The 57,671-nt window shown below is 40.2% G+C and carries 44 protein-coding genes and 1 tRNA gene (1 of these 45 cut by a window edge); 12 read left to right on the top strand and 33 right to left on the bottom strand.

From position 1 onward, the window contains the following. Positions 1-18: 18 nt before the first annotated feature. The gene (locus tag J2X77_RS12135; protein ID WP_209579079.1) at positions 19-2,811 is read right to left on the bottom strand and encodes a TonB-dependent receptor; all 2,793 of its coding nucleotides are present in this window, start codon (positions 2,809-2,811) and stop codon (positions 19-21) included. A 448-nt stretch (positions 2,812-3,259) separates the two neighbouring features. Between J2X77_RS12135 and J2X77_RS12130 the strand changes: the two genes are divergently transcribed. The 3 genes from J2X77_RS12130 to J2X77_RS12120 all read left to right on the top strand — a co-directional run bounded on the left by J2X77_RS12130 (position 3,260) and on the right by J2X77_RS12120 (position 6,001). Beyond that, positions 3,260-3,901: an ABC transporter ATP-binding protein gene (locus J2X77_RS12130; protein ID WP_209579078.1), complete on the top strand. Its 642-nt coding sequence runs from the start codon at positions 3,260-3,262 to the stop codon at positions 3,899-3,901. Positions 3,902-3,947: 46 nt separating this feature from the next. Next, positions 3,948-5,348: an FtsX-like permease family protein gene (locus tag J2X77_RS12125; RefSeq protein WP_209579077.1), complete on the top strand. Its 1,401-nt coding sequence runs from the start codon at positions 3,948-3,950 to the stop codon at positions 5,346-5,348. Between the two features lie 176 nt (positions 5,349-5,524). After that, complete coding sequence (locus J2X77_RS12120) at positions 5,525-6,001, top strand: hypothetical protein (RefSeq protein ID WP_209579076.1); 477 nt, start codon at positions 5,525-5,527, stop codon at positions 5,999-6,001. A gap of 85 nt (positions 6,002-6,086) precedes the next feature. Here the strand turns inward: J2X77_RS12120 and J2X77_RS12115 are convergent, their stop codons facing one another. The 9 genes from J2X77_RS12115 to J2X77_RS12075 form a co-directional block, all read right to left on the bottom strand. Then, positions 6,087-6,803, bottom strand: a complete 717-nt coding sequence (locus J2X77_RS12115; protein ID WP_209579075.1) for a 16S rRNA (uracil(1498)-N(3))-methyltransferase — start codon at positions 6,801-6,803, stop codon at positions 6,087-6,089. A 17-nt stretch (positions 6,804-6,820) separates the two neighbouring features. Beyond that, positions 6,821-8,134 carry a hemolysin family protein gene (locus tag J2X77_RS12110; protein ID WP_209579074.1) on the bottom strand — a complete coding sequence of 438 codons (1,314 nt, stop codon included), beginning with the start codon at positions 8,132-8,134 and terminating at the stop codon, positions 6,821-6,823. 8 nt (positions 8,135-8,142) lie between these two features. Continuing rightward, positions 8,143-8,685 carry an inorganic diphosphatase gene (locus J2X77_RS12105; protein WP_209579073.1) on the bottom strand — a complete coding sequence of 181 codons (543 nt, stop codon included), beginning with the start codon at positions 8,683-8,685 and terminating at the stop codon, positions 8,143-8,145. A gap of 7 nt (positions 8,686-8,692) precedes the next feature. Beyond that, complete coding sequence (locus J2X77_RS12100; protein ID WP_209579072.1) at positions 8,693-9,343, bottom strand: DedA family protein; 651 nt, start codon at positions 9,341-9,343, stop codon at positions 8,693-8,695. A gap of 142 nt (positions 9,344-9,485) precedes the next feature. Beyond that, positions 9,486-9,902 (bottom strand): HIT family protein, encoded by a 417-nt coding sequence (locus J2X77_RS12095; RefSeq protein ID WP_209579071.1) that lies wholly within the window; start codon positions 9,900-9,902, stop codon positions 9,486-9,488. A 240-nt stretch (positions 9,903-10,142) separates the two neighbouring features. Next, positions 10,143-10,616: a transcription elongation factor GreA gene (gene greA / locus J2X77_RS12090; protein ID WP_209579070.1), complete on the bottom strand. Its 474-nt coding sequence runs from the start codon at positions 10,614-10,616 to the stop codon at positions 10,143-10,145. A 144-nt stretch (positions 10,617-10,760) separates the two neighbouring features. Continuing rightward, entirely contained in the window at positions 10,761-11,459 is a 699-nt protein-coding gene (locus tag J2X77_RS12085) for a response regulator transcription factor (RefSeq protein WP_046674214.1), read from the bottom strand. 102 nt (positions 11,460-11,561) lie between these two features. Then, on the bottom strand, positions 11,562-13,220 hold the full coding sequence (locus tag J2X77_RS12080) for a sensor histidine kinase KdpD (RefSeq protein WP_209579069.1): 1,659 nt from the start codon (positions 13,218-13,220) through the stop codon (positions 11,562-11,564). A 12-nt stretch (positions 13,221-13,232) separates the two neighbouring features. After that, entirely contained in the window at positions 13,233-15,113 is a 1,881-nt protein-coding gene (locus J2X77_RS12075; protein ID WP_310080945.1) for a S9 family peptidase, read from the bottom strand. A gap of 177 nt (positions 15,114-15,290) precedes the next feature. On the opposite strand from J2X77_RS12075, the gene J2X77_RS12070 reads away from it, so the two are divergent. Beyond that, complete coding sequence (locus tag J2X77_RS12070; RefSeq protein ID WP_209579067.1) at positions 15,291-15,581, top strand: DUF4286 family protein; 291 nt, start codon at positions 15,291-15,293, stop codon at positions 15,579-15,581. A gap of 20 nt (positions 15,582-15,601) precedes the next feature. On the opposite strand, the gene J2X77_RS12065 is transcribed toward J2X77_RS12070, so the two are convergent. The 6 genes from J2X77_RS12065 to J2X77_RS12040 all read right to left on the bottom strand — a co-directional run bounded on the left by J2X77_RS12065 (position 15,602) and on the right by J2X77_RS12040 (position 19,690). After that, the gene (locus J2X77_RS12065; RefSeq protein WP_310080943.1) at positions 15,602-16,030 is read right to left on the bottom strand and encodes a DUF983 domain-containing protein; all 429 of its coding nucleotides are present in this window, start codon (positions 16,028-16,030) and stop codon (positions 15,602-15,604) included. 31 nt (positions 16,031-16,061) lie between these two features. After that, positions 16,062-16,325, bottom strand: a complete 264-nt coding sequence (locus J2X77_RS12060; RefSeq protein WP_293937652.1) for a hypothetical protein — start codon at positions 16,323-16,325, stop codon at positions 16,062-16,064. Between the two features lie 27 nt (positions 16,326-16,352). Then, the gene (locus J2X77_RS12055; RefSeq protein ID WP_209579065.1) at positions 16,353-17,054 is read right to left on the bottom strand and encodes an RluA family pseudouridine synthase; all 702 of its coding nucleotides are present in this window, start codon (positions 17,052-17,054) and stop codon (positions 16,353-16,355) included. An 87-nt stretch (positions 17,055-17,141) separates the two neighbouring features. Continuing rightward, positions 17,142-18,146, bottom strand: coding sequence for an MlaD family protein (locus J2X77_RS12050; RefSeq protein ID WP_209579064.1), 1,005 nt, complete (start codon positions 18,144-18,146; stop codon positions 17,142-17,144). 5 nt (positions 18,147-18,151) lie between these two features. Beyond that, positions 18,152-18,925, bottom strand: a complete 774-nt coding sequence (locus J2X77_RS12045) for an ABC transporter ATP-binding protein (protein ID WP_209579063.1) — start codon at positions 18,923-18,925, stop codon at positions 18,152-18,154. 6 nt (positions 18,926-18,931) lie between these two features. Next, a complete protein-coding gene (locus J2X77_RS12040) occupies positions 18,932-19,690 on the bottom strand; it encodes an ABC transporter permease (RefSeq protein WP_209579062.1) in 759 nt (252 codons plus the stop codon). Between the two features lie 254 nt (positions 19,691-19,944). Between J2X77_RS12040 and J2X77_RS12035 the strand changes: the two genes are divergently transcribed. From J2X77_RS12035 to J2X77_RS12025, 3 genes are all read left to right on the top strand, one after another. Continuing rightward, positions 19,945-21,420 (top strand): DUF6600 domain-containing protein, encoded by a 1,476-nt coding sequence (locus tag J2X77_RS12035; RefSeq protein WP_209579061.1) that lies wholly within the window; start codon positions 19,945-19,947, stop codon positions 21,418-21,420. A 160-nt stretch (positions 21,421-21,580) separates the two neighbouring features. Then, the gene (gene pncB / locus J2X77_RS12030) at positions 21,581-22,762 is read left to right on the top strand and encodes a nicotinate phosphoribosyltransferase (protein WP_209579060.1); all 1,182 of its coding nucleotides are present in this window, start codon (positions 21,581-21,583) and stop codon (positions 22,760-22,762) included. Next, positions 22,755-23,456 carry a methyltransferase domain-containing protein gene (locus J2X77_RS12025; RefSeq protein ID WP_209579059.1) on the top strand — a complete coding sequence of 234 codons (702 nt, stop codon included), beginning with the start codon at positions 22,755-22,757 and terminating at the stop codon, positions 23,454-23,456. Before pncB ends, J2X77_RS12025 begins: the two co-directional genes overlap by 8 nt. A 27-nt stretch (positions 23,457-23,483) precedes the next feature. Here J2X77_RS12025 and J2X77_RS12020 read toward each other — a convergent pair whose 3' ends face one another. The 4 genes from J2X77_RS12020 to J2X77_RS12005 form a co-directional block, all read right to left on the bottom strand. Further along, positions 23,484-24,416, bottom strand: coding sequence for a DUF4097 family beta strand repeat-containing protein (locus J2X77_RS12020; RefSeq protein WP_209579058.1), 933 nt, complete (start codon positions 24,414-24,416; stop codon positions 23,484-23,486). Positions 24,417-24,512: 96 nt separating this feature from the next. Further along, on the bottom strand, positions 24,513-25,334 hold the full coding sequence (locus tag J2X77_RS12015; RefSeq protein WP_209579057.1) for a hypothetical protein: 822 nt from the start codon (positions 25,332-25,334) through the stop codon (positions 24,513-24,515). Further along, positions 25,324-25,881: an RNA polymerase sigma factor gene (locus tag J2X77_RS12010; RefSeq protein ID WP_209579056.1), complete on the bottom strand. Its 558-nt coding sequence runs from the start codon at positions 25,879-25,881 to the stop codon at positions 25,324-25,326. The genes J2X77_RS12015 and J2X77_RS12010 overlap by 11 nt, the downstream gene beginning before the upstream one ends. Positions 25,882-26,106: 225 nt before the next feature. Next, entirely contained in the window at positions 26,107-26,589 is a 483-nt protein-coding gene (locus J2X77_RS12005; protein ID WP_209579055.1) for a hypothetical protein, read from the bottom strand. 520 nt (positions 26,590-27,109) lie between these two features. Here J2X77_RS12005 and J2X77_RS12000 point away from each other — a divergent pair. The 4 genes from J2X77_RS12000 (at position 27,110) to J2X77_RS11985 (ending at position 28,901) form a co-directional block, all read left to right on the top strand. Beyond that, on the top strand, positions 27,110-27,634 hold the full coding sequence (locus tag J2X77_RS12000; protein WP_209579054.1) for an NADPH-dependent FMN reductase: 525 nt from the start codon (positions 27,110-27,112) through the stop codon (positions 27,632-27,634). A 36-nt stretch (positions 27,635-27,670) separates the two neighbouring features. Next, the gene (locus J2X77_RS11995; protein ID WP_209579053.1) at positions 27,671-27,892 is read left to right on the top strand and encodes a VF530 family DNA-binding protein; all 222 of its coding nucleotides are present in this window, start codon (positions 27,671-27,673) and stop codon (positions 27,890-27,892) included. A 55-nt stretch (positions 27,893-27,947) separates the two neighbouring features. Continuing rightward, positions 27,948-28,397: a KTSC domain-containing protein gene (locus J2X77_RS11990; RefSeq protein ID WP_209579052.1), complete on the top strand. Its 450-nt coding sequence runs from the start codon at positions 27,948-27,950 to the stop codon at positions 28,395-28,397. Positions 28,398-28,827: 430 nt separating this feature from the next. Further along, a tRNA-Pro gene (locus J2X77_RS11985) sits at positions 28,828-28,901 on the top strand. Between the two features lie 198 nt (positions 28,902-29,099). Here the strand turns inward: J2X77_RS11985 and J2X77_RS11980 are convergent. Then, positions 29,100-30,671 carry a RagB/SusD family nutrient uptake outer membrane protein gene (locus J2X77_RS11980; RefSeq protein ID WP_310080934.1) on the bottom strand — a complete coding sequence of 524 codons (1,572 nt, stop codon included), beginning with the start codon at positions 30,669-30,671 and terminating at the stop codon, positions 29,100-29,102. Positions 30,672-30,751: 80 nt separating this feature from the next. After that, complete coding sequence (locus J2X77_RS11975) at positions 30,752-33,736, bottom strand: SusC/RagA family TonB-linked outer membrane protein (protein WP_209579050.1); 2,985 nt, start codon at positions 33,734-33,736, stop codon at positions 30,752-30,754. A 366-nt stretch (positions 33,737-34,102) separates the two neighbouring features. Here J2X77_RS11975 and J2X77_RS11970 point away from each other — a divergent pair, with 366 nt between their 5' ends. Further along, the gene (locus J2X77_RS11970; protein ID WP_310080931.1) at positions 34,103-38,059 is read left to right on the top strand and encodes a two-component regulator propeller domain-containing protein; all 3,957 of its coding nucleotides are present in this window, start codon (positions 34,103-34,105) and stop codon (positions 38,057-38,059) included. 138 nt (positions 38,060-38,197) lie between these two features. On the opposite strand, the gene J2X77_RS11965 is transcribed toward J2X77_RS11970, so the two are convergent. The 11 genes from J2X77_RS11965 to J2X77_RS11915 all read right to left on the bottom strand — a co-directional run. Continuing rightward, positions 38,198-39,523, bottom strand: a complete 1,326-nt coding sequence (locus tag J2X77_RS11965; RefSeq protein WP_209579049.1) for an MFS transporter — start codon at positions 39,521-39,523, stop codon at positions 38,198-38,200. Positions 39,524-39,622: 99 nt separating this feature from the next. Continuing rightward, positions 39,623-41,932 carry a family 65 glycosyl hydrolase domain-containing protein gene (locus J2X77_RS11960; RefSeq protein WP_310080928.1) on the bottom strand — a complete coding sequence of 770 codons (2,310 nt, stop codon included), beginning with the start codon at positions 41,930-41,932 and terminating at the stop codon, positions 39,623-39,625. A 105-nt stretch (positions 41,933-42,037) separates the two neighbouring features. Then, entirely contained in the window at positions 42,038-42,685 is a 648-nt protein-coding gene (gene pgmB / locus J2X77_RS11955; RefSeq protein ID WP_310080926.1) for a beta-phosphoglucomutase, read from the bottom strand. 33 nt (positions 42,686-42,718) lie between these two features. After that, positions 42,719-44,578: a glycoside hydrolase family 13 protein gene (locus J2X77_RS11950; RefSeq protein ID WP_310080924.1), complete on the bottom strand. Its 1,860-nt coding sequence runs from the start codon at positions 44,576-44,578 to the stop codon at positions 42,719-42,721. A 6-nt stretch (positions 44,579-44,584) separates the two neighbouring features. Then, complete coding sequence (locus J2X77_RS11945) at positions 44,585-45,604, bottom strand: SusE domain-containing protein (protein WP_209579045.1); 1,020 nt, start codon at positions 45,602-45,604, stop codon at positions 44,585-44,587. A 120-nt stretch (positions 45,605-45,724) separates the two neighbouring features. Next, a complete protein-coding gene (locus tag J2X77_RS11940) occupies positions 45,725-47,320 on the bottom strand; it encodes a RagB/SusD family nutrient uptake outer membrane protein (protein ID WP_209579044.1) in 1,596 nt (531 codons plus the stop codon). A gap of 11 nt (positions 47,321-47,331) precedes the next feature. Further along, positions 47,332-50,301: a SusC/RagA family TonB-linked outer membrane protein gene (locus J2X77_RS11935; protein WP_209579043.1), complete on the bottom strand. Its 2,970-nt coding sequence runs from the start codon at positions 50,299-50,301 to the stop codon at positions 47,332-47,334. A gap of 11 nt (positions 50,302-50,312) precedes the next feature. Further along, the gene (locus J2X77_RS11930) at positions 50,313-52,898 is read right to left on the bottom strand and encodes an alpha-amylase family glycosyl hydrolase (protein WP_209579042.1); all 2,586 of its coding nucleotides are present in this window, start codon (positions 52,896-52,898) and stop codon (positions 50,313-50,315) included. Between the two features lie 196 nt (positions 52,899-53,094). Further along, complete coding sequence (locus tag J2X77_RS11925) at positions 53,095-54,105, bottom strand: LacI family DNA-binding transcriptional regulator (RefSeq protein ID WP_209579041.1); 1,011 nt, start codon at positions 54,103-54,105, stop codon at positions 53,095-53,097. A gap of 525 nt (positions 54,106-54,630) precedes the next feature. After that, a complete protein-coding gene (locus J2X77_RS11920; RefSeq protein ID WP_209579040.1) occupies positions 54,631-55,914 on the bottom strand; it encodes a Gfo/Idh/MocA family protein in 1,284 nt (427 codons plus the stop codon). Positions 55,915-56,024: 110 nt separating this feature from the next. Next, positions 56,025-57,671, bottom strand: partial view of an alpha-L-fucosidase gene (locus tag J2X77_RS11915; protein WP_209579039.1) — the 3' portion only. It continues 192 nt past the right edge of the window; 1,647 of the gene's 1,839 nt are visible here — the last part of the coding sequence; its start codon lies off the right edge, out of view — the gene reads right to left on this strand; its stop codon occupies positions 56,025-56,027.

Below are 57,671 nucleotides of genomic sequence, written 5' to 3'. Positions count from 1 at the left end.
TTATGAATTAACAATATACTACCAAAATTTATAAGAAAGAGTAAGAGAAACAGTTGATCCATATTGCTCCGCTCTATTGATATTATCTGTGTTTTTATTGAATGCTGCGTTCGGATCTGATCCTTTTGGCTTTTGATAGAAATAGGCTTTATTGTTTAAAATATCACTGTAGTTTAATTTTACTTCGGCCCTAGAGTTCGCAAATTTTTGCGCCAGCTGCAAATCAAGAATATTCCTAGAATATTCGTAAATATCAGGATCTTCCGCATTACCAATTGCCCATATTCTTGGTCCTACTCTATTATATAATAGTGTAATCGCTGTAGTATTTGGATTTTTGGTCGTATATGACAGTCCAGCATTGATTAAATAGGGCGATTGTCCTTGTAATTTTCGTTTACCGGTCGAGTTTACAGTAGTTGGAACGATAACTTTCGAATATATATATGACCCGTTAGCGTTGATAACAAAATTATCCAATCGCTCATCAATAAATTTCAGATTCTTACGTATCTCAGCTTCCACACCAAATACATCTGCCGATTTTGAATTGGTATAATTGAATGAACGGCCCGAATTACCTAATTGTAATGCTTGCTCGATCGGGTTTTCAAAATACTTATAAAATGCCCCTATCGATAGTACTTCTCCAGCAGTCGGATAATATGCATACCCCAAATCAAAATTTGACGTCTTCGATTGTTTCAGATTAGGATTTCCTCTAACATTCATATTCTTATTAAAGTCATAAAATGGAAAGGGAGCCATCTCTCTAAACTCTTGTCTACCTACTGTCTGTGACGCCGCAAAACGAAAACTCTGTTTGCTATCCAAATTATAGATCAAATTCAGTGATGGTAATAAAGAGATTGTCGTTGTATCAACACCTACTGGATTACCATTGTCTTCACTATTCAACTTTAGATTGTATGATTCAAGACGAGCGCCTGCTATTACCCTTAATTTCTCCATTACAATTCCATCATACATCAAATAACCAGCATTCAAAAATGCTTTCGCATCATAATGATCACCACCATTAGTTATTTCATTCAGTATAAATCCATTTGGACGAATATTAGCTTGATCAAAAATTTTATCTTGTGGAAGTTTTAGTAAGCTCGCGTCGAAGTTTCCATTTCGAATAAATCCAATCACCCTGGCATTAAAATTTCTGTCACGTAACTGGTTGAAATAGCCTGCTTTCAATTTGTCATTTTCCGAGAACAAACGTATTGGCAAGGTCAAATTTAAAGCTCCTCCGTAAGAATTCTCAGTCATTGTAGAGTTGAAATTACCAGCCCTGTCCGCTGTGGAGGAACTTGTAGCTGAAATTGATGCAATACCATCTTTAGAATATTCCATACGTTTGTAACCAGGTTCATCTCTATCTGTACGTCCGTAATTCAATGACCAATCTAATTTCAATTTACTCTTCTCTAAAAGAACATGCTCACCAGACAACTGATTGGTTAAAATAGAACGTTGCAATAAATAATCCCCTGTACGATAAAATTCACTACCAGAATCATCTTTCCCTTCTCGGAATGTAAATTGATTCTCTAAGATCCTATTGTATAAATTTTTAAATGAAATCTTATTTGATTTCCAAGAATATGAGAAATTTGCAAGAGCACCTAAATTTGTATTGTAACTATATTGATCATCATGGAATACTTCCGGCAATGATTGCCCAACATACGCTTTTTGATCGGCTTCTCTTTTTCGTTGGTCATAGCGATAAGTCAAGGAAAGAATAGTTCCGAATTTAGAATCATCTTTGAAATTTTTAGTAGAACCGTAGTTTAACTGAAAATTCGGAGTGAGTGTTGATTTCTTCGTATCATATCCCCAATTGTTTTTAAATAATTTAGAATACTCAAAAATTTCATTTGAATTATTTTGTAAAGCTTGAAAATCTTTTGTTGAAGGGAAACTCTTAGGAATTTCACGATCACTGCTCGCAAAACCAAAAACTTCGCCTCCAGCTCTTTTTGCTGAAGTGAAATTTTTAAATGTAGATTGCGTGTTATAAGATGTTCCAATTGATGCATCAAGGAAATTTTTCTCCGGAAAATCTTTCGTATTCACCTGAACCACACCCCCAGAGAAATCAGCAGGAATATCTGGTGTTGCAGTTTTGTTGATAATGATCGATTCAATTAAATTCGAAGGAATAATATCAAATGAAAATGCACGTTTATCTACTTCGGTATTAGGTAAAATCGCATTATTCAACATAGCTGAATTATAGCGATCGCTCAACCCTCTTACAATAACATATTTATTATCTTGAATACTAGCACCACTTACGCGCTTAATCGCCTCAGAAGTATTTCTATCTGGGCTTCTCTTAATTTGTTCAGTCGAAATACCACTGGAAATTCTAGCACTATTCTTTTGTTGCGAGTACAAAGCATTGATCGACTCTCTTTTAAAAGTTCCTGTTACGACAACCTGATCCAATACTGTTCCCCCAGTATTATCAAGTACTACATCTAGTGTCGTAACATCTTTATCTTTTATCTCTACATCTGTAATTTGCTTAGTAGCAAATCCTACATAGCTAAATTCTAATGTATACTTACCCGCAGGTACTGCGGGAATATTATAATTACCAGTCACATCCGAACTTCCCACTCTCGCCGTCCCGAGCACCTTAACTGTCACCCCTGTAATTGTTTCACCTGTTTTGACATTTGTTACTTTACCCGCCACCTTTCCACTGCCCTGTGCATAAACTGTTGTTGACGCAGCTACTGCTAGCGTTACGACAGCAGCGATTCTTTTAAGTTGTAATTGTGGTTCCAATTTATTTGTTTTTTGTTTCTGCAAATCTATTAGCAGAATATTAGGTTAACATTAACAACAAATTACCATTACATCAATCCGCTATTAATTTAATGTTACCTATCGTTGTTATTTTTCGATTTTCAGTAAAAAAGAGCTTTTATAGCGAATTAGCATCATATTTGAGCCTGTAATAGGGAAATGATATTAATGAAGTGTAAGTAAATTATTAAGCACTTCATTTATTAACACAATTGGTTCTTTTTATCCTTGGCATCGTTGTACAGCCCCTAGCGAGTTCACCTAAAGATCGATGATACAATAGGATAACCAATAGATCAGTAGCCTTTCCATCGAAAATACTAAGCCCGCTAATACGAATTGCTTTTTATATGCAATATAATTGCAATTATATTGCATATAAAAAGCAATTTATCTAAGTTTGAATATATTTCAATATCTGATTCCCATGAACACTCCAATCGTATCGACTACACAGTTATCATTCCAGTATCCAAATTCAGCACCAATTGAATTTCCAGATATTTACATCGAAAAAGGTCAACATACACTATTGTTAGGCGATTCAGGTTCTGGAAAAACAACACTATTAAATATGCTAGGTGGTTTGTCACGACCAGAAACAGGTCAGGTCAACATATATAGTCAAAATTTATCGTTGTTATCCAACAGCAAACTGGATCAGTTCAGGTCTCAATATATTGGTTTCATATTTCAAGAGGCCCACCTCCTAAAAAATTTAACGTTAGTTGAAAATATCAAATTGGCGCAGTCTTTAGCCGGAAAAAAAGTAGATATAAGCGCTATTGAACTCATCCTAAAACAGCTGCAATTAGATCAAAAAAGTAATGCCTACCCAAACGAATTGAGTCGTGGACAGCTGCAACGTGCCGCTATAGCGCGCAGCATTATCAATAAGCCAGCCCTATTGATTGCGGATGAACCGACAGCTGCATTGGACGACAACAATACCCATAGGGTATTAGAACTCCTATTATCGATAGCTGAAACTGCTGGATCGACCCTACTGATAACTACGCACGACAAGAGAATAAAAGATCAATTCTCCAAAATGTACCTTTTAAAATAATTTTTTGCTTTATTTACGCGTCACCCTTTAGATATTAAAATTTGCTATGAACACGATACAATTGGTTTGGAAAAATTTAAGTAGACAGTTTGGCTCGGCCTTTCTAAGCATCTTGCTAACGGCATTTGGAATTTCAATCCTTGCCGTGCTTTCAATTACTGGAGAATCTTTTGAAAAGCAGCTTGACAATAACAGCAAAAATATTGATTTAGTCGTTGGTGCTAAAGGGAGTCCGCTGCAATTGATCTTATCGAGTGTTTATCACATCGACAATCCAACAGGTAACATTCCATTGGACGAACTGGACCCATTACGCCAAAATCCGCTTGTGCAGCTAGCAGTTCCGTTATCGCTAGGTGATAACTTCAAAGGGCATCGCATCGTTGGAACCGATTCCTCTTTCCTATCCATCTATGAGACTTCTATTCGTGAAGGCCGCATTTGGCAAAATAATTTTGAAGTAGTCATTGGTGACCAGGTTGCAAAAAAACAGCAACTGAAAATCGGTGATCAAATACATAGTTCGCACGGCTTGAGCAAAGATGGCCATCATCATGATGAACATCCTTTTACTATTGTCGGCATTTTAAAGCACAATAACAATGTTACTGATAACCTGATATTAACCAACTTAGAGAGTGTCTGGGATGTCCATGGAATCGCACACGCACATGATCACGAAGAAACTGCACTACAAAAAGAACTCCGTGAACGCGAAGAAGATAGGGAGGAAACCGTCAAAGCCCATCTCCACCATCATGGTGAAGATTTAGAAGAAAACTCTAACGCAGCTTTAGGAACCAGCGGAAAAGATCATCACGACCACGATCACGATGAGCAAGACCAACACGAAGAGGAAAGTATAATTGTAAAATCTATTGGCGCAGATATGGTGAAGCAAAATGGACTGGAAATAACTGCTATTTTAATTAAATATCAATCCCCCGCAGCTATCGCTATATTACCTAAAATGATCGACCAACAAACGGATATGCAAGCTGCTTCTCCAGCGATGGAAAGTACTCGTTTGTTTTCACTGTTAGGAGTAGGAATGGATTCTCTAGCTATCCTAGCGTATGTGATCATGCTCATTGCGGGCCTGAGTGTATTTATTAATCTCTACAATGCGTTGAAACAACGTAAATATGATCTAGCCATTATGCGTACACTCGGAGCCTCTAAAGGAAAGTTATTCAACATTGTTTTATTAGAAGGCCTGACAATAACAATCATTGGTGGATTGGTGGGACTTTTATTGGCACATTTGGCCTTATACTATATCAGCAACCAAACGAGCCAGAGTGCCGACTTTATCGAAGCTTTTAGGCTACATCCAAAAGAATTGGTATTTTTGTCTGTCGCTTGTCTAATTGGTGTGCTCGCAGCGTTAATTCCTGCTGTGAAAGCGTATCGGACAAGTATAGCCGGTACTTTGTCAAACAAATAGAATAATGGCAATTGAACTAAAATGAAAAATAGGGGTACAGAGCTGGTAACTCCTGGTATTGCAATAAAAAAATAGCGATACGATATATGTAATATTAACCGCGATGAAGCTATCAGATGTATTCATCAAACAGCACAAATCGGATAGCTTCATCCCAACAAGAAAAAATTAAACAGATGAAAAAACTTATCACTGCATTCTGCTTCATATTCTTCGGCATCATACAGTTACAGGCACAGATTGGCAGCAATCCGGATATTCCCGACCATACGCCCATGATGAACAAAACGTGGGAAGCGATTGATAAAATGGCCTACAAAGTCACGTATAACGGCGCAAAGAAAGTGTATACTCCTTTCTATCCGAAGGAACTTAAAGCACTTGAAAATAAAATAGTAGAACTGCCAGGTTACATGGTTCCGCTTCATAGTGGCCGTAATCATAAAAACTTTATGATGTCTGTACTGCCAGTTATGCAATGTCAATTCTGTGGCTCTAATGGTATCCCTCCTATGGTCGAAGTAACCCTAAAAGGTAGTGCAATTAAGTTCTCAGAAGATCCGATTAAATTAAAAGGAAAGATGATCTTTACCAAGGATCCGTTGAAAGGAAATGCTGAAATTCAGATTGTAGATGCTGAACCGATAAAGTAAACTAGCGGTTACTACTACACAATTGAAAAATGGACTTTACAAAGCTATCAAAGTCCATTTAATGGATCAGGATCCTCTATTATTTTTACTGTCTATTCAGTAAGGAAACTTCCATACAGGCCGCTAAAGCAGCGGTTTCGGTCCTCAAACGCGACTCTCCCAGCGAGATTGGATGAAAACCCATCTGTATCGCCAGCTTTATTTCCTCGTCCGAAAAATCACCTTCTGGACCGATAAGGATAATATAATGTTTGGCTGGCTCAAAAATTTGGTTTAAATACTTCTTTTCCGCATCCACACAATGTGCAATCGCTTTTTGTACGCCTTCAGTTGGAATATTTTTCAAAAACTGTTTAAACGAAACAGCAGCATTAAGTTTGGGTAGATAAGCTTTCAACGATTGTTTCATCGCTGCAACAACCACCTTGTTTAAGCGATCTAATTTAACCTCTTTTCGCTCAGAATGCTCGCAAATAAGGGGCGTGATTTCCTGAATCCCTACCTCCGTTGCCTTCTCTAAAAACCATTCGATACGATCGATATTCTTTGTTGGCCCCACCGCAATATGCAGATGGTAGCGAGGATGTTGAAAGTCCTCCTCAACATTTAAAATAGCAAGAACTGTGCGTTTAGGATGTGGGTCAATAATTTGAGCTTCGTACAAACCTCCGCGACCATCTATAAGATGTAAACGATCTCCGGAATCCATACGAAGCACACGAATAGCGTGCTTACTTTCTTCCTCACTAAGGATAAAATTTTCTGATGAAGGATTTAAATCCGGTGTAAAAAATAACTGCATGTGCTACTCGCTACTATTTATTCTTCGGTATCATCTTCAGCAGACTCGACCAATTCCAATTTGACAAATTCGATATTCTGCTGCGCTTTTCGAATGATGGTGAATATGTAACCATACTCTTCTTTCCGCTCGCCGACTTCCGGTATCTTATCGAAGATTTCACTCACAAGACCAGACATCGTATCGTAATCCTGACTCTCAGGTAACTCTATTGGAAGAAACTCATTCACATCATGAATACTGGCTCCAGCATCCACCATATACTCTGTTTCGGAAATACGCTCCACAACCGGAGTTTCTTCATCGTATTCATCCTGGATTTCACCCACCAACTCCTCTACGATATCTTCCAATGTAACCATACCTGCCGTTCCACCAAATTCATCCAATACGATCGCCAACTGAATCCGCTTCAGCTGAAATTCAGCCATCAAATCATTGATCTTCTTCGTTTCAGGAATAAAATAGGGTTTGCGCATAATATTTTTCATGACAACCTCTTTTCCTTTCGCTAAAAGCGGTAGAATATCTTTTGTATGAACAATACCCACGATTTGGTCAATATTATCATCATAGATTGGAAGACGGGAGTACCCTTCTTCCGTCATCGTTTCAATCAGTTCAGAAGCATCAGCGGTCACTTCCACCGCCACAATTCTAGTACGCGGTACCATAATATTCTTAACGATACGTTCGTTAAAATCGAATACGTTTTTAATCAATTCGTGCTCGGAAATATCCAAAGCACCAGATTCTTTACCTTTATCTAAAAGATACTGTAATTCTTCCGACGAGTGGGCAGATTCTCCTTTGGTAACTTCAAATCCCAAAATCTTTAACAGGAAATTAGCAAAACCGTTTAAAACCCAAATAATTGGTCGAAAGATAAAGTAGAAAAATTGCAGCGGAACCGCAATTTTCATCGTTGTTGCAACAGGTTTTTGAATCGCTATCGATTTAGGAGCAAGCTCTCCAAATACAATGTGTAACACAGTAATAATCGAAAAAGCCAATACATGTCCTGCATTGGTAGCAATCGACCCAGTCAATTCAACACCGAAAAAACCCAGTGCACCCTGCACAATTTGGGTCATTACAGCCTCGCCGACCCAGCCCAAAGCTAATGACGAGAGTGTAATACCCAATTGTGTAGCGGCCAAATAACCATCCAAATGTTCCGTTATACTCTTGGCTATGGTAGCAACTTTGCTACCTGTTTTTGCCTGAACTTCAATTTGGGAGACTCGGACCTTGACAATAGCAAACTCTGCGGCGACAAAAAAGCCGTTTGCAAGTACTAAAAACAATGTCCAAAATAAATCGAGCGCCATGCTGGGGGTTATTTGTTAACAAATTCTGTTTTGTACAATTCGATAGCCTCAATCAAGATTCTTTGCGCTTCATCACGTCCCTTCACACCCTCAACAACGACATGCTTCTTTTCAAGCGCTTTATAACTCTCAAAGAATTGTACAATTTCTTTCATTGTATGCGGAGGCAACTGATCAATATCTTTAATGTAATTAAAAATAGGATCATTTTTAGCTACCGCAATAATTTTATCATCTTGCTCTCCACCATCTACCATATTCATTACGCCAATAACCTGTGCCTCAACTAATGTCAATGGTAAAATATCCACCGAACAGATGACCAAAATATCCAACGGATCTTTGTCATCGCAATAAGTTTGTGGGATAAAACCATAATTGGCAGGATAAACGACAGAAGAACTCATCACTCTGTCCAAAAGCAACAAACCAGTTTCTTTGTCTAATTCATACTTTCCTTTGGATCCGTTTGTAATCTCAATGATAGCATTTACGGCATTTGGCACATTCTCACCTGGAGAAACCATGTGCCAAGGATTTTGTTTACTCATTTTTTATTTACTGTATATTTTGTTTGTTTCTTTTATCCTTAATACGTTTTTTCAATAACGTTATGGCAATTGGCAAAAATGCAATGACAATCATACCAACTATCACATATTCTACATAATGAATAATACCAGGGAATTCGATACCTAGGAAATAACCTGAAAGCGTCAAAACTACCACCCAGATGGCAGCCCCTGAAACATTATATAGCACAAATTTTTTAAAATCTAATTTTACGACACCGGCAAAGATAGGCGCAAAAGTACGAACTATTGGAACAAATCTTCCTATAATTAAAGCGGTTCCACCATATTTGTGGTAAAATTCCTCAGCCATGACCACATATTTGCGCTTAAAGATGAAACTATCCTTTCGCTTAAATAACATCGGTCCCGCTCGATAGCCAAACCAATATCCTGTAAAATTACCTAATACCCCAGCGGTAAACAAGCCCAAACAAAGCGTGAATATATTCACGTCAATTTTATTCAGCGCGCAGAATAATCCAGCAAGAAATAATAAATAATCACCAGGTAGAAAAAATCCAAAAAATAGACCAGTCTCAGCAAATACAATGAGGATAACTAAATAAAACCCTCCTGAACTCAATAGCTCCTCTGGGTTCAATAATTGTTGAAATGACAACAAAAGTTCATGCATAACCTTTAGTAAAAATCAATGTTGCGTTCATTATTTAGAACAAATCCCACGCTTATTTCTGCACAATTTTGAAACAACAAAGTACAAATATAGCATTCTTCTAAAAAACCAACGTAAATCAAGTGTAATATAATCTTTCTAATTATTGATTTTGAGCAGTTATACTCACGATAGACTCGCGGATAGTGGTCGCAATCTGATGGAGTTCGTCCTCAGTTAAGCTCAATTTAGGTCCAGCAAAGTTTAAATCACTAATTTTATTAATAGGAACCAAATGTATGTGTGCATGAGCTACCTCTAAACCCACGACAGCTACACCAACTTTTACACATGGAATTACTTTTTTAATACCTTGAGCAACAATCTTAGCAAAGACCCAAAGCGCCATGTATTCGTCATCTTCGATATCAAAAATGTAATCTGTCTCTTTCTTGGGTATCACTAATACATGCCCTTTAGCTAATGGGCTGATATCCAAAAAAGCTAGAAAATCATTACTCTCAGCAACTTTGTAAGCTGGGATCTCTCCGGAAACGATTTTTGAAAAAATTGTCGACATATTATTCTAATCTTGGAATAAATCTTTTTAAAAAACAATCAGCAAACAACAGACTTAATCTACTAAGCCCTTGGTATGTCGGCGATTAAAGAAATCTAACTACCGCTTTTTCACACCCTGTAATTCCACTGTTCAACAAATATAAACAAAAAAGGTCGCGATTGCTACATCACGACCTTCTTAATATAAAGTTAATTTGTAGATGTGCGGTTATGGCATACCGCACATAACCGACATATATTACCTTGAAATATCTACGATTTCGAATTCAATTTTACCCGCTGGTACTTCTATAACAGCTGTATCGCCTTTAGATTTACCCAACAAACCTTGGGCAATAGGAGATTTAACAGAAATCTTACCTGACTTCAGATCTGCCTCTGACTCTGCGACCAATTGATAAGTCATTTCAGCACCATTCTTTTTGTTCTTTATCTTAACAATCGATAAGGCCAAAACTTTAGATGTATCCAATTTGGACTCATCAATTAAACGTGCCGTAGCCAATGTATTCTCTAAATTGGCAATTTTAGCCTCATGAAGCCCCTGAGCCTCTTTGGCCGCATCATACTCTGCATTTTCAGACAAATCCCCCTTGTCTCTTGCCTCTGCAATAGCATTGGCAATTTTTGATCTTCCTTCCGTCTTCAGATAAGCCAATTCCTCTTTAAGCTTACGCAATCCTTCTTCCGTAAAATAAGTTACTTCTGCCATAATTTTATTTTTTTTTCTTATTTTATACTTTTTAAAAAAGAAACAAGACCATATTTCCCTCTTCGGGAAACATGGTCTTGTTTCGAATCTATACGAAGATAATAATTGTTTTTAACAAAACAAACTCTTACCCGCTAATTATAATCAAATCTCCTCCTCGTCAACAAATTTATAGCCGAGTCCACGCACAGTCTGTAGATAATGTGGCTTGTCCGGATTTGTCTCGATCTTTTTCCGTAAACGAACCACATGCATATCTAAAGTACGCGTGTTGACATTTGAGCTATACCCCCACACAACCTCCATTAATTCTTCACGTGTAATCTCCCGCCCTAAATTCTGTAGGAAATGAAGTAAAATGCGGTTTTCCAAAATGGTCAATTCAACTTTCCTTCCGTCACGTATCAAGGAATGAATATTCGGATGATGTTCCGTCTGACCAAACTTGTACACTTCGGGACTGTTTTTCGGTAAGAAAAATTTCACCTTGTTATCGATCATCGCAATAAGCACATCCATATTGAAAGGCTTACTAATGTAATCAGTCACGCCAAAACTGTAAGCTTCAATTTTGTCCACATCTTGAGATTTAGCTGTCATCATGATGATAATATTCTCAAACCCCGCTTTGCGCACATCTTCACAGATCTCGTTGCCTTCTTTTCCTGGAAGCATCCAGTCCAGCAAAACAACATCGGGCCTTTTTTCCAAAATCAAACTTTCAGCTTCATTCCCATTTCCGCTTTGAATGACCTGATAGCCTTCGGATTCCAATCGATGTTTTACCAAGAACCGTAAGTTCTCATCATCTTCAATAACAGCAACAGTGATGTCTTTATTCATAAGTAAATAATTTGTCTTTTAAATGTCTTATGTAATATCCAGTTTATAACGATAAGTTTTCATGCTTTCTAAACATGGATATTTCATATTTAAATTTATTTTTTAAACCGGAAATACCAAGGTAAAGGTGGTTCCCTGTCCCAATTGGCTTTTTACTGTAATATCACCGCCTATAAATTCAGTAATCTCTTTACAGAAAGCCAATCCCAAACCAATACTTCCTTGCTGATTATATTGACTTTTTATTCTATAAAACTTTTTGAAGATGTTGTTAAACTCCGCCTTCTCTATTCCTATTCCTTCATCCTTAAAAGTGATAACAAAATTCTTCTTATTTTGTTGTATCGCAATATCCAATATTTTATGCCCCGCTTTAGAATATTTATAGGCATTATCAATCATATTTTGAAACACACTACTTAATAACACCGGATCAGCAAGCATTGATGTCCTTACATCAATTTTTGTGCTAATCTTGAAATCTGGATATTTTATTCTTGACGAAGCTACTAGATTTTCCGTAAACATCTTCAAGTCAACCTCTTCTTTATTTAATTTTATCGTTTTATTTTCGATCTGGCTAAAAGATAATAGCTTATTCATCAAGTTATTTAAACGATCTGCCTCCTGATCCAGTATATTTCCATACATTTTACGTTCTTCATCAGAGAGCACCTGCGCACTCTTAATGTTATTTCCAGCAATCTTAATCACACTCACTGGTGTCTTAAACTCGTGGGTAAGATTATTGATGAAATCGTATTGCAATTTAAAAAGTCTTCCGTTAATTTCTAAATTTCTATAAATTAAATATAGTATAGCAATTAAAATGATGTAAATCAACGATACGCCACCTAAAACAGGCCAAAAACTACGATTTATTTCTTTGGAAAGAAAGTTCTTGCTCGATCTAAAAAGGAGCTTATAGTCGGCCAGTGCTCCAGGTAAAGGCATCTCTGTTGAAATCTCGTCATTTTCAGGTGTGATAGGTGCACCTACCAAAGGAACAATCTCCACTTTCTCATAAAGATTAGAATAGCTATTTTTCACCTCCAGGAACATTGGATCGATCTGAAAATTAAACATATCCTGTTCGTAGCCAACGGTATGATCCAAATTACCTTCCATAATTGACTTATAGACAATTAAATCGTTGACCCTCGGAATATTGAGATAGGTAATCTGACCAGGTCTTATGGTATAAAAAACTTTTAAGATATCTTTATCAGAAAGTTTGGCATTCGGTTGCAATTTATCAATATACGTTGCCAACTTTACGCCGATATTATTGATCTCTTCAGAATGTAACCCCATTTGACCGCGATCTCGTATGGTATTTTTATGCAGCCCAGATCTGGAAACAGTAAAAAAAGTAATCGTTTTCGGTTGAATTCTGAGGTTATTAACGATAAAGCCATAATTTAAATTATGATCATTATTGAATTGTAAATCAAAAAAACCAATCTCTCTGACAAACGGATAAGAACTTAATATGCTGTAAGCATATTTACCCGCCTGAACAGAGTCCAAAAAACCTTGATAAAAAGAAACTTCAGGAATTCTATTTTGAAAAAAATCATTGAAAGGAACCAAAGTCTGATCAAATATCTCCGATTTTCTATTCGTAAATTCGTTTTTGATATGCGATTCTGTATAGCTACGAGAAAGAAATAAGGCAAATATATACAAGCCACTGATTACGATGAAAAACATCAACAGTAATCCGTAGTTCTTTCGATAGCTATATTTCTCTGCTTTCATAATCGCCAGCCTTTAGTCCACAAGATTTTTCGCCAAAAATCGCTCCAACTCATTATAATAACCAAAGACATTCTCATCGCGCTTAAAAGTTCTATCTTCATCCTCTTTCAGGATGTATTGCACTGGAATGTTATTATTCTTTAATTTCTGTACAAATTGATTTGCATCTGTCACCGAACTAAACCTGTCCTTTCCTCCTTGTACCAATAGTACCGGTATCTTTACTTTGTCTGAATGAAAGACGGGTGATATATTTTTGAATAATTCAGCCTCCCGGATCGGATTTCCAACGATTTGATACATTTTCTGTACATAAGATTTAAAATAGGGCGGTATATCTCTGAAGTACGTAAATAGATTGGTATAACCCGAATAAGACACGGCGCATTTATATAAATCAGAATTAAAGCAAGCGGCATGCAACGCCGAATAACCTCCAAAACCTTTCCCTACGATAGCGACACGTTCGCGATCAGCAATCCCCTCCTTAATTAACCATTTCACCCCATCGGTAATATCATCCTGAATCTTCCCCCCCCATTCTTTAAATCCAGCAGTCCAAAACTTCTTACCGAAACCTGTGGATCCCCTATAGTTCATTTGAAAAACCAAATAGCCCCTATTCGCTAAAAACTGTGCCTCATTATCGAAGCCCCAAACTTCACGTCCGTTAGGCCCATCATGAGGAAGGACAACCATAGGCAGGTTTTTGCGATTGGAATGTATAGGATAAGTTAAATAACCCGAAATCTGAATACCGTCTCTAGCAGTATAAGTGATATATTCATTTGGAGAGAGCTCCTTATCTTTTAAATCAGAATTATTATCCGCTAACTTTGTCAACTTTTGTGTCGAAAAATCATAAAAGTAAATCCCTCCAGGGTTGACATCGGTGTAGGTTTTAATGATAATCTTATTGCCTGAACTGTCAGTACTCAATACCTGATATTCAAAGCCATCAATCTGCTTCGCTAATTGATCGTACTTTTGTTTGGTAGTCTCATCAAAGAAATGTCTGTGCTGTCTCGAAGTGGTATAATTTACAAACAACAGCTTATTCTGTTCAGTAAAATATCCCCCAGAGCTCACGTCAACATCCTTGTGGCTAAAAAGTTCACCTAATTCTTTGTGATTTGCCAAATCATAGCTTATCAAAGCCAGTTTATCGCGGTCGACATTCGATAACGCATAGATGATAGCATTCGAATTATCCTTATAACCCAATGGTATAAAACTACTTTCAACATCACAGCGTATAATCTCCTTAAATGGTTCGTTATCGGAGCTTCGGTACAGTACCGATTGTTGAACAGAATCGTTGGCTACAGCCATTCGTACCTGACCATCATTAGATACCACCCAAGAACTCATATTTCCTGGATTTTGCAAAATCAACTCCCGGGGTCTTCCGTCTAAATAAATCCGATAAAGATCAAAAAATGAAGAATCTCGATCATTCATCGCCCCTATAAAACTATTGCCCCCGGTAGTCATGGCATGAATCCATCGAAACCGACCACGAATCGGCTTGATCAATGGCCAAATCTTCTCTGTATTGATATCGACCGCATACAAACGTAAACTGTCCTGTGCGGATTGCTCTGTCAAAAACGAAATTTTAGAGTTATCGTTCCATGCAAAAGATTTTACATTAATATCATTTTGATAAGTAAGCTGCTTCGAGCTATCCTGATGAATCAAATCTATCAAGTAAATATTTTTGCAATGATTGTCGAGACCGATATAGGCTATAAAGCGACCATTTGGAGAAATCTTAAAGTTTGATTTTTCAGGCTTAGAAAAAAATTGATTTATTGGAATAGGCTCAACATTATGGTGTTGACACCCCAACATGATCATGGTGGAAAAAAGTAAACCTATCCAAAATTTCATCCTCATAATCCCAAATGCATCCTTATCATATATTCCAAATATTGCAATTAAATACGAATTTTCATTCAATGCAACCTTATTTTTACAAGATATACCAATTAAATGTAATTTTCAAACTTCTCGCGCTTCCTCCGCTAAGAATCTTTTTTATAGTAGAAAAATAGCGTATTTTTGTCTATGTTTTTATACAATGTCTCTGTTATAGCAGAAGAAACAATCCATCAGGAGGTTGTTTCATGGATTCAGGATAATATCGTGCAATCCCAAAAATTTGAAGTGCATTTTCTGGAAATGCTTCAGTCTCCACACGAAGGTATGACCTACTGTATACAGGTTGTACTCCCAACAGAAGAACACATAGTAAACTTCCAGCAAGTGCATCTCATCCCATTGCAACACCTTATTTCGGAAGTATATAAAGACAAGGTTTTCCTTTTCGATAGTACGATGAAATACCTAAAAAAATAAAAGAGCTCTTGCGAGCTCTTTTATTTTTTTTCTTCGTTAACACCATGACCATCTTCACCGAGGTTCGCTTCATTCCTTTCACGTATCTCCAGCTCCAATTCATATCTCGGGTCATAACTAATTTTTGGCGTTAAAAAATGAAGCAAAATTAAGCGCGCATATCTAAAATTAAAAGGTGCAAAGATCAAAATGGTTACCGCAAGGCCAATCAGATAAAACCAGGGAGATTCGCTTCCTGTCAGAATTGCAATAGCAACCGATACAGTAACAATCTCAGCGACTGATAAAGCATAGCTCACATACATTGCAGCATAAAAATAACCAGGCTCGACCTCGTATTTAACACCACAATAGGGGCATATATCATTCATGTGCTGCTTGCGCAAGCTGTATACCTTTCCTACAAATACATCACCAATATGACACTTAGGACATTTGGAATGTATCATTGCATGGAATTTAGATGTAGGCATTAAAAATCTATTTTATTTCGTTTAAAAATTTTTTTGTTACAGGATTCTTCTTGCGGTATTTTTTATACCATAAATAGCCAAGTCCTGCAGCTGCCAGATAAGGTATGACCAGCAGAAACAAAATACCATCATTCAGCCCCTTTCCTTGCATATTTCCTTCCTTCGTTCCGTTCTCAGCGTTCAACGTACACATGGCACATTGTCCATAAGAAACAGATGCAGCTGAGCAGCTTAAGGTAAATATCAGGAGTAAATATTTAAACCATTTCATAGTACAAAGATACTGAAATTTTAACCACTACCCCGCCAAAGATTCAAATTTATCCCAAAAGCCATCTTTAGGCAATGAAGCAACCAATTCCATCTTATCTTTCTTGATTGGATGCGTAAACGCTAATGAACGAGAATGTAAGCAAATACTCCCCAAAGAACTACCTCTTGGATATCCATACTTATTATCACCAACAATAGGACAGCCCATAGCAGCGAGTTGGGCACGAATCTGATGGGTACGACCGGTCAGCGGCTCTACGCGCAATAAATAAAAACCATTTAATTCACCTACCAACGTATAATCTAACTCCGCATAACTTCCTCCCTTCACCTCGCGTGGAAACGCCTTGGTTACCCGTGTTTGTCTATTTCTGATCAGCCAATTAATAAGTTTCCCTTCGGTTTTTCGTGGTCGCTGTCTGACTATTGCCAAATAAGTTTTTTTCACCTCTCTATCCTGAAAAAACTTGTTCATCCGCTCAAGAGCCTTGCTCGTTTTGGCGAAAAGTATCATACCGCTTACCGGTCTATCTAAACGATGAATAACACCGACAAAAGCTTCATTTGGTTTATCATATTTCTTCTTTAAATACGCTTTCACCATATCTTCCATCGACATATCTCCCGTTTCATCAATCTGTACAATATCCCCCGCCTTCTTATTTATCGCTATGAGGTGATTGTCTTCGTAAATAACGTCCTTCTCTGCAATTTCAGTGTGATTCATATTTTCAATTCTTAACGGGCTCCCCCAATATGATTAAAAAAAGGCTCTACGCAAGCGTAAAGCCTTTTCATAGTTCTATCATTCAACTTACTTCGCTGTATCTGATTTAAGCAGTTCAGCCTTTTTCGCATCTTCTTTCATTTTCTTTTTGAAGAAACCGCGCAGTAGGAAATTATGCTGCAGCGCTTCCATATTTTCATCCAGCTTTGATGTACTCGAATTCAAGTTATTAATTGCTGATTTGATTTGATTTGCCGATTCAGGATCATTCAACAAAACACCCACTGCATTATCTTTATCATTTAATCGGCCCGAAGCGTTGTTCAAATTATTTATCAATGCATTTGCTGTCTGAGAAACCCCCTGTAATTGTGCTGCAGATTGCCGTAAACTAGAGAAAATAGCGGTATCAGTCGTCAAATCATGAATCAGTCCCTTATTACTATTTAAAGAATTTGTCAGGGTAACTAGATTTGCAGAAGCCTTATTTGCATTATTCATAGCAGCACTGATGGACAATAGTGTAGCACGTAAAGTATTCACCATGGAGGTATCCGTCAACATGGCACCAACCATTCCTTTGCCATCGGCCAATCCTCGTGATATCTCCACGAAGTCAGTGGTAATCTTAGCCAGGTTTTCATTGTTAACCTGCAATGTTTCCATCATTGCTTCCATATCTGCGGTTTTTGCTGAACGCAAAAAATCACCCGTTTCAACAGTAGGGGCATTCTGCGACCCTCCAGAGATAACAACAATCTTATTGCCGATCAATCCATCCGAGCCTAACTTTGTCACAGCGTCTTTCCGAATATACTCAGCAGATTTTTCCTCAATCGTTAATACCACCTCAACATCCTGCACGCTCTTAAAGTGGATATTCTTAATAATACCTACTTTGACTCCAGAAAACCATACATTACTTCCTACTTTCAACCCAGCGACGTCAGGAAACGAAGTCGTAATCTCGATATTTTTAGTAAATTTCTTTTGTTGGCTACCCAAAATGAAAATACCCGCCAATAAAATCAATACGCCTAAAAAAACAAAAACACCAACAATGATTGCTCTTTTATTTTCTGCCTTACTCATGTATATTATAGAATAAAATTATAATTATAAAACGCTCTTACGCGAGCGTCCTCTGTATCAAAAATCTCTTCAAAAGACCCCTGTCTCTCAAACTTACCGTCTAACAACATCACGATACGGTCTCCCACCTCTTTTGCACAAGCCAAATCGTGCGTGATAATAATTGATGCTGTTTTATATCTTTCCTGAACTTCGTTGATCAATCCATTAATGTCCAGACAAGTAATCGGATCTAATCCTGCTGTTGGCTCATCATACATCATGATTTCTGGCCTAAGAATCAACGTGCGCGCAATACCAATTCGCTTACGCTGTCCACCAGAAAGCTCCGATGGCATCTGATTGATGGCCTGAGAAAGTCCAACGCCATCTAACACCTCCTCTACAGCATGATCGATTTCAGATCGCGTCAAATTACGCTTATTACGAACCAACGGAAACTCTAGATTTTCACGTACGGTCATACTATCATAAAGCGCACTATTCTGAAAAGAAAACCCTATTTTTAGCCGTAATTCACGCAGTTCACGATCATTTAGTTCTGTCACAGAATCTCCGAGTACATTAATCGTACCTTCATCCGGCCTCAATAATCCTGCGATTAATTTGATTAACACAGATTTACCTGTACCCGAACGTCCTAATACAACAAGGTTCTCTTCTTTATATAAATCCAAATTAACGCCCCGAAGCACATGGTTATCACCAAAAGACTTGCTAACATTCCTTATTTCAATGACCGGCTTCGAATGGTCAATGCTTGATTGAATCTTTTCCATAGCTCACTATCCAAAGAACGATAAAATCTGAACAATAATTATTTCCTCAATAAAAACAAGGAACATCGACGCCACAACAGCCGCATTGGCAGCTTTACCAACACCCTCTGTCCCCTTGGAAGAAAAATAACCACAATAACAACTTACAGCGCCTATCGTAAAACCAAATATAACAGCACGCAACACCATAGCTCCTAAATCTTTAAATGCTATCGTTTCAAAAACCTGTGTAAAAAAACTCAAAAAGCTCAAGTCATCTTTACTCATCATACTGAGATAGCCACCTAAAAGACCGATGCCGGCAACATAAAAACAGAGCACCGGAATTCCGATCGTTGTAGCCAATATTCTACTTACAATAAGATATTTATAAGGATTGGTTCCAGAAACTTCCATGGCATCTATTTGCTCTGTAACATTCATCGAACTTAATTCCGCACCAATTTGAGACCCCACTTTGCCCGAAGCTATTAAAGCCGTAACTAATGGTGCCAATGCACGAACAATAGCGATCGAAATTAACGAAGGCAACATCGAAGTTGCCCCAAATTCCTCCAAAGAAGGACGTGATTGTTTTGTAAAAACAAAGCCCACAATAAATCCCGTTAAACTGATCAAAGGCAAAGATTTGTAGCCTATTTCATAGCACTGGCGGACAATTTCTTTGAATTCATATGGTGGAGTTACCAATTCGCGCCAAAACCGTAGCAAAAAACGGTGAATATTTGCGAATTCTAGAAAAAAAGTCTGAAGTTTTTTAGCCATTTAAATGATGTCTATTTCAAATTAATGTGTCTTAAAACACGTCTTATGCTGAACAAACACGTAGCAATTCGAGCGGTAAAGGTAAATAAAAATATGTATCTAAATTGTCGTTTATGTAAAAAGATCATCAATTTGACTTTCACATAAAAATAATCAGATTTCCAATGTACCGATTAAACCATTTTATTCGTTATGCTGTCATAATAACAAAGACTACGGCATAGAGTTTTGTCACACTTTAAAATATTACAGAAATGAAAAATTTAGGCAACATAAAATATTGGGTACTGGGGTTTATTGGTATCGCTTCTTTCTCAAGCTGTGCCACCTCGATGGCCCAACGCGGTGGATATAACAATTATGACCATTATAACAACGCTGGCGTCTCATTCCAGCTGTTTTATGATCAACTATCGCCTTATGGACAATGGGTTAATGACCCGAATTATGGTTACGTTTGGATTCCGGACGTTGGCCCTAACTTTCAACCGTATGCTACAAATGGTTATTGGACGATGACTGACTATGGAAATACCTGGGTATCCAACTATGACTGGGGCTGGGCACCATTTCATTATGGTCGCTGGAATTACAATGATCGCTATGGATGGGGCTGGGTTCCTGACTATGAATGGGGACCGGCATGGGTAAATTGGCGTCAAAGTAACGACTATTACGGCTGGGCACCTATGGGACCAGGTATGAATATCAATGTATCCGTCAATATTCCAATGAACTTCTGGACATTTGTGGGAGTCAATCATTTCATGAGCAGGGATATGGATCGTTATTATGTGAATCGTAGAAATTACAATAACATTTATAACAGAACCACAGTTATCAACAATACAACGATCATTAACAACAACTATTATGTTGGCGGCCCGCGAAGAGCAGACATCGAGCGCTCAACAGGAAGAAACATCACAGTAAATAGGATAGCAAATGCGGATAGACCTGGATCGGTTCGTAGTAGCAGCAATCGCAGCAATGAAATCAGTATGTACCGTCCGGCTGTAGATCGTAATACGCGGTCGTCTGCACGTCCAACGAAGGTAGTGGATGCCTCTACCCGAACACGGAATAACAATAGCGAGATATCAGATCGTACCAATCGCGTTATCAGTAACCGCGATAACATCGATTCAAGATCTGGAAGTCGTGAGTTGTATATTGACAACAGTGGAAATGCTTCTGTAAGGTCCCGTAATGATGCCAACAGTACAGGCTCGAGCCGCAGTTCAATCAATAACACTAGAAGCGGAGACAACGGGGCGACAAATAGAAATACGAATGGTACACAACCTAATTCGAGTAACTATGATTTTAGGACGCGATCAGGTCGGCAATCGGATGCTCCAAACAACAATAACCCTACATCTACCAGTAGAGGGAGGCAGAACGGTTCCGATCAGACTGTACCGCCACGCGTAGTTCAACCTACAACAGCACCGCAACGGAACGGAAATTATGATGGTAACAGCACACGTTCGGGCCAACCCGTGTCTCAGCCGGTACAAAGTCGAAATTCCGATAGCCGGACGCGTTCGAACCAACCGGTGTCTCAACCAGTGGCCCAACAGTCTAAAAATCGGAGTTATGAAAACACCAGAAGCAGATCCAATACAGAAAATTCATCGTCTGTATCGCGATCAAGAAATTCTGGAAGCTCAGGTGAGCGTAGCTCCGGACGTTCTTCACAAGGTTCTGAAAGATCTAGAACAAGATAAGGATGACCGAATAACATGATAATTCATAAAAGGCGGATGAAATAACAAATTTCACCCGCCTTTTACATATGTGTCTTTTGATATTTATCATGAACAATCCACACAATTTCACGTTAATTAGTAAATTTACCGCTTCAAACAAAAAAACAGATCGATAAGGATGGCTTCATTTACCTCTATATTAGATAATGACTTCTATAAATTCACGATGCAGCATGCTGTAGTCAAGTTGTTTCCAAAGGCCAAGGCTCGTTATCATTTTATCAATCGGGGACACCACAAGTTTCCTGAGGGTTTTGATGTCCTCTTGAAGCAGGCTGTTAACGAAATGGCTAATTTGAAACTAACAAAAGCCGAAAAGACTTTTTTTGCCAGAACTTGTCCTTATATCGACCCAACCTATTTTGACTTTCTCCAAGGTTACCGATATGATCCCGAAGAAGTCAAAATATTTCAGGATGGTCCCGATCTAGAAGTCGTTATCGAAGGGTACTGGTATCGCACTATCCTCTGGGAAGTTCCGTTGATGTCTCTTATCTGTGAACTTTTTTATGAATCCCAGGGCTTACAACGTTCCTCCGATGCAGACGTAATCGCCACAGCGAAAGATAAAATCGAAAAATATAAAAAACTCAATATTACTATTGCTGATTTTGGCACCCGAAGACGCCATTCTCATGAAGTGCATGATTTGGTCGTTCGTACACTCAAGCAATATGGCGAAAAAACATTTATTGGCACCAGCAATGTCTATTTAGCAATGAAATATGAAACGAAGCCCATCGGCACCCATGCCCATGAATGGTTTATGTTTCACGCCGCTAAATATGGCTACAAAATGGCCAACCTCCTGGGACTGGAACATTGGTCTGATGTGTATCGGGGCGACCTCGGAATAGCACTATCGGACACCTATACAACAGAAGTCTTCTTTCAACAATTCGATAAAAAGTTAACCAAATTATTTGATGGAGTCCGACATGATAGTGGAGATCCTCTTGAATTTACAGATAAAGTTATTGCACACTATAACAAAAATGGAATCAATCCGCTTTCAAAGACCATTATATTTTCTGATGGCCTAGACTATGAAAAAGTCGAAAGAATTGCGGGCTACTGTGAGGGTAAAATCTTACATTCCTTTGGCGTTGGCACCAATTTTACGAATGATGTAGGTCTTAAACCAATGAATATTGTCATCAAGATGACAGATGCTTTGCCAGAAGATGATCAATGGAGTCCCGTCATCAAATTATCTGACGAACCGATGAAACATACAGGAGATGAAGACTCCATTTATATTGCAAAGAAAGTATTAATGATTGATGATGACCATGCATAGAGACGTATACGGTGAAGCCCTTGATGATTACTTTGTACATCAAGAAGAAAAATTCCCCCTCATACTCCATACCAGCTATGGCGATAAAGACGAAATGCCGGTAGAGATTTTCTTTCGGGAACCTGATGATTTCCCTGAGCTAGAATTTATTGGTCTATCGCTATGCGATGGACGTGTATTGGATGTGGGCGCTGGAGTAGGCAGCCATAGTCTATATTTACAAGAAAAAGGCTTTGAAGTGGATGCATTGGAACAATCCCAAACCGCTTGCCATATCATGCAGCAACGCGGGGTACAACATATTATCTGCGAAGACTTTTATAAATTTAAAGGGCAGCGATACGATACGCTTTTGCTGCTGATGAACGGGATCGGTATTGCTGGAGATGTGGAGGGCTTTCGAAAACTACTAGCGCATAGTAAAGAACTATTGACGGAAAATGGGCAGCTGATTTTTGATTCGTCCGATATCAGTTATTTGTATAAAGATTACAACGTCAAGAAGCCGGCCCACTATTTCGGGGAAATCCAATATCAGTATGAATACAAAGGCTCCCGAGGCGATCTCTTCAAATGGCTGTATTTAGATCAGGATTTATTGATTAAAATTTCGCACGAAATGGGTTGGGTAGTCCAAATTTTATATGAAGATGAGAATGATCAGTATCTCGTACGTATGGAACTAAAAAAGTAGCCTGTTATCTATAACAGGCTACTTTTACTACTTCTGGGTCCTGATATAGATATCTCCCAGGGATGTTTTCAAAATCACGTCCTGTCCACCGCCATTCATTTTGCCCTTCACTGCATTACCCATAGGGATTGACTGGGGCTCCTCAGCGCTTTTTTCAAATTGGAATTCATCTGCGGCATAGATATTTCCCATTGCTGATTTCACATCCACATTTGCCCCAAAATTCTTGGGAAAAGCAACATCTACAGCGCCCATTGCAGCGACAAGAGAAATAGGTCCTTTGACCGGTTGAACAAACTTGGCTGTTACATCTCCCTGTGCAACCTTCACATTGATTGGTCCCGTTACGTTCAACAAATTCACATTTCCCATCGTATTGGAAACTTCCACCTCAGCGTGCATATCTTTCAATTCGATCACTCCAGCATTGAACATCGCACCACGCCCCCCTTTTATCGTCAACGGTAGATCCATAGGTATCTTGATTCGGATAGAATCCTCTAGGGGCATCCCGACCATGCTTATTTCGGTCACTCCACCTTCTGTTTTGATATTCATTCCGAGTCCCGAATTATCCGATAATCCAGAACCATTAACGACACGTAGGCCTTTTGCACGATCATTTCCCTCATTATCCTCAACCTTAGCGGTAATCAGCACATCCTTCCCCTTATACCCTTCGATATAAACATTATCCAACTTTAACAGGAGTTTACTTCCTAAATTAGGCACTTTAATTTCCTTCCAGCTTTTGGGTCCATTAGAACCGCCGAATCCTGAAGAATTGAATGTAAAATTAGTACTATTACTTACGGCAACGCCTGAAACCGCTCTAGCCTTTTTAGGAGGATTAGGAGGCTTTGGCGCAGCAACTCCTTCCACACTTTCATTTACCTGGGCCTGTAATGCACTTGCAAAAATAAGTGCCATCCCAATCATCATTATCCTTAACTTTTTCATCTCAATTTATTTTTTCTTCCTTATTATTAACCAAGCCATCTGCTCTACCTTTTCGTAAGCGAGCTTACACAAGTGGACGTTCTTGAATCTATTCATCTATTGATTTAATAATACCGCATACGCCTGTTCTTTCACAAATTTCAAGGTGAAGGGATCCTCCACAATTTCAGTTAACTTTTCTTTTGTTGTCGCTTTCATCTTTGGATCATCTTGCTGAACCATCATTTGCATAAGCTCCATTTGCAACGTGGGATCATTTTGCACCACAAATAAGTCCTGAACTTTCTGCTGACGTTCTTCTTGGCTCAGTCCTCTTAATATCGTTTCGATTGCAGCTATACGCACATTACTGTTTTGATCCGATACAGCAGTCCTTTCCAATGCTCCTCTACTATTCCGATCTAACCCACCTTCATCTTTCAACGCTAAGACAGCACTTAGACGTGCGCTTGCGGAACTCGAATCCTGAAGCATCTCAACGTAATCAATTTTCTCTTGCATTTTACCTAAACCATTGGTCGTTACGTTTGCTGTTGCCAACTGCTTTCTTTTGGTTTGCCTACCCGCTATTGCCATAGACGGAGTCAATTTAGTTGAATTATCGTTATCAGCGCGTCGTACTGTTGCGTTAACGGCTTTTTTATCGCTTTCATTTTCGCGAACAACATGAGGACGTACAGCAGCCACGGGCTTTTCAATCATTAAGTCGCCCGGTCGGTTAAAAGCGATAAATGCTGCTGTTCCTACCAATAAGACCGCTGCTGCAATACTAGCCCACTTCCAAAGAGGCTTAATCTTTCTTTGCTGAACAGGCGGAACTACTTGTGGTCTTATTTTATTCCATAAGTCAGCCGAAGGTTCTCTCTGATCAAATGATTCCCGATTTGCGTTCACAAAATCTTTTAAATTATCCCGCATAATTATACCTTTCCTTCAATTGTTCGTAAATTTTCTTTTTAGCGCGATGGTATTGGCTACGGACGGCAACTGCTGTCATTCCCAATGCTTCCGCAACTTCGTCATGGCTCATATTTTCAAACAGATAAAGGTTAACGACCATCTTGGGCACGCCCGTCAATTGATCAATTACATGCTCTAAATCCGTTAAACGGCACTCACGCCATTCTTTTTCCAGTAATTCATCTTCGCCATCATCCTGAATTTCCAAATCGTCCACCGACGTAAAATACTGTTTATTCTTCCTTAACAGTGAAATAGCCTTATTCACGCCCATCCTTCTCAACCAAGCTTCCACACTGAGAACCAAATGCCACTTTTCCGATCTTGAAAAAAAGTCAACAAAAGTCTCCTGCAAAATATCTTCACTCTCTTCCTGATTGGCCAAAATCCGATAAATAGAATTAAAGATCTTTTTTGCATAGCGATGATAAAGCTGCGCAAACCCAGACTCATTACCCGTTTGGCACATCGCTAATAAATCTTTATCGCTAAGCTGATTTTGCACGTTGTAAAATTAATTCTGTTAATTCTTATGTTTCTACTATGTAGTCGACACCCTCTCGAAAATGTTGCAATATAATTTCACTTTTTTTACAAATAATTTTAAAAGTACCTAAAATGCCTTTTAGACGATCCTGTACTGCAAAAAAAAACAGAACAATGATCTTAAGTATCTGCATGATTAAAATAGCTTAATACCGATGCTATAACTCCTTTATACCAATATTGACTATCTGACTTTAAGATAGGTTTCTACAATAGTATGGTGAACTCCTAATTCTGGCAGATTTTCCACGCCTGTTTGAATCAATGTATCCCCCTTTATCTTGAGTTGAAAATCAAATGTATTCCTTTCCCAATCACGTATGGAACAATATTGCAAACTTTCTTGATATTTAACACCATCAAAGGAATAGGTCCCGCCGCCCGCTACAAACAAAGGTTCTTTCCCTTTGCCTTTTTCCTTATCATGATTAAAAAAAGAAAAGTGGTCATCATTAAACATTTTAAACATCTCTGTTTTGCTACTGTCTGTAAAAGCTGTCACAGTATCCTTTCCTTTAATTGTCTTGCTGTCAATTAACTTATACGTACCGGCCAAAGATTTTGATTTTAACGCATACATTTCTTTCTTGTCCCCGTTTCCTTTACATGAAAAAAACAAACAGGAAGTCGATACCACAAATAGCAAATGATTTTTTAGGTTCATCATATTTATAAAAGGTTTATAGCAGCCAAACTACAAAAGTTCAGGCTCAATCAAAAACAAACTACGCTAATTATTTAGCTGACCAAACTAAACACACCACCAATAGTCAAGCTTCAGTTTAGTTCCATCTGGATACTCCATCAACAAGGCATGCTATATCCATTCCCCCATTTGCAATAAGCAATTTTTAATCCTATTTTAGCGATGGTTAAAATTAATATAAAGCAATGCATAACGCATGTTGATGCTTTTAATTAATCATTTTTTCAATGAAGGATGGTGTTGGTCCACCATCCTTTTTTTATTTTCTGATCCAATCACCGTCTTCTATAATTTCACCTGAAATCGGCTATCCTTACTGAGGAAAGTTGGATCAAAAACAGACCAATCTAAAAATTACAGCGAATCGGAGAATAAAGTAAATCGTTTGAATCGAATATTGTAATTTAGTTTCTTCATTCAGCATATAAGAAAAATACAAACACAGCGGATATAGACAACCGTTGATTAGATTTAGACTCACATGAAAACTATTTTTGCAATTGTAGGTAGCGCCAGTACCCATTCATCCAATCATCATATTATAAAGCACCTACAAAAAGAGATTAATGGCGATATCCATTTCACGCTATTTGATCGTCTGAAAGAACTGCCGCATTTTGATCCAGATGAGAGCCAGTCCCATCCACCTATTGAAATTATTGCATTACGCCAAATTATTCAAGAAGCAGACATTGTTTTGATCTGCAGTCCCGAATATATTTTCAGTGTGCCCAGTGGATTAAAAAATCTACTTGAGTGGTGCGCAGCAACCACAGTTTTCAACGATAAGCCCATAGGTATCATCACCGCCGCTGCACAAGGTGAACATGCACACGTCGAACTGCAACACATCATGCGCGGATTAGGAGCCCAAATTGATGAAAAAAGAAACCTACTCATCGAAGGAGTAAGGGGCAAACTGGACGGTGCGGGAGAAATCTGGGATGAACAACTCCGTACGGCGTTAAAGGAACTGGCTGCACAACTAATTGATAGTAAAAATTAGCACGATCCATCAATTGAAGATTATTATCTTTACGACATGCAAGAACAAATTAATAATCCACTACACGGTAAAAGACTTGACACCATTATAGAATATTTAGTAGAGTACTATGGTTGGGAAGAATTAGGTCAACGCATAGCTATTCGATGTTTCAATGAGAATCCAAGTGTCAAATCTTCGTTAACTTTCTTAAGAAAAACACCTTGGGCTAGAGAGAAGGTCGAGCAGCTCTACGTAAAAACGTTATTGAAAAAATAAGTTTTTTTCCTATTTTATAGCGAATAATCTGATTATTAAGCATAACTTTGCCGCCATGAAAAAAATTGCCGACTACCGGAAGTTACTTAACGTAGATAAATCTGTGGATCTCAAAACCCTGAAATCTACTTACCGGACGATCATGAAAGAATGTCATCCAGATAAATTTGTCAATGATGAAGAAGGTCGTTTGGCTGCAGAGGAAAAAAGTGTTGCAATGATCGAAGCATACCACTTTCTGGTAAGCATCTGTTCTGAAACATTAGAGCAACAATTGCCCATCTACACAGAGACAATTACCAATTCAGGTATTCAGGATGTTGACTGGAAAGGACAAATATTGACTGTCACTTTTCACGACGGCAGCCAATATGAATATTTCGGTGTTCAGCGAAACGATTATATTAAATTTGTCAATGCAGATTCTTTAGGTCGATTTGCCCGTAGACACATCTTCCATTCTTACCCTTACCGTAATGTATTAAAGACTGCAACAGTATCTTAGAAACTGTTTTCATCCAGCTATACAAAGATAAACGCCCGCTATCCGATGGATATTGGGCGTTTATATAAAATGTTAAATGTTTAAAAGCTATCTATAGAACAACACTGTTAACAAATAGTTTTATCATTTTAATATAAAGTCCGCAGACGCTCTACCGTAAAATGTACCAGGCATTTGCACTCACTTGCAGCTTTCCATACCCTACTATTTCCCAAAAGGACCTATTAAATCTTACAGCAAAGATAAAGCCTGTATTTAGACTTTGAGTCAATACCTCGATCTCAAAAAAGATTACAAATAGTGCTCTTGCAAATTCAATGGCTTTTTTTCTTCTTTTAGATTTTATTTTTGTTCGATAATTATTACTTTAGCGCTACCAAAATTATTCTAGCCAACGGCCCTGAAAAAAGGCCTTCCACTTGAATTAATTCGGGATGTAGCGTAGCCCGGTATCGCGCCAGCATGGGGTGCTGGAGGTCGTCGGTTCAAATCCGGCCATCCCGACTTTTTATCCTTTACTTTTTAACTAACATCGCGTTTGCGCTCAAACGGAATATCGCTTTGAAAATTGAATAGCAGTGATACCTTTCAATCATAAAAAAGGTATTTAGCCGATTGGAGTTTTCCGCACCAGCTAGATACCTTCTTCTATTAAACAATTAGGATGAAGCCATCCTGTTTGTTACGAACAGTTCCTTCAGCTTAATAGCCTGGATTCTGCTTCAAGTTTGGATTCACCGCAAGCTGCTGACTTGGAATCGGATAAACCAAAGTTTTCGGATCAGCATCTGCAGCCTTTTCCTGCCAGGCCAGTAAGAACTTACCGAAACGAATCAAATCTTGTCTTCTCCATCCTTCCCAATATAACTCGCGAGCACGTTCGTCTAACAAATTGTCAAGCGTCATGGCTGTAAGATTATCTACACCACGATTGAGTCGAATTCCATTAACCAGCGCAAGAGCTTTGGCAGCAGTCCCTGTCCCTCCTCGGAGTATTGCCTCTGCTTGCATTAACAAGACATCAGCATAACGAAATACCACCCAATCGTTATTTCGTTGCCCAGTAATACCATAGTCAAAAGCATACTTCATTGGACGAATACCGGCTGTCTCCAATGTTGCACCTGATGTACGGATTGTTACTTCACGTGTAAAAACTAAAGGTGCGTTCGCTGGATTTCTAGCCATCAATGGCTTGTTTGTACTCCAATTATATTGTTGCCCAGCAAAAAAACCAACATTTTGACGTTTAAATTCCTTCTTTTTATTGGACGTTGTATCCGCTGCATATTCATAATAAATTCCCCTTCGTTCATCCGATGCAGAAAATTTATCGTAATAGTCTGATAAGGTACACCAACCGTTCCATCCCCCCGGATTCATATTATAATGCGCAATTGTATTCCATGTACGGTCCACATTTCCACCCCGATCTCCATTTTTATTGTACAAAGTAAAAATATTCTCTGTGGACTTTTCGTCGTTGTCAGGTGCAAAATTGTCAAAATATTTGCCTTTTGGTGAAATTGAATAAGCACCCGTAGCGACAATTTCCTTAGCAAGCGATACTACTTTATTCATATCCTCCGCCGCAAAAGCTGGCGATTGTCTATTTAAAAACGTCCCTTTGTTAAGATAAATTTTCATCAACAAGGCTTTTGCAGCATTTTTGTTTGCTACATAAGCCGCTTTCGGCCCGTTTGCAGGCAAACTCGCTATAATTTCGTTGAGATCCTTAACCATATAGTCAATAGCCGCCTGTGGCTGTAACACCTCTGGTGCGATTCTAAAATCTTCAAAAGAGGCTCCTTCCCGGATGGGCACTACGCCATAGAGATCCAACATATCAAACATGACCAACGCACGAATAAACTTCGCTTCTGCCCCTTGCTGCGCACTCGGATTATACCGCAACACATTGCCCGCATTATAGATGGCTGTCCCTAAACTGACGAAAGTGTTGTTCATATAACCATTGTCTGCATTCCAGGTATGTAAATGGATCGCACGATGCATACCATTATCATCCCAGTCACCACCACGCGTTGGAGCCATGGCGGCATCTGATGAGATTTCCTGCATCACCCAGCGCTGTTCCTGCTGATAAGGTGTATTCAATGAATTATAAGCAGTGATCAATAAGCTTCCAGGATCCACATTGGATGTTCCCTCTTCTAATTCTCCTTTAAATTCCTCCTTTAATTTAGTACAAGAAAATGTACTTGTTACAATGGAGCCAATTATTCCGATATATAATAAAGTTCTTAATTTCATCTTTTTTATCCTTCTAAATTTATTATCTGTTCATCCATTTCGATTTTAAGACATTCACACAAATGACCTACAGTATATGCTTAAAGCGAAAAATTAACCCCCAATAGAACATTTCTTGCCGGTGGATACGGCAAATATTCAATACCTAACGATGGGATACCATTTGTTGCACCATCGGTATTCACTTCTGGATCAAATCCAGTATACTTTGTGATTATAAAAAGATTCTGTCCAGTTAGGGATACATTTAAGTTCTTAAGCGTTCTGCCTACATTACCAACACGGTAACTTAAAGTTAGATTAGCCATTTTTAAGTAATCTCCTTTTTCAAGAAATCGCGTAGAAGGCGCTGCAGAATTGGATGTAGATTCTTTAACTCCAGTGTTAAAAAATGCGGATCCAATATTACGTGATGACAAATTACTCAGTCCCAAGGTTGTTGCGGCTGTGTTGTTAAATAGATAATGTCCAAAAGCACCGTTCATATTGGCCGCCAAAGAAAACTGTTTGTAATTTACATTTGTTGATAGTCCCAGTAAAGTGGTAGGATTTGGACTATGCATATAAAATTTATTAATAGCAGGATCGTTGGCAGTACTGATACTTCCATCCTGTCCGCGATACATACTCATACCGGTTTGTGGGTCTATCCCTTGATAATCCGCCAAGTACCAAACATTAAGAGGCTGTCCATTCACCATACGTTGCCCCAATACACCTGAGAACCCTTGCCCCCGTAGCGCTCCTGTTTCGTAATATCCCACCAACCCACTCACACTATTTTTAAGAAAAGTAGCATTTCCAGTCAAATCCCAAGTCCAATTGTCGTTTTTGATAATAGTACCTGTCAATGCTACTTCCACTCCTTTATTGACAATTTCGCCGTCCAAATTCACCCATATACGTCCTGCTGGAGCCGGTTGTGCGAGTGTTTGCTCAAATAGTGCATCTGTAGTTTTTTTATTAAAATAGTCGATTGATCCGTAGAGACGATTGCCCAAAATTCCAAAGTCGATACCTGCATTTAGCGTTGTGGAAGTTTCCCATTTCAAGTCAGCGTTTCCATAATTAGCCTGGCTTACACTTTGGTTCCCGAATACCAATCTATTTAACGAGGCACCCGAAGGGAATTCTTGATTACCTGTTCTTCCCCATCCTAAACGGACTTTCAATTGGTTAAATAAACCGGAAGACTTTAAAAACTCCTCCTCATTAATGTTCCAAGCTACCGCCAGGGAAGGAAACATAGCATACTTGTTGTTTGATCCGAATTTAGTAGAACCATCTCTACGCACCGTTGCTGTCAATAAATAGCGATCCAAGTAATTGAATCCCCCTCTTAAGAACATCGACTGCAATTGGTTGGTCGGACTTCTGTACGACGATATTTCACGTGTGGAAACAGGTGTATATTGTAGGTAGTCAAAATAATCTAATCCCATATAACGAAAACCGCCGCCAAAGGATATGTTATTATTATAGTTATAATCCAAATACTCATAACCTGCTACCGCATTGACACTCCAATCTGAATTGATTTGCTTATTGTAGGAGAGCATATGCGTCATTTGTAAGTTGGTTTCTCCATTATTTGAAATAAAGGCCTGCTCATTGTTTACAGCTGAAGGATCAATAAGTCCTGCGCGGTACATCCCTTGGCGATTTCCAGTTTGTCGCATCGCACTATAAATAAAGCGATATTCCAAATCGTCTGTAATTTTATAGTATGGCGCCAAGTTGATCACCATGGTATTCGTTGTCGCCAAATCTTTAAAGGCTTCAATACTCGTTAAGGGGTTTCGTGTTGTTGAACTAACAAATGTTAAATTGCCTTGATCGTCTCTTAAGGGGCGTGTTGGATTCCACTGTAAGGCTTGAGAGATCACATTTCCTTCCGAACCCACCATCGCATTGATCGGCGAATACCGATTGTCCATCTGCGTCAAAAAGACTGCAAAATCCAATCCCAATCGTTTGTTTTCCAGAAAACGGAAATTACCGTTAAAATTAGCTGTATATTTCTTCAGTTGTGATCCACGAATAATACCGTTTTGATTTAAATATCCACCCGAAAGACGATATTTTCCATATTCGGTTCCACCTGCTACATCAGCATAGTAATTTTGCGTGATCGCTTTTCGTGTGATCGCCTTAAAGGCATCCTCATTGCCACCAAAATCAGCATTTGCAACTTCAGATGGTGTATAATAATTTAGCGCTTCTCTAAATCGACCAGCATCCAATACGTCGGGATATTCCCGCATAGTTGAAACACCTGCAGACGCTCCTACAGAAACCTCAGGTTGCCCTACTTTCCCCCTTTTCGTTGAAATAATGACAACGCCGTTTGCACCCCGAGAACCGTAGATGGCGGTCGCCGAAGCATCTTTAAGAATATCCATGCTCGCGATATCACCTGGATTCAAATAGGTCAACGGATTTCCCCTATCGGAAGAAAAACCCCCTCTCCCCTCGGGCAGCGGCGAATTGCCGGACATAGGTACACCGTCGAGTACAAACAACGGATTGTTACTTGCCCGGATCGATGAGTTCCCACGGATACGTACTGTCGTTGACCCGCCAGGTTGCCCCGTATTATTAATTACCATCACACCGGGCGTCTTTCCTTGTATCAGTTGATCAGGACTTGTCATGATTCCTTTATTAAAATTTTTAGCGCCAATAGTGACCATAGATCCCGTTAGATCCTTTTTCCTCGCGGTACCATAACCGATCACCACAACTTCTTCTAGGCCCTGACCAGCACTAGGTTCCAAAGCTACAGTAACTTCATTTCCTACAATAGGCACTTCTTTTAAACTATATCCGATAAAAGAGACTTCCAGTGATTTAGCATCTTCGGGAACAGTCAATGTAAAGACACCTTTTGTGTCTGTTGTTGTAGCGGCAGTCCCTCCTTTTACCTTGATTGTAGCTCCTGCCAATGGACCCTGTGTTTCATCCACAACCTTCCCCTTTAAGACTTTCGTCTGGGCAAATGCAATAAAAGATACAAGCAGAAATGTAAGTGTCATTGCGCATTGTGCAAGTAGTTTATTTTTCATACGCTTTTTGATTAGTGGTTTAATTGATTTATGTCGTGCATGTACGATGCACAGCTCATATTAAGTGATTTAATGCTATTGATAGATGTTAAAACTCATCGAAAATGAACGTCTACTTGGCCAACTGTTGCATCAACGAGTCTGTGAGGCAAAATCATAGAAATATTGGTTCGTGTAGGGGCACAGGCTCTACCTGTCATAATTCTTGGGCACAACATACGTTTATATTTGGTTATTATCTTGATATAAAAATGCACAAATCTCAGTAGCTCGTCCAATCACAGCGTCTCAATTTTATATCAAAGCGTATCAGTAAAATGCTTTTTTATCTTTTAATTGACTATTTTTAGTTATACGTAATCAATTTTGAAAAGAATAACCACCATATTAGTTTTATATACCTTCCTAGCGTGTATCCACGGGCGGGCACAATCCATCTATTTCAAAAATTATCAAACAAACGATGGACTCTCGAATAGTTCCGTCAAGTGTATTACACAGGATAGTCAGGGCTTTCTATGGCTCGGTACAAGAAATGGCCTCAATCGTTTCGATGGCAATCAATTTAAGATATTTAGACACAATGCTTCAGATTCGACAAGCATCGGAAGCTCTTCTATCTTAAGTATGCTCACCGACAGCAAAGGCGTCCTGTGGGTGGGAACGACTCGCGGTACTTACTGTTACGATCCCGCAAAAGAAAATTTCAAACCATTCAAGGGTATACCAATCGGTGAAGTAAATGCCCTACACGAATATGCAGGATTTATCTGGTTGCTTTCCAATGGCAAACTTTACCGTTATAGTTCCGCAACAAAAGAAATTACGACATATGATCATAACAAAACTGCGCTGGTAGCTATCACCAGCAGTAAGAAAGGGGGGCTGTGGATCGCAGACAACAATAGTACAATACAAAGATATCAGGTTAGCACCCATAAATTTGTCAATGTCGATCTCAAAAAGATCGATCGGCGAGCGCTAGCAAATACCAAAACCGTCTATGCAATCAACGATTCGCTACTGATGATTGGGACGATCAATTCGGCCTATCTCTTTGACTTCAAAAATGGAACATTAAAAAATTTATTTTCAAACCATTACCCTAACAAAGTTATCCAGGCAAATTGCATTATTCAACAGACAGCATCAGTATATTGGATCGGAACAGAAACTGGAATATATACATTTGACATTCACACAGGACAGATCCAACACATTAAAAAAGATCTGCTCAACCCATTTGCCATATCGGACAATGCGATCTTAAATTTCTATCGCGATCGGGAAGGCAATATTTGGTTTGGAACATATTTTGGTGGTTTTAACCAATACAGCAACCAATTTGATAATTTCAAAAAGTATTTATCCGGATTTGGAAAATCTGCCCTGTCAGGCAATATCGTGCACGATATCACCAAAGATCACGATGGAAATTTCTGGATAGGAACAGAAGATGGCGGTCTAAATAAAATAGATGCGCAAACAAACCAGATTCAGCACTTTGTTGCCAATGGCAAACAGGGAAGTATTGCGCATAATAACGTTCACGGTTTGGCAACTGTCGGCAACGACCTTTGGGTAGGTTCCACAACTCATGGTATTGACATTCTGGACGTAAGAACAGGAAAATTAAAAAAGCATTATGACCGCATTGGTGATGGACCATTACAAAGCAGCTTTGCCGTTTGCCTCTATAAATCCAGAGACAATAACCTATTTGTAGGAACCGATCGCGCCTTATATGTCTACAATAAAACTCGTGACCGTTTTCACCTCCTCCCTATTACTGCATGGATACAAGGTATTTATGAAGACGAAGAGGGTATATTCTGGATCAATACCTATGGAAGCGGCGTCTACAGCTATAACTACAATTCGGGAAAAATTCAGCAGTTACTGTCTGAACAAGGCAACAAAAATTCACTCGTCAATAATTATGTCAATGGCCTATTTGAAGACAGCAAAAAAAACTTATGGTTTTGTACAGAAAGCGGCCTTTCAAAATACCGCCGGGATGGTCGATTTACCAATTATCTGACCGAATCGGGATTACCTTCCAATCAAGTATTTAAGGTGCTGGAAGATGACAACAAAAGCATTTGGATATCTACCGGCAGTGGTCTGGTCAGATTGGATGAAGGAGTGCCTCGTAGGATCATTTACACATCCAGAGATGGACTTCCCGCAGATCAATTTAATTATAATTCAGCTTTCAAGGATAATGACGGGACTTTATATTTCGGAACTATAAAAGGAATGGTAAGTTTCAACCCTACAAAATCCATTAAGAACAACTTTGTCCCCCCAATATTTATTAGTGGCATTCAAATCAACAATGCAAACATAGCTGTTCGTGAAAATGGGATACTAAAAGAATCCATCACCATAGCAAAAGAAATCCAACTGACCTACGACAGATCCAATATTAGCTTTAATATTGCAGCGTTAAGTTTTGCTTCACCAAAAAGCAACGCCTATCGGTATATCATGGAAGGTTACGACAAAGAATGGACCGATATTACAGGGAATCAAAAAATCTATTACAATAAACTTCCGCCAGGGACGTATATCTTTAAGTTCAGGGGTGCAAACAATAATAGGGTTTGGAATCCCGCCGAAAAAAAACTGCGCATCATTGTTTCGCCCCCCTGGTGGTTGTCTCGCTGGGCATACGTGCTCTATTTTCTGACCTTCGGTACAATTACACTGCTGGTATTACGCTATTACCTACTGCTTTTAAAGGCCAATAATGCGCAAAAGATGGATAGCTTCGAACGGAAAAAAGAGCAGGAAATATACACACTCAAGCTGGAGTTTTTTACGAACCTCGCTCATGAGATTCGTACCCCGCTCACCTTAATCAAAATGCCCCTGGAGAAAATAATAAATAACCAGAAATTCACCGATCAGGAGACGGCTCAAGACCTTGCCCTGATCGAAAAAAATACAACGCGATTAATTCGCCTCACCAACCAGTTACTGGATTTTAGAAAAGCAGAAACCAACAATATGAGCCTTATCTTTACAAAAACCGACATCAATACCCTTCTAGCCGAGGTATTTCACGATTTCAATTACCTGGCCAAAGACAAACATTTACGCTATGATCTCAGCCTTCCACGTATCAGTCTCACAGCCTATGTAGATGAAGAGGCCCTTCGAAAAGTATTTACAAACCTCATCCACAATGCAATAAAATACGCGGAGCAAGAAGTCTATGTCAAACTGCTTCCATTCAATAGCGATGACATTATGTTCAATATTGAATTTAAAAATGATGGTCTCCTTATACCCTTTGAGAAAAAAGAAAAAATTTTTGAACCCTTTTATCGACTAAACGAATCCGACAAAGATACCGGAACAGGAATTGGCCTGCCCCTTTCCCGTTCTTTGGTCGAACTGCATCAAGGAACATTATCTCTTATTCATATGGAAGAAAACCGCAATATATTTTTGCTCTCCGTCCCTATCTTTCAGGAACAATCCCTGGATATCCAATCATTTCAGGAAGATTTTGACGAGCATGTATTCATTGGTAAAGCAGATGAGCAACAAGAGGAAAAACCGGTAATCCTGCTCGTTGAAGATAATAAAGAAATAATGGCTTACCTCAATAAGGAATTAAAATCAAGTTACACAATTTTACGAGCTGGTAATGGCGCTGAAGCGCTCGAAATTTTAGACAAAGAGAACGTGCAACTCGTACTGACTGATATTATGATGCCGATTATGGATGGACTTGCACTATGCAAACGCATTAAAACAGACATCCTCTACAGTCACATTCCCGTGATTTTTCTGACTGCAAAAAATGCGCTCGATTCAAAGATTCAAGGGTTAAAAAATGGTGCTGATGCTTACATCGAAAAACCCTTCTCGCTCGAATTCCTCATGGTACAAATACGTAACATCCTCAAGAACCGCAAAATTATCCAGAATTATATGACCAATTCTTCTGGATCCAACTTAATGGATATCAATGTATCGGCACCCGACAAAGACTTTATCAGCCAGCTCAATACTGTAATTTATGAAAATATTTCAGTGATAGATCTCAATGTGGATGGACTTGCCAAACTGATGCATATGAGCCGCCCAACCCTTTACCGTAAAATTAAAGGGCTATCCGATCTCACCCCCAATGAATTGATCAATATTTCTCGATTGAAAAAGGCCGCAGAACTGCTTACCCAGAAAGAGTATAACATTAGCCAAATAGCAATTATGGTAGGTTATACCGTACAATCCAATTTCTCAAGAGACTTCAATAAGCATTATGGCATGTCGCCGAGCAGTTATATTGTTGAAAACGCTAAGTAATGAACGTCCTTTTAGTACCACCATCAAGATTTTACCGATGGAGTAAAACCTGCCATTCGTAACAATTTGAATGGAAAGGCTCAAAGGAAGGACAAAAAATCGTAGACGCAAAAAGCCCTATACGTCTACGATAACACCTTACTGTTTACTCTTAGGAACAAAGAATGCTGCCAGCAACATAAATACTCCGGCTAACAACAGGCCATAGATGGATTGGCTATGAAATAAATATTTGATGATCATTCCACCAAAAAAACCACACACAATCTGAGGCAGCGTAATGAAGAAATTGAACAGTCCCATATAAACTCCCATTTTACCAGCGGGCAAATGATCGCTTAAAATGGCATAGGGCATTGCTAAAATACTACCCCAAGCTATACCAATGCCGATCATCGGAACAATCAATAAATTAGCATCTCTGATCAGGAATAACGAAATGAGCGAAAGCCCGCCAACGGAAAGACCCAGGGCGTGGGTTTTACTACGACCTAAACGTTTAGCGATCCGCGGAATAAACAAGGCATAAAGGGCCGACACGCCATTGTAAATACCGAAGAGTACCCCCACCCAATTGGCGGCCTCCATATAAAGATCCTGCCGACTTCCTTCTCGAAGATAAAAGACCGAATCTGCAATCGCTGGAGTTGTATATACCCACATCATAAAAAGTGCAAACCAAGAGAAAAACTGCACCCAGCCTAACTTGCGCATAATCAGGGGCATTTTGCCGATATCACTCGCAATAGATCGCAAACCAAATTTAGGCGCAGATGCCTGGTCTATTGAAATAGCATCTGAAAAAGACTGAAGTTCTGTTGGCGAATACTCTGTAGTTTTGAATACAGACCATAATACTGACAAAAGCAGTACAAAGCCACCTAAATAAAATGAGTAGATAACATTGCTTGGTACCTGCCCCACTTCCGAAGTTCCTGCCACATCAAAATACTTCGTCAATATAAACGGAAGCAACGATCCTAAAACAGCTCCGACACCAATTAGAAAAGTCTGTACCGAAAATCCTACACTCCGTTGACTACTTGGTAAATTATCGCCGATCAGGGCCCTAAAAGGCTCCATGGTGACATTAATAGAAGCATCCATAAACATCAATAACCCCGCTCCTATCCAAAGTGGTGCCAGCATCGTGGTAAATAATGCCGCATTAGGCATTAAAAATAACGTCAGGGTAGTTAACAGGGCACCCACCAAAATATACGGGCGACGACGTCCCAACCTATTCCAGGTTCGATCGCTATAATGGCCAACGATGGGCTGAACAATCATACCCGTTATTGGCGCCGCGAGCCAGAATAACGACAAGTGCTCCACATCGGCACCAAAGGTTTGAAGAATACGCGAAGCATTGCCGTTCTGAAGCGCAAACCCCATTTGTATCCCCAAAAATCCAAAACTCATATTGATGACCTGGCTTATGTTTAATTCAGGTTTTTTTCCCATAATAGGCTATCAAAATTTAACACAAAATACAATTTAATTATCATTTAATCGCGATTCAGCAGCATAAGAATCCTTTTCTAAGCTGCTGAAAATATTGATTTACCGATCGTTCGACACCCGAATGCTACATTTTCCAGCTAATACGAAAGCCCCAGTTACGGTCTGGATATGCGCTGCAGTATCACTGATATTATCGATCGAATAACCAACCCGATCTACAGCAATCAACAATGTCGCGCCGCGAAACAATACCCGGAATTTATAGCCTTCCCATTCGTTGGGCAACATTGGGTTCAGATACAATTTTCCGTCCTTAATTCGCATACCCGCAAAACCTTCCACAATCGTCATCCAAGTACCGGCCATCGAGGTGATATGCAGACCATCTTCGGTATCGTTGTTGTAATCATCCAGGTCCAGACGTGAAGTCCGTAGGTAAAACTCATATGCTTTTTCCGCTTTATTGAGTTTAGCCGCCAATATCGCATGTACACAGGGAGAAAGTGAGCTCTCATGCACGGTCAATGGCTCATAAAATTCAAAATGCCGACCGATAGTGTCCACATCGAATTGATCTTCAAGAAAATAAAAACCCTGCAATACATCGGCCTGTTTGATATAACAGGAACGTAGAATCCTATCCCAGCTCCAGTGCTGGTTGATCGGACGTTGCAACGGATCAAGTTGTGCCACAGGAATCAGCTCTTTGTCCAGAAAGCCATCTTGCTGCAAATACACGTTTCGTTTCGCATCAAAAGGGTAGTACATCTTGGCAATAATATGCTGCCATTTTTGCTGCTCTTCCAGTCTAATTTCCAACTTCGCTTCCACTGTGCTCACCACGTCGGATTGCTGCTGGGCCAATTTTTCTAAACATTCTAGTGTATATTCCAGACACCAAGTAGCCATACGATTGGTATACCAGTTGTTATTTACATTATTCTCGTACTCATTTGGTCCAGTCACCCCCAACATCACATATTGCTCACGTTCAGCACTCCAATTGACGCGCTGTGCCCAAAATCGGCTAATCGCAACCAAAACCTCCAGTCCGTGCGACCAAATATATGCCTCATCACCCGTATAACGCACATAATTGTAGATCGCAAACGCAATGGCTGCATTGCGGTGGATTTCTTCAAAGGTGATCTCCCATTCGTTATGACACTCCTCCCCATTGATCGTAACCATGGGGTAGAGGGCTGCCCCATGTCCAAAGCCGAGTTTTGCGGCATTTTCAATAGCCTTATCCAATTGCTGATGACGATAAATCAACAAATTACGTGCGATCGTTGGCGATTGCGTCGCAAGGTAAAATGGGATGCAGTATGCTTCGGTATCCCAATAAGTAACACCGCCATACTTCTCTCCCGTAAATCCTTTTGGCCCAATATTAAGTCGCTCGTCTTCACCCGTATAAGTTTGATTCAACTGGAAAATATTATACCTTATGGCTTGCTGTGCAGCAACATCACAACTGATTTCAATATCACTTTCTGACCATATCACGTGCCATGCGGCCGCTTGCTTTTCCTTCAACTCATCAAAATCAAATTGTTTTAGTGTCTGCAAATGATCCTGAACAACTTCCTGCAATTGAGCAACCGCATGATTTTGTGAAGTAACAATGGCGACACGCTTCTCTATCCTACAAATGTGTGATTTAGGCAGATTAAGAGTGTAGACTTCTGCCATACAGCCTGGGCGCGTTACCGTTTCGTCTGCTGATCGTACCACTGACCCGGTGCTTACAGTGGTCTCGAGCATCGCATAAACTTCAAAACCAGTTTTCTTGGTTCGGGCAGCTACAAAAACACCAGGCCCAGACTTTCCCTGGTCAATGCTTTCCCAGAATTTTTCATCGTAGTTGCTATCCCGGTTAATCACCTGTGCATTTAAACGCGACACAACCTCGAGCGTAAGATCGCCCGAAAGTGCCGCTATGCTGTATTGCAAAGATGCCGTTTCAGAAGCAAACAAGTGATACATCCGGCTTGCCTGGATTTTAATCTGAGCACCATCTGCCATTTCAACAACAAAGCTACGGTATAGAACACCCTGCTGCATATCGAGGCGGCGTTCAAAAGATTTGACATTTACTTTGGCTAAATCAAGCACTTGTCCGTTAATTCGGATATCCAGGCCAATCCAGTCCACAGAATTAATGACCTTGGCGAAGTATTCTGGATACCCATTTTTCCACCAGCCCACACGCGTTTTGTCGGGATAATAAATTCCCGCCAAATAAGATCCCTGTAATGATTTTCCACTGAATTCTTCTTCAAAATTAGCCCTTTGCCCCATCCGACCGTTGCCAATAGCAAAGATACTTTCCGAAAATTCATTATGCTCCGGATGAAACGTATCCTCAATAATCTGCCAAGGGTTATGTTTGATATATATCTTCATTGATTTCTTGTTTTCAACACCTCCTGAACTCCAGTGTAAAAAATCCTTGCGTTATTTTTAACGCGATTCATTTACCGTTGTCAAAAGGTAATTTGCTGGTTTAATCTAAAATTTCTCTACTAATCTCCCTAAGTCAGCTACGACCAAATCTGCTCCTTTGAGGTTTTCGGCTTCTCCGATACCGATAACCTGCATGCCAGCTGCCCTAGCGGCATCGATCCCAGCCTGGGCGTCTTCCAACACCAAACATGCTGATGCCGCTATCCCCAATGCGTCGGCGCCTTTTAAAAAAACTTCGGGATTAGGTTTGGAAAGCTGAACAGCATTCCCATCAATCAAGGCATCGAAATAACCGACAATTCCGGTTTTTTCAAGAATGCCCAACGCATTTTTACTAGCCGAACCAAGAGCAATTTTAATTCCTCTTTCCTCCAGTTTTTGCAATAGTTCCAAACTGCCCGAAAGTAAATGTACTGGACTAAGCTGCTCGATCAATTCCAGATACCAATCATTTTTCTGCTGCAGCAATGCTTCTTTTTCGCTTTTAGACTTCTCCAGTCCAGCCCATTTCAAAATCAGCTCCAGAGATTCAACGCGACTCACACCTTTCAGCTGCTCGTTGTCAACCGTGCTGAACGAATAGCCCAAGCCTTCCGCTAATCGATGCCACGCTTCAAAATGGTAGACTGCTGTATCCACCAACACACCGTCCAAATCGAATATTACGGCCTTTACATTATTATAATTAATCATTGAAAAATAAATTCTGTAGAATTTTAAATTGTATTAAAACTTAAGCTCCATCACTTTAGTCTCGTAAGCTTCTAATTGCAAGGTATTGTCAGCTGGAGCGATTTCCTGTTTTTGGATAATATCAACATAGGATTTCACCTTGCTGTTTCTCTCCTTAAAGCGATCCAATTTGAGTGCCTTGGTGGTATCATTGCAGTTCATGACTACCATAACCGTCTGTTGTTCGTTGTAGCGGAAATACACATACACGCCATCTTCGGGCACATACTGCATCGTTTTACCAGTCTGTAATACAGTATGCTGTTTACGATAATTGGCTAGCGTTTGAACAAAAGTCCACATATCCTGCTCTGCCTTAGTCCGGCCTTCGGGGCTAAACTTATTCATTTTGTCGCCCACAAAACCACCTGGAAAGTCTTCCCGTAACAAACCATCGGGATTGGAGAAATTTTTCATCAGAATCTCCGCACCATAGTATAACTGTGGAATACCTCTAGTCGTCATCAGCCAGGCCAGTGCCGATTTGTACTTCTGCACATTTTCCCCAACGACGGATAAAAAGCGATCTTTATCGTGATTGTCCAGGAAAAGTACATTACGCTCAGGTTGCGGATACTGATAGTCGGAAGCCAAAGTTGCATACAATTTATTCACACCTGTAGTCCATTCGGTCTTTTGGTTAAGGGCATCCCCTATAGCATAGTTAAGTTGAAAATCCGTTACCCCCATCAACTTGGAATCCACATCTTGGCCAACCCGCTTTCCGCCTAGGAAATAAGCTTGATTAGCAACACCATGGACCCACGTTTCACCAAAAAAGGTGAATTTTGGATACTCCTGCAGGATGCGGTCTGTCCATTGACTCATAAAATCAAGATCATTATACGGATAGGTGTCGATGCGGAATCCATCTATTGCCGCGGTCTCTATCCACCAGATATGACTTTGCGTCAAATAATTTTGAACATAAGGATTCTGCTCATTCATATCGGGCATTGTGGGAACAAACCATCCTTTGACCATTTTCTTTTTGTCGTCTGCAGATGCATAGGGATCAAAAACAGTTTGGTCTTTGTAGGAAGTCTGCGTGTAGGTCGGCCATTCATTGAGCCAGTCAGCCATCGGTTTATCCTTCACTGTCCAATGATAACTCCCTATATGATTAGGTACCACATCAAAGATCAATTTCATCTGACGTTTATGCAGTTCGTCGGCCAATTGTACATAAGTATCGTTGCTACCAAAACGCGGATCGATATGATAGGTTTCGGTATTGGCATACCCGTGATAAGAAGCCTGTGGCATATCATTGGTCAACACTGGTGTCAACCACAACGATGTCACGCCAAGATCGTGTAGGTAATCCAGTTTACCGATAATACCCTCGAGATCACCACCATGACGCAGATACATCGAATCGCGGTTTAAGCTCATATCCAACATGCCCTTCACCTGATCATTTGCTCTATTTCCATTCGCAAAACGATCGGGCATGATCAGGTAGATCAAATCGGAACTGTTCACGCCTTGTGCTTTTACTTTTTGATCTCTTTGCTTCAACTCATAACGATGGGTCAGTTTTTTCTTTCCTTGACGAAAGGTAAACGTTGACCATCCTGGTTTGGCCGAGGCAGCTACCCTGACATCCAAAAACAGGTAGTTGGGATTTTCTACACGATTGACCTTAACAAGCTCTATACCTTTATCCTCTACCTCTACCTCGCTTTTACCTATTTGAGGCCCATATACAACGAGCTGCAAGGTCGGATTTTCCATGCCTACCCACCAGTTTAAGGGTTCTACGCGTTGGATGGACTGCCCCATTAGGGGGATCCATCCTACAAGTGTTAGCGCCAAGAATACTAGGGCAATCTTTCTCTTTACTTTTAACATGAGCTACTATTTTTTTGTCAACGTATAGGTATTTGCATTTAAATTCAACACAATATCGTAGGTACCTGCGCTGGCAACAGCGATATTTGCACCACCAGCGGCTAGTGTTCCATTTGCACCACCAAAATTGGTTCCCCAGTCGCGGTTTTTACGAAATTTAATCTCGCCTGCAGTCAAGCTTACTGTGAGTTTCCAAACCTGATTGGCGTTATCGTATTTCATATCCGTATCGGCATCCCATCCCTTCGGTGAGGCACTACCAATAATACCCCAGCTATGGTCTTTGTAAGAAATGGTGTTGGCTGTTGTATTTACTTCCAATTCAAGATTACCGGCACGTGGAGCTTTGATGTCCTGACCTCCATTATAAACTATTTTACCTGGCTCGGTCTCTCCATACGAATTGCTCCAATTCCGTTCAGGGGTCAGTTTAAATGTTAATTTTCCTTCCGGAAAATTGATTATTCCTGTATAGATTCCATTGCTCGTTGGCGAAATCAACGATTCAGCATTAGCTTCAACCCAATCTTCATAGGCTCCTATGGCATACAAATAGCTAGTCGAAGCAAAAGGGATCGCCTTCAGGCCAGCTAAAGCCGAATACACTACTGTAATTTTCGAATTAATACTCGACTTGAGACGTACATCAAATTCCGATACTGTTCCTGTTGGAACGCCAAGAGCGAGTAAATAGCTATTCAGTTCATAACCTGTAAAACCTAGCGCGGTACGACCACTAGGAATGACCACTTCCTTCACAGTTTTAAAATTGTCCCCTTTAAGTCCAAACTGAAGAACATTCGTTACCGCTGCCTGAAATCCAAAATCAGCGGGCACTACTGAAAGGTGCAGCACCGTATCACCTGCATTATCTTTTGATAAGGCGATGTCATTTTTATCAAGGCTTAAACTGGCTGGCTGTATGCCCTCACCGCTCGCCAATATAGCGCGGGTCTCGTCTTTTTTACAACTCTGGAATGCCACCATAAGTAGCAGCAGGATTCCAATATAGTGTCTAATTTTCATCTGTTTGATTTATATTTTCAATAGCTGATGAAAGCAAGGTTCAATCGTCAGCCGCTTATGCGCAGACCAATCTGTATTGCCCAGTTTCATCAGTCAACAATTGTCTATTACAGGTATTGATTAATTATATCCTGGGTTTTGTACCAGGTTCGCGTTCGCAATAATATCCGAAGCAGGAAGTGGGAACAGTGTTCTATACCCAGCAACTGCCTGGCCTGCGAGCACACCACCCTTAAAAGGCCAGAGATAATTATCACCTGTAAATTTGCCATAACGGATCAAATCCGAACGTCTAAATCCTTCCCAGTATAATTCTTTCACACGTTCATTTAAAATACCATCTAAGGAAAGGTTAGCCAAGTTGCCACTGTTGTTGCCATAGGCACGCACACGCAATTTGTTTACATAGTCGAGTGCTTTCGCCACAGTACCACCAGCACCGCCCCGTAAAGTTGCCTCTGCATAGATCAGGTTCATTTCTCCCAAACGGATCAACGGAAAGTCAACAGATGCCACGAAACCTTCGGCCGCGGGAGGAGCAGTTTTACCATCCTTGTTCACATTACGGAATTTGGTAACTGCCAATCCCTGTTTATAAACAGCGATATCTTCAATTTTAACGCTTGTATTTAAATGGAACATGGCACGTTTATCTGTTTCGCCAGAATAATCACCAAAAATAGTCGCAATATTATCACGAGTGCGATTTCCGGCCCAACCTCCACCCGGTACACCGAAAGATGTCGGATTCATTGTCGCATCTATTGCCGCATTGATTAGATATGTTGTCCCGCCTTTGCTCTGCGTCTTGGTTCCATCGTAAGGCAGGTAAAAAATAAATTCCGGATTGTTCACGTCATTGTCTGCATAAAACAGCTCCCGGTAATTGCTGCCCAAACTATAGTTCGAATTCAAGACCTTTTCCGAATACGTAATCGCTTCAGTATATTTCTTACTACCTGCTCCCAAATACACTTCAGCATTGAGGTATAAGCGAGCCAACAATCCCCAGGCTGCCGCCTGATCCACACGACCATAGACATTCTGTTTCGGAGCTTTTAGCTGACCTGCTACTTCCAATAGCTCTTTCTCCACATACGCAAAAAGCTCAGGCCTTTTAATCTGCGGTGGAGAAACTTTACCAACAGGGGTTTCCTCGGTTACAAATGGGGGATTGCCAAATAAATCAAGGAGTACCCAATAGTTATAAGCCCGCAAAAATCTCGCTTCAGCGCGATAATAAGCAATCTCCTCTTTATCAGTGTCCGAGATACCTCTTTCAGCCAATTTAGCATCTGTACTCTCTCTTAAGAATTCGTTAACGAGTGTGGCACTATAAACACAACGCGTATAAAGGCCCCGCAGCATAGGATTGCTGTCATCAAAATTCAGATAATCTAACCCACTGATGCCAGGGTCATTCAGCCATGCACAAGCAGCCTCATCCGTTGTCAGTTCTTGTGCATTCCAAAAAAGACGCAAAAAATCAGACGTGCCTGCATCCAATCCACCCAGATCGGAATTATTAGGTCCCGAAGTACTGGTGAGGGTCAATGATCCATATAATCTTGCAAAAGAGGAAGTGTACCCCTGAAAATCCTTATAAGCAACATCTGCGGTAACATCGTTGGTCGGTTTTAAGTCCAAATCCTTGTGGCAGCTGCTCAATGCGACAGCAAGCAAGCAAACGCCTATATATTTATTTAATTTTTTCATTGTCATATTGTTTAAAAACTTACATTAACACCCACCACGTACGTTCTTGGTCTGGGATAGAAACGGTCATCTATACCATTGGATATTTCCGGATCAACCCCTTTATACTTGGTGATCGTAAATACATTCTGTACCGTTGCAGAAATAGACATCGAAGCATTACTGTTTCGGATAAATTTTCCAAGATTGTAACTCAGATTGACGTTATCCATTTTCAAAAACGAAGCATTCTTGATATAGTAATCACTTTGCAGCTGTTTAAGCAAGAAATTGGTGTTCAAAAAGTCCACCGTCGCATTGTTGATAACCAATACTGCCTGATCACTGACATTCGCACCACTACCTAGGTTGGAAGAAACATTATCGTACACATAGTTATCTAGGTTAGCACGCAAAACGGTTGTTGCAGACCATTTTTTGTAACTATATGCTGCAGTAAAACCTAAAAGATATTTTGGTAAAGGTGATTTATACAGATAACGATCGTTATCGCTGATCACCCCGTCCCCATTACGGTCAACATAGACGCCTTCAACAGGATGCCCTTGTTCATCATATACTTGCTGAAACACATTAAAACTATTTGGCATGAAGTTCACTTTATGTGCCTGAATATTGCCACCTGTCCCCCCACGGATACCACCAGTCTCGACGATAAAATTCGGATCATCGCTCTGTGTCAGGTTTGTCACCTTGCTTCTGTTGTAAGTCAAATTGAAACCAAGATCCAACGATGAACTTTCAGTTTTCACGGGGACATAATGCAAGTTAAACTCCAAACCCTGATTTTCCATATTGCCAACGTTGGTCAACAGGAAATTGCTAAAGTTTGATCCTACAGGAACTGGAATGGTACTGAGCAGGTCTTTGGTCTTCTTGGAGTAATAGTCTATGCTACCATAGAATAAATTATTGGCAAAACCAAAATCGACTCCGGCATTATAGGTCGTTGTACTTTCCCAACGGATATCTTGATCATAGGCAACAGGAGAATTCAAATAAAAATATTCATCACCAAAGCGATACATCGATTCATTGCCACTAATGGTATAATTAGGTAGATAAGAATAATTGGCGATACCATCTTGCTGTCCCGTTTTTCCATAACTTAAACGAAGTTTCAATTCTGAAACTGAAGAGACTTCTTTTAAAAATCCTTCGTTCTTTGCCCGCCAGGTAAATCCAACAGATGGGAAATAACCCCAACGATTGTCAGGACTAAAACGTGATGAACCATCGCTGCGCAATGTTCCGGACACAACATAGCGATTGTCATAAGTATAGATCAAACGACCATAATACGAGATCAACAGATTTTCAGGTCTATCAAACGGCCGTGTTGGCTCATTTAGGATCTTATCACCTTCTGCATTTGTACGGTTAAAATTATAAACCTTACTACTATTTTTATAGTAGCCATACCCCAATGTTGCGTCAATATTGCTTTTTATTGCCGGCAGTTCTTTGTCGTATTTGAGGTAAAACTCAAGGGTTTTATTGTTGATATCGGTTTTATATTGGGTTCGCTCACCACCCTCGTTAAAATTACGTGCAGCGATCGCTGGCGTGAATGTGTTGCCTTTTGAACGTGCCAGATCGTATCCGACGTTTAAGTTGGCATGCAACTCTGGCAGGAAGTGAAAACTATAATCCACTTTCGCATTTCCAATACTTCTAAACACATCGCCATTATCTTTGCGTAGGTCCAATAAGGCCAAAGGATTTCGCGGTGCATTGGGATTAGGTTTCCCGCCCTGAATCCACTCGTAGTACCCTCCAAAACTATTTTCATCATCTACATAGACCGGCTGTGTAGGATCAAACTGAATGGCTGTACCGATTGCATCCTGAGTCGCGAATTTAGATTTTGACCACGTACCACGTACATTCACATCCAATGAAAGATGATTGTCCAGAAATTTTGGTGTTAAGGCCAATGCAGCAGTAGTTCGCTTCAAGTTATCATTTTTCAGTACCCCATCCTGATTCATATATCCCGCAGAAATACGGTAGGGCATATTTCCTGCCTTCGAAGCAATGTTAACGTTATTGTCTGTGGTAAATGCATTGCCATAGATCACATCCTGCCAATCGGTATTGGCTGTTCCTAACAGTTTTTTCATGGCATCACTGCCATTTGTATTGACATAGTCACGGATTTGATCAGCGTTGAGTAGCTTTACTTTATTGGCTACGGTAGCCAGTGAATTCTGTGTCGAGAAGTTGATCTGCGTGCCCGAGCGACTGCCCTTTTTTGTTGTAATCAAGATAACACCATTCGACGCTCGCGAGCCATAGATGGCTGTGGCATTGGCGTCTTTCAATATTGTAAAAGTCTCAATATCATTTGGATTAATCAAGCTTAACGGGTTTGCTACCCCAGAGACCGAACCACCAGCCAATGGAATGCCATCAACAACAATAAGTGGATCGTTGCTGGCATTCAATGAAGCCCCTGTACGAATACGGATTGTGCTTCCTGCACCCGGTTGCCCACCACTGGTGGTGATCTGAACCCCCGGCACTTTACCCATAATCAGTTGCTCGGGCGAAGTGATTTGTCCCTTTTGAAAATCCTTGGCACTTACTGTGCTGATGGATCCCGTCAGTTCGCTCTTCTTTTGTGTACCATAACCAATCACAACAACTTCCTCCAAAGCACTTGTATTGGACTTCAGGTATAAGCTTAAAGGATTTCGTCCCTCCTTTACCTGAATCAACGTATCCAAAGTCGCATAACCTACCATACTCACCTTGAGACGCAATTTCCCCGTTTGAAGTCTATCCAAGCTAAAATCCCCATTCGCTGTGGTAGACAGCGATCTTTGAATATCTTCGAAGCGCACTGTGGCACCAACCAAGGCACTCCCTTTTTGGTCCATTATTCGCCCTTGAAGCGTAGCCTGTTGGGCTATTGCCGAAGCACTTACCCCAAGAAGCAGGTTCAAGGTCCAAAATGGACGTAATAGCTGTTTGTTCATAAAATAACTGTTTATTTATTTAGTTTTGTTTTGCTTATCAATTGGTATTGGCCTGGCAAGAGTGTCAATGTTGACTGACCGGACCAGTCGAATTCTTTTCCCGTAAAATTATCGACCCAATGCTTTTGTAGTGCCTGTGGCAATGCAAATGCAGTACTTTCTACCCCAAAATTTCCAAGTACGCCTACTTGTTGTCCTTCCTTTTCCAGTACAAAATATTTAACCGCATCCTTCATCGCCGATGTGACGACTGTCCCGTTTTGGAAAATGCTGTTTTTGGTTTTGAAACGAGTGAGTTGCGCATAGGTCTCAAAGAGCTTTTTGCGATCGTCTTGTTGGAGATAGCTCCACAACAAAGGCTTTTCACCTGTGCGGCCATTTTCATCGATAGAAACATCATAACCGTATTCACCAAACTGCCAGATCATCTTAGGTCCTGGTGAAGCCAATAGAAACACAGCTGCCTGTTCCATACGTTTTAGTGCAGTACCTAGATTCTTGATGTTATAGCTGCCCGATAAGTTTCCATAATTTAAGCACTTAAACAGGAGTCTCTGCTCGTCGTGACTTTCCATATAAGACACAAAAGAAGGCTGTGCCATGCCGTGACCGGAAGCAAATAATCTTCCGAGATCAGAACCATTGTTGGCGGTCCATCCCATCGCCGCTTCGTTAAAGGCATGATTCATATTATTCCAAAGCAACATGCCCGATTGCGCCAGTTCCATTTCTTCCTGATCGCCACCGAGATGTTCCAGAATAATATAACACGACGGATCAATGTTGCGAATATGCTGCTGGTATTGCTTCAAAATGGCTACACGCGATGCATCATACGCATCCCAGGCAGCTAAATCACTTTCTGACGTACCCGAATTTTTCTGCGTAAAACCTTTGGATAAGTCGAATCGGAAACCATCGATTTTATATTCCTGCATCCAATAAGTCAACACATCCTTCACAAAATTCTGTGTATAAACACTTTCGTGGTTAAAGTCGAAGCCTACATTAAACGGATGCTTAGCAACCGTATTGAACCATGGGCTGCTTCCAGCTACATTACCCTGCTCAAAATAAAGCTGTACAAGTGGCGACTGACCAAAAGCATGATTAAAAACAACGTCTAAAATAACGGCAATACCGTTTTCGTGACAAGCGTCGACATAGGCCTTGAAGTTATTTTTCAAGCCATAATATTTATCCAACGCACGATGAAAAGAAGGATTATAGCCCCAGGTGGAATTTCCTTCCGATTCTTGAACAGGCATCAATTCAACAGCATTCACCCCTAAGCGCTTTAAATAAGACAAGGAATCCTTGAGTGTGGTATACTGATGCTGTTTGACAAAATCACGGACTAACAATTCATAAATGACCAAGTCACCTTCGACAGGCTTCTTAAATGCTGCTGTATTCCACGAATACGACTTGGCCGGAAGATCCAATACCCCCACAATTCCTTGTGCACCTGCAGGATAAGCAGGTACAGCGCCCACCGTCAATCCAAGTGACGCATCGTTTTGTGGGTCAAGGATCAATTCGGCATAGGGGTCGGCAATATAAAGTTGACCATCCACCAAGAATTGATACGTCAGTTGTTTGGAGAAATCGACATTTGATACCGTGGTCCACCAGGTTTTACCATCCGGTGTCTGACTCATCGCATACGCGGGCAAAGCTTTATAACCGTTAAAATCGCCCAATACATAGACACTTCTTTTAGAAGGGGCTGTCAATGCAAAACTAACTTGTCCTTTTTGCTTACTGATCGTCGTTCCGTTAGGACTAACTGCTGCTGGAAGTACTGCAATAGCTGGCTTAGCCTCTACAAATAATGCAATTTTGGTCATCGTCACCTGACCATCAGTTTCAAGGCGTGCTTCAAGTTGGTGCAACCCATCGCTTTCTAAGCGGAGGGATTTTTCCAGCGACTGAACGGCATCTGCCGCGGCGATTTGCACGCCATTGTCCCAGATACTAATTTTTCCCGATTGCGTTGCTTGAACTTTCAGCTTCACGCTTTCACCAGCGGTATATAATTGATCCGTTGCAATGGGATCTGTGGGTTGCAATGCGGGCGACACAAAGCGAATAGCCTGTGCATTGGTCGCCACAAGAGGCAGAAATAAATCCGAATTATTTTTGTTTCTTTGGACCACCGATCCATCACCATTGCGGACTAAAATTGCTATCTGACCAAATTCTCCTCCATTACTCAGGTGAAAGAATTTAGCGGGTGTAAATGTGAAGGTATATAAACCAGCAGCAACAAATTTAAGTTTATAGGTGTTTTCATTGTTCGACCAGTCTGTCGCCACATGTTGCCAGCCGCCCCCATTGACAGAAATCAATCCAGCATGTAAGTAGAGATCGGCTGTGCTACCTTTTAGCGCAGCATTTCCTTTCGAAAGATCAAATTGCAACGTGATTTCCTGATCCCAAAAGATAAATGGGGCGGCAAGATGTACCAAACCAGATTCCTGCTGTTCAATAACAGGCGGTTGCTCGACATCCACGATATCTTTTTTATTTGCACATGATGATAAGAGGATAATCAGCCAGAAATATCCTATTAAACGAGAGATATGCTTCCCCATCGATAATTAGCTTTACTTGGAATCTGATACTGGGAACGTTCCCGATATCAAGGCAAAAAGAAATCGCTTGTTGCGATTTACTGGATTTCCCTATCCAATAGTTATATACAAATTGATTATTTAAACACTTCCGGGAATGTTCCCGAGAGTATTCAAAGCTAAATAATGGGATAACAAAAAACAAATATTTCTTTTCTTATTTCAGACTAGATTTTTGAAAAATAAGCTGGGAATCAAGATAAACCGAATTAGCAAACTTATTATTTTCGGGGTTATCCATCTTTTCCAATAGGTATTTTGTTACTAATTCGCCCATTTCATAGGCTGGCTGCTTCACTACGCTCAGTGCAGGATCAATCAGGTCGGCTATATCCAGACAAGAAAAACAAATGATTTTGAGATCTTCAGGAATACGGATTCCGTGCTGCTTGGCGACGCGTATACTCGAAATGGCAAGGCGCTCTACAGCGGCAAAGATGGCATCGGGTTTTTCCTGTTTGATCAACCTGGCAATATCTTTCATATTTTGATCGGCATCGTTAACCGTATCCAGAATAAGTTCCGTTCTAATCGGAATTCCAGCTTCCTGTAATGCTTTTTCGTAGCCATCTTTACGCACCTTACCTATGGAGACATTCGGATTGATCGCGAGATAAGCAATCCTTTTACAATCGTTATCGATCAAGTGTTTAGTTGCCAAGTAAGCAGAATCAAGGTCATTACCTGTGACGTATCCGCCCTTCCAGTCGTCATATGCACGGTCAAAAAACATAACCGGTATTCCCCTTTCAGCCAAAAGCTGCAAATGCGAATGATCTTTACCTTCACCTGAAGCTGAAATAATAACACCATCCACACGTCCATTGGCCAATGAGCGTACAATTGAGGCCTCGTTTTGGACCTGATGATCCGTGACGTAAATTAACGTATGATAACCCTTAGAGCGCGCCACAGCCTCGATTCCTTTGATTGCCTGCGAGAAAAATTTATTACCAAATTCGGGAATAATAATTGCGATGGTCAGACTTTTATTTGCTTTCAGACTGCTTGCATAGACATTGGGCGAAAAACCAATTTCTTCGGCCATGGCCAATATCCGGGCTTTGGTCGCCGGATTAATATCCACATTGTCCCGAAATGCGCGGGAAACGGTCGATTTTGACAAGCCGAGTTTTTTGGCAAGATCTACTATTGTTAATTGCGACATATCAAGATTCCCTTTGCTGTTCGAATGTAATAATTGTTGGGTACAAATAAAGCAATTATCTCTCCAGAATAGCAAATTTTCTTTTTGTCCTCTTTGTTTTAAATCAGCGGGCCATGTTTTTTTATCTCCCGATAAGAAAAGCGATCTAGTGATCAAATCGTGTGAATAATCTCTTCAATATACTCGCTTTCGACAGTTAACCGTCAGCAGAACAACTTGTGTTACATGGCCTTTTTTTGCCTATATCCCTAATGCTGTTTTCGGGTCGTCTTCGTATTGTTCGTATCACCTTCGGATGTGGACAATCTTGCTACGGTTATTGATCGAAAGTTGACCAGATAATTCCTGGTCAGAGTCTGGTCAATATCTAGTCAATAGCTGTACCATATCTGTATTGCATCCGAATAAGGTACGAAGCAGGTACGAATCTTTCCCCACTATTTGATCAAAAAATTGTGAGCGGATGCTTAACAGGCTTAGCGTATTTTGCTAAGCCTGTTTACAATTAATCGCCTATTTTCTTTACTAAAACTTTTTAAAATCCCATTCTCCTCTGTAAGGTCGGCTACGCAGGAGATTGGCATATTCGTTATCAAATTGTTCTTTTTGCGGGTTCCATTTTAAATCCTTTTGCAGTTCATATGCAATATTGATGGCATTGCACACTGAGCTCGTCCGGTGACCTATTTCAACATCACAGATAGGCTTACTTCTTTTTTTAATCGCATCAACCCAGTCCTGATAGTGATTATCACTATAATACAAACGACGATCAGAAGAAGTCAGTTTAAGATTCGCCAAATTACCCGGGTTAGAGCGTATAAACTCCCGGCTTACCTCAATCTTCCCTTTTTCACCGATAAACTGTATCGCATTATGTACCCCCCATTGTTTATGATTTACGATAACACCATTTGCATAGCTAAAAGAGAGCCCACTGTTACTGTTCGGTGTTTTAGGAGGATTGAACGCAACGGGGCCAGAATCATCCATGCCCAATGCCCATTGGACAATATCAAACATATGTGCTCCCCAATCGGTGATATAGCCGCCTCCAAAATCCCGGTAACCACGCCACCAGGCCCATTTATCATCCTCCAAAGGGGGACTTAATATCGGATTGTAGCCGCGATAAGGTGAAGGTCCTACCCACATATCCCAATCGAGATAATCGGGAGCAGGCATAGCGGGAAGGTCACATTGTTTGACTGGTTCGCCCACAGAAACATTGATTTCTTTTATTTTGCCGATATAGCCATTGAGGACCAGTTCTGCAGCCTGCCTGAAATTGTAGGAGGAACGCTGCATGCTGCCCGTTTGAAACACTCGCTTATATTTACGCGTTGCTTCAACCATTGCCCTGCCTTCGGCTATGGTCAGCGCAAGCGGCTTCTCACAATAAATATCTTTTCCTGCCTTAGCAGCATCAACTGCAATCTGTGCGTGCCAATGATCTGGCGTAGCAATGACAACAGCGTCAATATCTTTCCGATCCAATAATTCCCGATAATGGTGATAGGCCTTGATCTCGCTCTGTACTTTTGACAATTCCGTTTGTTTCTTTGCTGTTGCAGCAATAAATGCTGCCAATTTGTTACGGTCTACATCACAGGCCGCCAGACTTGCAATTTCCTTGCAACGATTGAGGCCATTCATCAACGTATAGGATTGTTTTCCGACACCAATAAATCCGAGATTGATACGATCACTTGGCGCAAGAAATCTATTGCCTCCCAACACAACTCGCGGGACAATTGTAAAAGCCAAAGAGGAGACAATTCCCTTGGCTATAAATTCTCTTCTTTTCATTCTTTATGGATAGTTTATTTTTCTGCTCGTCTTTATGGACACTTATTCGTTCCTCGGCGGCAAAATGTTTTTATATAAATGATTTTTCAGGTTTCCCTAAAGATAGTTTATTATTGAATCGGAACCAAAGTTATCGATGCAATCTCTGGTAAAGTATTGCCTTCAATGGCTACAGCTTTTAAAGTTACTTTTGTACTGGGCTCGCCAATTACTTGCTGGGACACCTCAATGATCCCTATTAGAACTTCCTTAAATTTAGTATCTTTTTCAGCTACGAATGTGCATGGCAGCTGCTGTCCAAGCATCGAGAGTGCAATCTTGCCGTGCTGACTGCTATTGGCCAGATAACTGACGAGCACGCGATACTTCCCTGGTTTTTGAATTTTAATATCCCAAAAAACTTTATCCGCAAGGTCTTTCCATTGACCAATGGCGTTCGGGCGGTTTGGATCATGGGTATGCGCACCAATAATTTTTAATCCCTTTCCTTCCTGTAATTTTGCATTATTAGCGTTCATCACGATACGTCCGTCTGCCTGTGTTTGGGTCAGGCTTTCCTCAACAATCGGCTTCCCCTGGATTTCGACCACAATAACCTTCGGTCCTTTTTTACTGTCGAAGATATCAACAGGAATTGCTGGTCTCCCGTTTTCTATAGTGGATTTCAATTTCATTTGAGGTGAAGCTAGGGCGTAAACAGCCGTCACTTTATTTTTGATGGGCAGATTTATTTTTCCATCGGCCGGACGATCAAAAACATGCAGATACAGCTTCCCATTTTTTTGGGTACAATACCCCCAATCCAAGGCTTGGAAAGGGCTCGCGGTGGTACCGTAAATAGCTTCGCTATTGATCTTCATCCACTCCCCGATTTGCTCCATAATTTGCACTGCAGGTTCAGGAATGGCTCCGTCACCATCGGGTCCGACATTTAACAAAAAATTTCCTCCTTTACTCACCGTTTCCACAAATAATTGCATGATCTTGGGAAAGCTTTTCCAATTTTTATCGTGCGCACTATAACCATAACTTTCATTCATGGTATGGCTTACCTCCCAGTACATGCCGGGCAAGCCGGTTGGCGGTATATATTTCTCTGGAGTACCAATATCGCCATTCCTATTTTCAAGTCCATTCCAAAATCGATTATTGATAATAATAGTGGGCTGCCATTTGATCAGATCTGTCAAAATATGTTTCGTCCCCCAGGCTTCGCCCTCGTGCTCTTTATTACTAAAGTCGGGCCACAGCATATCTAAGCGTCCGTATTGCTGTGCAAGCTCTTTAATCTGGCCATAGAGATAGGCTTTATAGCGTTCATGATCTGGCTGATGCTTATCCACATTCGGGTTCAGCTGAAAGGCCTCATAAGAATCGGGATGTTGCCAATCCAAGAGCGAATAATAAGCTCCTACTTTCATCCCTTCCTGACGGAAAGCATCCATAATTTCCCGGTAAAGATCTCTTCCTTTCGGCGATAAATTTGCCGTACCCGTAACATCATTTTTCAAGGCATAAGGTTGTTGGCTATTGAACAGGCTAAAGCCTTCGTGGTGTCGCGAGGTCAGCACCATATACTTCATACCCGTTTTCTTTGCAAGACGCGCCCAGAATTTCGGATCGAAAGAACGTAATGTGAATTTTGGTTTCAGCACTTCAGCATACCGCTTACTGGGTATCTTACCCCATGTCTGTATCCACTCGGCATAATGCTGTGGGTACTGCTTCCCTTCAAAAGAACCTCCTGCTGCACTGTA

It is taken from the genome of Sphingobacterium sp. 2149 (assembly GCF_031455655.1).
In the GTDB taxonomy this organism is placed as follows: domain Bacteria; phylum Bacteroidota; class Bacteroidia; order Sphingobacteriales; family Sphingobacteriaceae; genus Sphingobacterium.
The sequence above is the reverse complement of the archived record's forward strand: the minus strand, read 5'-3'. Positions and strand labels throughout refer to the sequence as shown.

What these genes read in the sequence shown, in the direction of transcription:
- J2X77_RS11945 (WP_209579045.1), bottom strand. Translation starts at nt 45,604, where the DNA reads ATGAAAATTAGACACTATATTGGAATCCTGCTGCTACTTATGGTGGCA.
- greA (WP_209579070.1), bottom strand. Translation starts at nt 10,616, where the DNA reads ATGGCAGAAGTAACTTATTTTACGGAAGAAGGATTGCGTAAGCTTAAA.
- J2X77_RS12045 (WP_209579063.1), bottom strand. Translation starts at nt 18,925, where the DNA reads ATGGAAAAGATTCAATCAAGCATTGACCATTCGAAGCCGGTCATTGAA.
- J2X77_RS12115 (WP_209579075.1), bottom strand. Translation starts at nt 6,803, where the DNA reads ATGCAGTTATTTTTTACACCGGATTTAAATCCTTCATCAGAAAATTTT.
- J2X77_RS12015 (WP_209579057.1), bottom strand. Translation starts at nt 25,334, where the DNA reads ATGCGGGATAATTTAAAAGATTTTGTGAACGCAAATCGGGAATCATTT.
- J2X77_RS12000 (WP_209579054.1), top strand. Translation starts at nt 27,110, where the DNA reads ATGAAAACTATTTTTGCAATTGTAGGTAGCGCCAGTACCCATTCATCC.
- J2X77_RS12125 (WP_209579077.1), top strand. Translation starts at nt 3,948, where the DNA reads ATGAACACGATACAATTGGTTTGGAAAAATTTAAGTAGACAGTTTGGC.
- J2X77_RS11930 (WP_209579042.1), bottom strand. Translation starts at nt 52,898, where the DNA reads ATGGGGAAGCATATCTCTCGTTTAATAGGATATTTCTGGCTGATTATC.
- J2X77_RS12080 (WP_209579069.1), bottom strand. Translation starts at nt 13,220, where the DNA reads ATGAAAGCAGAGAAATATAGCTATCGAAAGAACTACGGATTACTGTTG.
- J2X77_RS12050 (WP_209579064.1), bottom strand. Translation starts at nt 18,146, where the DNA reads ATGAGTAAGGCAGAAAATAAAAGAGCAATCATTGTTGGTGTTTTTGTT.
- J2X77_RS12025 (WP_209579059.1), top strand. Translation starts at nt 22,755, where the DNA reads ATGCATAGAGACGTATACGGTGAAGCCCTTGATGATTACTTTGTACAT.
- J2X77_RS12100 (WP_209579072.1), bottom strand. Translation starts at nt 9,343, where the DNA reads ATGCATGAACTTTTGTTGTCATTTCAACAATTATTGAACCCAGAGGAG.
- J2X77_RS12095 (WP_209579071.1), bottom strand. Translation starts at nt 9,902, where the DNA reads ATGTCGACAATTTTTTCAAAAATCGTTTCCGGAGAGATCCCAGCTTAC.
- J2X77_RS11925 (WP_209579041.1), bottom strand. Translation starts at nt 54,105, where the DNA reads ATGTCGCAATTAACAATAGTAGATCTTGCCAAAAAACTCGGCTTGTCA.
- pncB (WP_209579060.1), top strand. Translation starts at nt 21,581, where the DNA reads ATGGCTTCATTTACCTCTATATTAGATAATGACTTCTATAAATTCACG.
- J2X77_RS12040 (WP_209579062.1), bottom strand. Translation starts at nt 19,690, where the DNA reads ATGGCTAAAAAACTTCAGACTTTTTTTCTAGAATTCGCAAATATTCAC.
- J2X77_RS12020 (WP_209579058.1), bottom strand. Translation starts at nt 24,416, where the DNA reads ATGAAAAAGTTAAGGATAATGATGATTGGGATGGCACTTATTTTTGCA.
- J2X77_RS11990 (WP_209579052.1), top strand. Translation starts at nt 27,948, where the DNA reads ATGAAAAAAATTGCCGACTACCGGAAGTTACTTAACGTAGATAAATCT.
- J2X77_RS11995 (WP_209579053.1), top strand. Translation starts at nt 27,671, where the DNA reads ATGCAAGAACAAATTAATAATCCACTACACGGTAAAAGACTTGACACC.
- J2X77_RS11975 (WP_209579050.1), bottom strand. Translation starts at nt 33,736, where the DNA reads ATGAAAAATAAACTACTTGCACAATGCGCAATGACACTTACATTTCTG.
- J2X77_RS11950 (WP_310080924.1), bottom strand. Translation starts at nt 44,578, where the DNA reads ATGTTAAAAGTAAAGAGAAAGATTGCCCTAGTATTCTTGGCGCTAACA.
- J2X77_RS11940 (WP_209579044.1), bottom strand. Translation starts at nt 47,320, where the DNA reads ATGAAAAAATTAAATAAATATATAGGCGTTTGCTTGCTTGCTGTCGCA.
- J2X77_RS12120 (WP_209579076.1), top strand. Translation starts at nt 5,525, where the DNA reads ATGAAAAAACTTATCACTGCATTCTGCTTCATATTCTTCGGCATCATA.
- J2X77_RS12075 (WP_310080945.1), bottom strand. Translation starts at nt 15,113, where the DNA reads ATGAAATTTTGGATAGGTTTACTTTTTTCCACCATGATCATGTTGGGG.
- J2X77_RS12060 (WP_293937652.1), bottom strand. Translation starts at nt 16,325, where the DNA reads ATGAAATGGTTTAAATATTTACTCCTGATATTTACCTTAAGCTGCTCA.
- J2X77_RS11980 (WP_310080934.1), bottom strand. Translation starts at nt 30,671, where the DNA reads ATGAAATTAAGAACTTTATTATATATCGGAATAATTGGCTCCATTGTA.
- J2X77_RS11935 (WP_209579043.1), bottom strand. Translation starts at nt 50,301, where the DNA reads ATGAACAAACAGCTATTACGTCCATTTTGGACCTTGAACCTGCTTCTT.
- J2X77_RS12065 (WP_310080943.1), bottom strand. Translation starts at nt 16,030, where the DNA reads ATGATACATTCCAAATGTCCTAAGTGTCATATTGGTGATGTATTTGTA.
- J2X77_RS11920 (WP_209579040.1), bottom strand. Translation starts at nt 55,914, where the DNA reads ATGAAAAGAAGAGAATTTATAGCCAAGGGAATTGTCTCCTCTTTGGCT.
- J2X77_RS12105 (WP_209579073.1), bottom strand. Translation starts at nt 8,685, where the DNA reads ATGAGTAAACAAAATCCTTGGCACATGGTTTCTCCAGGTGAGAATGTG.
- J2X77_RS12005 (WP_209579055.1), bottom strand. Translation starts at nt 26,589, where the DNA reads ATGATGAACCTAAAAAATCATTTGCTATTTGTGGTATCGACTTCCTGT.
- J2X77_RS12035 (WP_209579061.1), top strand. Translation starts at nt 19,945, where the DNA reads ATGAAAAATTTAGGCAACATAAAATATTGGGTACTGGGGTTTATTGGT.
- J2X77_RS12085 (WP_046674214.1), bottom strand. Translation starts at nt 11,459, where the DNA reads ATGAATAAAGACATCACTGTTGCTGTTATTGAAGATGATGAGAACTTA.
- J2X77_RS11965 (WP_209579049.1), bottom strand. Translation starts at nt 39,523, where the DNA reads ATGGGAAAAAAACCTGAATTAAACATAAGCCAGGTCATCAATATGAGT.
- J2X77_RS12130 (WP_209579078.1), top strand. Translation starts at nt 3,260, where the DNA reads ATGAACACTCCAATCGTATCGACTACACAGTTATCATTCCAGTATCCA.
- J2X77_RS11960 (WP_310080928.1), bottom strand. Translation starts at nt 41,932, where the DNA reads ATGAAGATATATATCAAACATAACCCTTGGCAGATTATTGAGGATACG.
- J2X77_RS12110 (WP_209579074.1), bottom strand. Translation starts at nt 8,134, where the DNA reads ATGGCGCTCGATTTATTTTGGACATTGTTTTTAGTACTTGCAAACGGC.
- J2X77_RS12055 (WP_209579065.1), bottom strand. Translation starts at nt 17,054, where the DNA reads ATGAATCACACTGAAATTGCAGAGAAGGACGTTATTTACGAAGACAAT.
- J2X77_RS12070 (WP_209579067.1), top strand. Translation starts at nt 15,291, where the DNA reads ATGTTTTTATACAATGTCTCTGTTATAGCAGAAGAAACAATCCATCAG.
- pgmB (WP_310080926.1), bottom strand. Translation starts at nt 42,685, where the DNA reads ATGATTAATTATAATAATGTAAAGGCCGTAATATTCGATTTGGACGGT.